Source organism: Azoarcus sp. PA01 (assembly GCA_001274695.2).
Taxonomy (GTDB): domain Bacteria; phylum Pseudomonadota; class Gammaproteobacteria; order Burkholderiales; family Rhodocyclaceae; genus Aromatoleum.
Map to the genome: position 1 here is coordinate 401,815 of LARU01000002.1, position 57,671 is coordinate 459,485.

Here is a 57,671-nt window from a genome sequence, read left to right on the forward strand (position 1 = left end):
ACGCGTGGCGCATCGACGGCAGCGACCGCAGCGTCGCGCCGGCGGCGCTGAACCAGGGCACCGTTGTCGACGTCGCCGAGCTTTTCTACAGCACGCCGGCGCGGCGCAAGTTCCTGAAATCCGAAGCAACCGAATATGCGCACTGCGATGAAGTGCTGCGCCGCATCGCGCTCGCCCGCCCCGACCTCGGCCTGCAGCTCGCGCACAACGGCCGCGTCGTCCATCGCCTGCCCGCCGGTGACCCGCTGCGACGCGTCGCGGCGCTGATGGGCGACGACTTCCTGCAGCACGCGCGCGCCCTCGATGCCGACGCCGGGCCACTGCGCCTCGCCGGCTTCGCCGCGCTGCCGGCGTATTCACGCACGAGCCGCGACGCGCAGTACCTGTTCGTCAATGGCCGCTTCGTGCGCGACAAGCTGCTGACGCACGCAGTGCGCCAAGCGTACGCCGACATCCTGCACGGCAGCCGTCATCCCGCTTACGTGCTGTTCCTCGAGCTCAACCCCGCCGGCGTCGACGTCAACGTGCATCCGGCGAAAATCGAGGTGCGCTTTCGCGAGGCGCGCGCAGTTCATCAGTTCGTGTTCCATGCGCTGACGCGCAGCCTCGCCGAGTCCGGCGCTGGCATCGCAACCACGGGCGGTAATGCCAATACGTCTACGGTGGCTGCGGAAGTCGGCCGGGCGAATTCCGCGGCGCCGGCCCTCGCCGCGAATCCGCTCCGCTACGCGAGCGCGGCCGGCCACGCCGCAGCCCCGGTGCAGGGCCGCCTCGCAATGGAGTCGGCGAGCCGCAGCTATTACGACTTCGCCGCGAGCGCGCGCCCGACTGCCGAAAGCCCCTCTTCGCCGCCCGACGCCGGCGGATTCCGCGCAACGGCTTTCGCCCCGTCCGCAGGCCGCCTGCCGGCTGCCGCCGCTGAAGCACCGATGCCTCTGGCTGACGCCGCGGGCGCCCCGCTCGGCTACGCGATCGCGCAGCTCCACGGCATCTATATCCTCGCGCAGAACGCCGTCGGCCTCGTCCTCGTCGACATGCATGCCGCGCACGAACGCATCCTCTACGAGAAGCTCAAGACCGTGCTCGACGGCCACCCCGCGGTGCAGCGCCTGCTGATCCCGGCCGTGCTGTCGGTCGGCGCGAAGGACATGGCGGCCGCTGAAGAGTGCGCCGAAGTCCTCGCCCGCATGGGCTTCGAACTCGCTCCCGTCGGCCCGGCCGAGCTCGCGGTGCGCAGCGTGCCGGCGCTGCTCGCGTCCGCGCCGATCGGCGAGCTGCTGAGAAAGCTCCTCGAGGAGCTGCGCGAATTCTCGGCCTCCGAAGTCGTCACCGCGCGGCGCAACGAACTGCTCGCGACGATGGCGTGCCACGGCGCGGTGCGGGCGCACCGCAACCTGACGATCCCGGAGATGAACGCGCTGTTGCGCGACATGGAAGCCACCGAGCGCGCCGACCAGTGCAACCACGGCCGGCCGACGTGGACACAGCTAACGATGGGCGATCTCGACCGCTTCTTCATGCGCGGGCAATGAGCCGGCCGGCTCGCTGCCGCATGCCCGATCCGCGTTCAACGAGTATCCTTGCACCCCCCGGCCTTTCACCGTGCGGCCACGAAGCGCAGATCACACACTCATGACAGGCAAGCAGCACTACGACGAATCCTCGTTTCGCGTCCTCAAGGGGCTCGAACCGGTGCGCGAGCGCCCCGGGATGTACACCCGCACCGACTCGCCCGCCCACATCATCCAGGAAGTCATCGACAACGCCGCCGACGAGGCGCTCGGCGGCTTCGCGAAGAAAATCCACGTGACGCTGCACCTCGACGGGTCGATCAGCGTCGCCGACGACGGCCGCGGCATCCCGGTCGGGCTGCATCCCGACGAACACGTGCCGGTCGTCGTGCTTGCCTTCACGCGGCTGCACGCCGGCGGCAAGTTCGACAAGCGCGACGGCAACGGCGCATACGCGTTTTCCGGCGGCCTGCATGGCGTGGGCGTCGCCGTGACGAACGCGCTGTCGACGCGCGTCGAAGTCGAGGTCAGGCGCGAGGGCAAGATCCATCGCATCGAGTTCAGCGACGGCGGCGAGAAGGTCGGCGCGATCCTGGTAGCAGGCGATTGCGGCCGGCAGACCGGCACGCGCGTTCGCGTGTGGCCAGACGTGAAATATTTCGAGGCCCCGCGCGTGCCGCAAGGCGAGCTCGAGCGCCTGCTGCGCTCGAAGGCGGTGCTGCTGCCGGGTGTGTCGGTACGGCTCGACATCGAGCAGGCGGGCGGCGCGGCGCTGACGAAGACCTGGACCTACCCCGAAGGCCTGGCCGGCTACCTGCGCGAGCAGGCCGGCGACATCGAGGCGGTCGCGCCGCTCTATACCGGCGAAAAATACGCCGACAAGGACGACCCCGCTTACGCCCCGGGCGAAGGCGCGGCCTGGGCGCTGGCGTGGTTCGAGCACACCGTGCCGAGCGAATCCTTCGTCAATCTGATCCCGACCGTTGCCGGCGGCACGCACGAGAGCGGCTTGCGCGCCGGTGTGTTCGACGCGATCAAGGCTTTCATCGAACACCACGCGCTGTTGCCGCGTGGGGTCAAGCTGCAGCAGGAAGACGTCTGCGGCCGCATGAGCTTCGTACTGTCGGCGCGGCTCCTCGACCCGCAGTTCCAAGGCCAGGTGAAGGAAAAATTGAACTCGCGCGAAGCGGTCAAGCTCGTGTCGTCGATGATCCGCGACCCGTTCGAGATCTGGCTCAACAACCACGTCGAAGCCGGTCGAGCGATCGCCGAACTGTCGATCCGGCAGGCGCTCGCGCGGCAGAAGAGCGCACAGAAAGTCGAGAAGAGAAAAACTTCCGGCGTCGCGGTGTTGCCGGGCAAGCTCTCCGACTGCGAGTCCGAGGACCTTGCCGACAACGAGCTTTTCCTCGTCGAGGGCGACTCCGCAGGCGGCTCGGCGAAGATGGCGCGCAACAAGGAAACGCAGGCGATCCTGCCGCTGCGCGGGAAGGTGCAGAACTCGTGGGAAATCGATCCGGACCGCCTGCTCGCGAACGCCGAGATCCACGACATCGCAGTCGCGCTCGGCGTCGACGCGCATGCCGCCGGAAGCAACCCGGATCTCGCCGGCCTGCGCTACGGCAAGGTCGTCATCATGTCCGACGCCGACGTCGATGGCGCGCACATCCAGACGCTGCTCTTGACGCTGTTCTTCCGCCACTTCCCGGAACTGATCACGCGCAGCCACATTTTTGTCGCCCAGCCCCCGCTGTACCGTGTCGACGTGCCCGCGCAGGGCAAGAAGCGCCCGGCGCGACGACTCTACGCGCTCGACGACGGCGAGCTCGCAGCGATCCGCGACAGGCTCGAGAAGGAAGGCTTCAAGCCGGACGCGATCGAAGTCGGGCGCTTCAAGGGCCTCGGCGAGATGAACCCGGACCAGCTGCGCGAGACGACGATGGACCCGGCGACGCGCCGCGTGCTGCCGGTCGAGGTGCGCGCCGGCGCGCTCGAGGACACGAAGCGCATGTTCACGCTGCTGATGGGCAAGGGCGAAGCTTCGGGGCGACGCGCGTGGATGGAGGAGAAGGGCGACAGCGTCGAGGCGGACGTGTGACGCGGTCCGCGACTTGGACGACCTTTCCGGACGACCTTTCCGCAACGCAGCAAACCTCCTATAAAGAAGGTACTGAAAGGGCGCCGCCGGGTTGCCGGCGGGGCGTCCCTGCACGGTCCCGGCAACGAGTCCGAAACGTGAATGCCATGTCGTCACAGCCCTTGTCCGTCGCCCCTCCCAGCCTCGCGCGTCGCCCCAGGGCGCTGCTGATCGATCTGGCCGGCGTGCTGCACGTTGGCGATCAGGCGATCGAGGGTTCGGTCGCCGCACTCGCGCGACTGCGGCAGGCGGCGCTGCCGCTGCGCTTTCTCACCAACACGACGCGTTCGCCGCGCCGCACGATCGTCGCGAAGCTGCACCGGCTGGGCTTCGACGTTGTCGAGGACGAGATCCAGACTGCTGCCCGTGCTGCGCAACTGCTCGTCCGGCAGCGCGGACTGAAGCCGCTCTACGTCGTCCACCCGGACCTCGCGGAGGAGATGGGCCCGAGCGCTGCGGCGCCCGATGCGGTCGTGATGGGCGACATGGGACCGTACCTGGACTACGCGCAGCTGAACGCCGCGTTCCGCCTGCTGATGGCCGGAGGCGCCTTCATCGCGATGGCGAAGAACCGCTACTTCATGGAGGAAGACGGTCTTTCGCTCGACATGGGCGCCTTCGTCGCCGGCCTCGAGTTCAGCAGCGGGGTGCCGGCCGAGATCGTCGGCAAGCCGGCCGCAAGCTTCTTCCACAGCGCGCTCGCGGAGCTTGGCGTCGCGCCCGCCGAAGCGGTCGTGATCGGCGACGACCTGCACGACGACGTCGGCGCGGCGATCAACGCAGGCATTCCGGCGGTGCTCGTGCGCACCGGCAAGTTCCGCGCGGGCGACGGCGCCGACCCAATGATACGGCCCGCGTTCGTCGCCAACGATTTCGCAGGTGTGGTAGCGCAGCTGCTCGGGCGCGACTAACGCGGCCGCGCCGCGGGCTTCCCCGGTCGCGTGGCGTACAATGCGCCGCCTGACCGACCTCCCGCGGCGCCGAACGCGCGCCGCACCCGAACCCGCATCGCGAAGTCCTCCATGAGCAACGACACCCTCGATCTTTTCGGCCCTCCGCCAGCCCCCGGAGCGCCTGCCGAGACCGCCCCGCCCGCCCCGCCGATTCCGCCCGCCGACGCCACTGGCGACGGACCGTTGCCGCTCGACCGCTACGCCGAGCGCGCCTACCTCGCCTACGCGATGAGCGTCGTCAAGTCGCGCGCGCTGCCGCAGGTCGAGGACGGCATGAAGCCGGTGCAGCGGCGCATCCTGTACGCGATGAACGAGATGCGCCTGTCGGCCGCGTCGAAGCACGTGAAGTCGGCGCGCGTCGTCGGCGACGTCATCGGCAAGTACCACCCGCACGGCGACACCAGCGTCTATGACGCGATGGTGCGCGTCGCGCAGGACTTCTCGCTGCGCTACCCGCTCGTCGACGGCCAGGGCAACTTCGGCTCGCGCGACGGCGACTCGGCCGCGGCGATGCGCTACACCGAATGCCGGCTGACGCCGATCGCCGAGCTCCTGCTCGCCGAGATCGACCGCGGCACCGTCGACTTCGTGCCGAACTACGACGGCGCGTTCGAGGAACCGCAACTCCTGCCGGCGCGCCTGCCGTTCGTGCTGCTGAACGGCGCGTCGGGAATCGCCGTCGGCATGGCGACCGAGATTCCGCCGCACAACCTGCGCGAAGTCGCGGAAGCCGTCTGCCATCTGATCCGCAATCCGGATGCCGGCCTCGACGCCGTCCTGCCACTCCTGCCCGGTCCGGATTTCCCCGGCGGCGGCCAGCTGATCTCGTCGCCCGACGCGATCCGCGACGCATACGCATCCGGGCGCGGCAGCCTGAGGATGCGCGCGCGCTGGCGCATCGAGGAACTCGCGCGCGGCCAGTGGCGCGTCATCGTCGAACAATTGCCGCACGGCGTGTCGGCTGCCGGCGTGCTCGCCGAGATCGAGGCGCTGACGAACCCTCAGCCGCGCGGCGGCAAGAAGGACGTCAGCCAGGAGCAGAAGAACCTCAAGCAGCTCGTGCTCGGCGTGCTCGAGACGGTGCGCGACGAGTCGAGCGACAAGTCGCCGGTGCGCATCGTGCTGGAGCCGCGCTCGTCGCGCCAGAGCCGCGATGAGTTCATGGCGGTGCTGCTCGCGCACACCAGCCTCGAAAGCTCGGTGTCGGTGAACATGACGATGATCGGGCATGGTCCCGTGCAGGGCGGCCGGCCGCAGCAGAAGAACCTCGTGCAGATCCTGCGCGAGTGGATCGACTTCCGCTATGTCACCGTAGAGCGGCGCACGCGTCACCGCCTCGACGAGGTCGACCGACGCCTGCACATCCTCGAAGGCCGCATGATCGCGTTCCTGCACATCGAGGACGTGATCCGCGTGATCCGCGAATCCGACGAGCCGAAGCCGGCGCTGATCGAAGCGTTCGGCCTGTCCGAGATCCAGGCCGAGGACATCCTCGAGATCCGCCTGCGTCAGCTCGCGCGCCTCGAAGGTTTCCGGATCGAGAAGGAGCTCGCCGAACTCAAGGAAGAGCGCGGGAAGCTGCAGCACCTGCTCGACAACCGCGCGGCGATGACGAAGCTGATCCTCAGGGAGATCACCGACGACGCGAAGAAATACGGCGATGAGCGCCGTACGCTGATCGAGAGCGTCGCCCCGGTTGCACCGGCCGAAATCAGCGTGCCCGACGAGCCGGTGACGGTGCTCGTGTCAAAAAACGGCTGGGTGCGTTCGCGCCAGGGCCACGGCATCGATGCCGCGGCCATCACATACAAGGCGGGCGACTTCGCGTTCGCGGTCATCGAGACGCGCAGCACCTGGCCGCTCGTCGTCCTCGACACGCAGGGCCGCGCCTACACGGTGCGCGTCGCCGAGTTGCCGGGCGGGCGCGGTGACGGCGTGCCGATCGCAACGCTGGTCGACTTCCAGAACGGTGCCAAGCTCGCGCAGCTCGTCTCCGCCGAGCCGGAATCGGCCTGGATGTTCGCCAACTCCGGCGGCTATGGTTTCATCTGCACGCTCGTGGAAGCGACGAGCCGCCAGCGCGCCGGCAAGGCGTTCATGACTGTCGAGAAAGGCGAAAAAGTCCTGGCGCCGGCGCGCGTCCTCGGCGAGCGCATCGCCGCGGTGTCGGAGAACGGCCGCCTGCTGGTGTTCCCGCGCAGCGAGATGAAAGTGCAGGCCGGCGGGCGCGGCGTCATCGTCATGGCGCTCGACGAAGGCGAAGCGATGGTCGCGGTCGCGGCGCCGGCCGATGGCGCGGTGCTGAAAGTCGCAGGCATCGGCCGCGGCAACAAGGCGACGAGTGTCGAGCTGAAGCCGGCGCAGCTCGCGACGCTCGTGCAACGGCGCGCGCGCAAGGGTTCGCCGCTGGCGATCAGGATCAAGCCGACCGCTCTGCTCTGAACGCAGGCCAGCGCAAGCGCAGCGCGTCGAGCGAGAAACATCCCCGAGGCCGGCCCGCCGCGCGCGATCGGGCGAGCCCCGTTTACGGCGCCCGCTCGGCGCCCGCCTCCGTCGCTTCCGGCATGATCGACCGGATTGGATCGTCGGCGCGGATTCGTCCGGGGCTGCGCGGGGCGGGATCGCCGAGCATCGATTCGATCAGGATCGTCACGCGGCGATTCCGCGCCCGGCCTTCTTCGCTTGTATTGTCAGTGAGCGGGCGCTGCTCGGCGTAGCCGGCGGCGGTGAGGCGATCGCCGCGCACTCCGGCGTCGATGAACAGGCGCACGACCGACGACGCGCGCACCGTCGACAGCTCCCAGTTCGACGGGAAGCGTTCGGTGCGGATCGGCACGCTGTCGGTGTGGCCTTCGACGGTGATCGGGAAATCCGCGCCGGCGAGCACTTGCGCGACGGCGCGCAGCACCGCGATCGCCGGCGCGGCGAGCGTCGCGTCGCCGGGTGCGAACAGCACGCTAGCGTTGATCTCGACCGTGATTCCGTGGGCGCCTTCGGCCACGCTGACCTGTCCGCCCGTGGCGAGCGGCTGCAGCAGGCGGCGTATTTCGTCCGCGATGCTGTTGAGGCGCTTCAATTCGGCTTCGCGCCGCGCAGCGGCCGCCGGTTCGCGGACGGGGCGCACCGCGGGCGCCGGTGGTGGCGCGGGGGGGACCGACACGGCGATGATCGGTGACCCTGGCGGGTTGATCGCACCGCTGCGAAAAGCGCTGACGAGGGAATCGGACAGGACGCGGTACTTGCCCTCGTTGACCGACGACAGCGAATACATGACGACGAAAAACGCGAACAGCAGCGTGATGAAGTCCGCGTAGGAGACGAGCCAGCGCTCGTGATTCTCGTAGTCTTCGGCAGGGGGGCGGCGACGCGACATGAACGGCGTCGGCTAAGGCCGGGCGGCGCGCGGCAGGAAGAATCCCGTCACCGGCTTCGGCTCACGTAGCCCTGCATGCGGCTCTCGATGATGCGCGGGTTGTCGCCGCTGGCGATGCCGACGAGTCCGTCGACGAGCATCTCGCGCTGCGAGACGCCGCTTGCGACATGCGCCAGGAGCTTCTTCGAGATCGGCAGGAAAATTAGGTTCGCGAAGGCGACGCCATACACCGTCGCGACGAACGCGACCGCGATGCCGGAGCCGAGCCGGGACGGATCGGAGAGGTTTTCCATCACGTGGATCAGGCCCATGACCGCACCGAGAATGCCGATCGTCGGCGCGTAGCCGCCGGCCGCTTCCCAGATCTTCGCGCCGAGCCGCCGCTGCGCGCTCCAGGCGTCGATCTCGACTTCGAGCACGTCGCGCAGGTGCTGCGGCTCGACACCGTCGACGAGCAGCTGCAGCCCCTTGCGCATGAACGGATCGGGCAGCGTGTCGATGCGCTCTTCGAGCGCGAGCAGGCCTTCCTTGCGCGCGATGTGGCTCCAGTCGGTGGCCTGCGCGATGAGGTCGGCATGGTTCGAGGGCGGGGGCACGAACACCCATTTCGCCATCCGCATGCCGTCGCGAAACACCGGCAGCGGGCTCTGCAGCATCACCGCGCCGAGCGTGCCGCCGACGACGATCAGGAACGCGGTCGGCTGCACCAGCGAGGAAATATGGCCGCCTTCGAGCACCTGTCCCGACAGGATCGCGGCGACCCCGAGCGTGATGCCGATGAGACTGGTCTTGTCCATGGCGGGCGTCCGGGGGCGCCGTTCAGACGGCGGTGGCGCGCGTCTTGCGCGGCCTGCCGCGTCGCTCGACCGGCGCCTCGCCCGCGCCGAGGACGCGTGCCCGCAGCCGGGCGACGGCCTGGCTGTGCAGCTGGCACACGCGCGACTCGGACACGCCGAACACTTCGCCGATCTCGCGCAGGTTGAGCTCCTCGTCGTAATACAGCGCCATCATCAGCTTTTCGCGCTCGGGCAGGTCCTCGATCGCCCGCACCAGGGTGCTGCGCATGTCCGACGCTTCGAGAAGATCGAGCGGATTCGATTCGTGCTCGCCGAGGTGGCGCTCGAAGTAGTCCTCGCCTTCGTCGCCGGCAAAATCCTCGAAGTGCACCAGCTGATAGCCGCGCGCGTCCTGCAACATGCGCTGGTATTCGGCGAGCGGCATTTCGAGCGACTCGGCGAGCTCGACTTCGGTCGGCTGGCGGCCGTGGCGCTGCTCGAGGCTGTGGATCGCGCCTTCGATGCGCCGCATGTCGCGGCGGATGCTGCGCGGCAACCAGTCGTTGTCACGCAGCCCGTCGAGCATCGCCCCGCGCACGCGCTGCACCGCGTAGGTCTCGAACTGCGCGCCGAGGCCATCCTCGTAGCGGTTGATCGCGTCGAGCAGCCCGAGCATGCCGTTCTGGATGACGTCGTCGATGTGCACGCTCGCCGGCAGCTTCGCCATCAGGTGGTAAGCGAGGCGCTTGACCAGCGGCGCATAAGTCTCCACGAGCTGGCTCTTGTCGAGGTTTCCTTCGGGATCGTACATCCACTTCGCCTGTATTTTCCGGGCTCCCGGCCGCGGCGCCGGAGCTTCCTGCTTTTCGTCGGCCTGCCACGATCCAGCCGCCGGTTGCGCCTTGCCGCGCGGATAAGTCAGGTCGATCATCGTCAGCGGCCCGCCTGCGCCGTCGCGGCCGGCCGGCGCGCGGACAGCGCGAGGCGGCGCAGGAACGCGCCCTCGCCTGCGGACCCGCCCGGCGGCTGCGCGTCGACCGCCAGCCCTGCGGCGAGATCGTCGCGCTCGACTTCGCCGAGCGACACCAGCGGCACGCCGACGTGGCGCCGCACCAGGGCGTTCAGACTCGCAAAGAACGCGCGCGCGTCGTCGCGATGACGCGCGCCGGAGACGGCCACATGCAGCGCCCCGGCTCCGGCGCCAGCGAGCTGCTTGATCGTGCAGTAGGCTTCGGTCGCGCCGCTGCGGCTCGCTTCGGCAACGACGAGGCGGCGTGGCGCGGCGAAGACGAACGGCGACGGATCGCCTGCCGAAGCGCAGCTCGCATGAATCAGCACGAAGCCGGCGTGGCGATGCAGGCGGTGCAGCGCGCCGACGAGGCACTGGCGGCGCTCCTCGTCGAGCAACGGCAGCGCGAGCGCCGCGGCCGACACCGGGACCCGGCCGAACAGCCCCGGCACCGGCTGCAGCAGCTCGCGCGGCTCGATGCGCCCGCCGAGCACACTCAGCAGGTCGGGGCCGTCGGCGAGCCCGAGCGGGGCGGCGAGCGATTCCTGCCCGGCGGCCTCGTCGAGCAGCAGCACGCGGCTGTTCCGACTCGCGACGCGATGGGCAACGTGGACCGCCGCTGCGGCGCGACGCGCCCCGGTCGCATACAGCGCGACCACGGTCGGCGGCGCCCGCCGGAAAAGCCGGCGCAGCCCGGCCGCCTGGTCCTCGCGCGCGTCGATCATTTCACGCGCCCCGGCCCGATGCCGCGAGCATCAGCGCCGCCTCGTCGCCGTCCAGCTTCCACGGCGAACCGGCCGCCTGCTCGCGCAACGCCCGGTGCAGCAGGTAGGCGCGGTTCGGCAGGTGAAGGTCTTCCGGCACGCGCTGCCCGTTGGCAACGTAGAAAACGTCAAGCTCGTTGCTGACCGCGACATCGATCACCGGCGCGAGCGATGCCGCCTCATCGACTTTGGTCAGCACGCAGCCAGCGAGATCCGGGCCGCGATAGGCGCGCACGACATCGGCGAGCGTGTCGCCGCGGCACGTCGCATTCAGCAGCAGCAGCCGACGCACGTTGCCGGCGCCCATCAGCATCGCCGCCTGTTCCGCGACCATGCGGTCGCGCTGGCTCATGCCCATCGTGTCGATCAGCACCATGTGCTTGCCGCGCAGCTCGGCAAGCGTCTGGCGCAGGTCGGCGGTGTCGCGCACCGAGAACACCGGCACGCCGAGAATCCGCCCGTAAATGCGCAGCTGCTCCTGGGCGCCGATGCGGTAACCGTCGGTCGTGATCAGCGCGAGCTTTTCGGCGCCGTGGCGGACGACGCAGCGCGCGGCGAGCTTGGCGGTCGTCGTCGTCTTGCCGACACCGGTCGGCCCGACGAGCGCATAGACGCCGCCCCGGTCGATGATGTCGGTATCCGAGGACTTGACGCGCAGTTCGCGGCCCAACGCATTCCTGACTGCAATTCGGGCGTTCTCGGTGCTTGCATCGTCGGCGACGGCGCCGGCCAGCCGGCGCGCCAGAGGGCCGGAAAAACCCGCTTCGAGCAGTTCGCCGACGATGTCGGCACGCGCCGGCGCGTTGCGCCGCGCTTCACCCCACGCGAAGCCGCACAGCTGGCGCTCGATCAGTTCGCGGATGCCGGTCAGCTCGTCCATCAGCCGCGCATTGGCCTGCTGCAGGTCGCGGATGCGCGTGTCCTCGGCCGGCGGTGGGGCGCAAGGCGCGGCGTCCGGAAGCGCCACGACAGGACGCGCTTGCGCTGCGGGGCGTGTCTGCGGCCGGTCGGCGGGCACGGCGTGCGCAGCGGGCTCGGGCGCGTACCAGTCGTCGCCGAACGGATCTGCGCCCGGCGGCATTGCCGGGGTGCGCAGCAAGTCTGTGCCCTGCGGCATTGGCGGCGTGCGCAGCAGGTAGTCCGGGGTTTCGAGTCGCGGCGGCTGGAACGGCCGGACGACCGGCGCCGCAGCCTTGGACGCTGCGGGCGGCCGCGCCGCGGCAGGGCCCTGGGCGGACAGGCTGACGTGGAAATCGTCGTCGATATCGGGCAGCGGAGCCGGGAACGGGCTCCGGGCGGGAGCGGCGACGACCGGCGCGGCGCCGGCCGGGGCCGGGGGTGTCGGACGGGTCGCGCTCTGCAAGGCCCCGACCGCGTCGGCCGGCAGCGCGAGGATCTCGACGCCGCCTTCGACGGGGCGGTTCGCCAGCACGATCGCATCGGCGCCGAGTTCGGCCTTGAGGGCGCGCAGTGCCTCGCGGGCGGTCTGGGCGAAATAGCGCTTCACGTTCATTTGAGTGTCCCCCGGCTACGCACTCGGCGCAGGATGGTCCGATTATCGGCGCCGCCGTGGCCCCCGATAGGGTGGAATAAAAGCGGTTTCCCCCGCCTATTCGGGCATGCGTCAGCGCGCCGCGCCGCCGACCATCGCGGTGACGCGGATCGTGCGCGTCTCGGGCACTTCGGAATTCGCGATGACCTTGAGCGAAGGCACCGCCCGCCGCAAAAAGCGCGACATCAGCCAGCGCAGTTGCGGCGGCACCAGCAGCACCGGCGGCAGCCCGATGTCCTCCTGGCGTTGCGCGACTTCCGCTGCGTGGCGCAACAGGCCGTCGGCGAGGCTCGGCTCGATGGCCCCGCCCTCGCCGCCGGCGCCGACCGCCTGGCCGAGGATGCGCTCGAGCGATGGATCGAGCGCCATGACGTGGATCTCGGCGTTGCCGGGGAACAGACTCTGCAGGATCGAGCGACCCAGTCCCTGGCGCACGCGCGACGTGAGCTCCAGCGGGTCCTGCGTGCGCGGCGCGTTCTCGGCGAGGATCTCGATGATCGTGCGCATGTCGCGGATATTGACGCCCTCTTCGAGGAGATTCTGCAGCACCCGCTGCACCGTCGACACCGGCAGCAGCGCCGGCACGAGGTCCTCGACGAGCTTCGGCGTGTTCTTGCCGATATGGTCGAGCAGCGCCTGGGTTTCCTGGCGTCCGAGCAGTTCGGCGGCGTGACTGAGGATCAGGTGGTTCAGGTGGGTCGCGACGACGGTGCTTGCATCGACGACCGTGTAGCCGAGCGCGTGCGCCTGTTCGCGCTGGCCGGCATCGATCCAGAACGCGGGCAGATCGAACGCCGGGTCGCGCGTCTCGCGCCCGGCGAGCGGCCCGGTGACGCGGCCCGGGTTGATCGCGAGGAACTGGCCCGGATAGGCCTCGCCGTTGCCGATCTCGACGCCTTTCAGCGCGATGCGGTAAGCGTTCGGCTTGAGCTCGAGGTTGTCGCGGATATGCACCGGCGCGGACAGGAAGCCGACGTCCTGGGCGAACTTCTTACGCAGCCCGCGGATGCGCTTCAGCAGTTCGCCGTCCTGCCCCTTGTCGACCATCGGGATCAGGCGATAGCCGACTTCGAGACCCAGCACATCGACCGGCGCGACGTCGTTCCAGCTCGCCTCGAGGTTTTCGGCCGGCGGTTCGAGGGCGGCGGCTTCGGGCGCGGTGCGCGCACCGTCGACCGCGTCGCGCCGGGCGTCGTCCATGCGGCGCCAAGCGAGCCAGCCGAGCAGGCCGGCGATCAGGATGAACACCAGGTTCGGCATCCCCGGAATCAGCCCGAGCACCCCGATGATGCCGGCAGTCAGCATCAGCACCTGCGGGTTCGAGAACACCTGCGCGATGACGAGGTTGCCGATGTCGGACTCGTCGCCGACGCGCGACACGACCATGCCGGCTGCCACCGAGATGATCAGCGCCGGGATCTGCGCGACCAAGCCGTCGCCGATCGTCAGCAGCGTGTAGGTCTCGATCGCGACGCCGGCGTCCATGCCGTGCTGCACGATGCCGACCATCAGGCCGCCAAGGATGTTGATCAGCAGGATCAGGATGCCGGCGACGGCGTCGCCGCGCACGAACTTCGACGCGCCGTCCATCGCGCCGTAGAACTCGGATTCCTGCGCGACCTCCTTGCGGCGGCGCTTCGCCTCGGCCTCGTCGACGAGGCCTGCGTTGAGGTCGGCGTCGATCGCCATCTGCTTGCCGGGCATCGCATCGAGCGTGAAGCGTGCGCTGACTTCCGCGATCCGCCCGGCGCCTTTCGTGACGACGACGAAGTTGATCAGCACGAGGATCACGAACACGACGAGGCCGATCGCGGTGTTGCCGCCAACGAGGAAATGGCCGAACGCCTCGATGACCTTGCCGGCGGCGTCCGGCCCGGTGTGGCCTTCGAGCAGCACGATGCGCGTCGAGGCGACGTTCAGCGCGAGGCGCAACAGCGTGGTCACCAGCAGCACCGTGGGGAACACCGAGAACTCCAGCGGCTTCTTCGTGTACATCGCCACCAGCATCACCATCACCGAGATCGCGATGTTGAACGTGAAGAACACGTCGAGCGCGAACGCCGGCAGCGGCAGCACCATCATCGACAGCACCATGATGATGAAGAGCGGCGCGCCGAGCATTCGCAGGTTCGCCGGCGTCATCAGCGCGCGCAGGTTCAGGGCTTCGAACATTGCCTACCTCAAGAGAGTCGGGGAGTGGCGCATCAGGCGGGTGCGCCCGGGTCCATGTCTTCGGGCACCGGCAGCTTGCCCGGCACTGCGGGCGGAAGGCCGCCGCCAGCCATCCAGCGGTTGAGCTGGTACACGTAGGCCATGACTTCGGCCACTGCGGTATAGAGCGCGCCAGGCACTGCCTGGTCCAACTCACAGTGCTTGTACAGCGCGCGCGCGAGCGGCGGCGCCTCGAGCAACGGCACCTTGTGTTCCTTCGCCAGCTCGCGGATCTTCAGCGCGATCTCGCCGCGCCCTTTCGCGACGACGACCGGCGCGCCCATCTTCTGCGCGTCGTATTTCAGCGCGACCGAGAAATGCGTCGGGTTCGTCACGACGACGTCGGCTTTCGGGACTTCGGCCATCATCCGCCGGCGCGCCATCTCGCGCTGCATGCTGCGGATGCGCCCCTTGACGTGCGGGTCGCCTTCCTGCTCCTTGCCTTCGCGCTTGACCTCTTCCTTCGTCATGCGCAGGCGCTTGTGGTATTGCCACAGCTGGAACGGCACGTCGATCAGCGCCAGCAGCGCGAGGCCCATGATGATCAGCAGCGCGGAGAACAGCACCGCCTGCAGAAAGTCCGGCACCGCGCTCTCCACCGCTTCGGAAGTCAGCGCGAAGATGTGCTCGCGCTCGCGCCACACCGCGAAAACACCGATGCCGCCGACGACCGCCGCCTTGAGCAGCGACTTGAGCATTTCGGCCAGCCCGTGCAGCGAGAACATCCGCCCGAAGCCCTTGAGCGGATCCATGCGGTCGAACTTGAGCCCGAGCGCTTTCGGCGAGAACACGAAGCCGCCGAGCAGGATCGGTGCGCCGACCGCCGCCACCATCAGCACGCCGAACAGCGGCAGCATCGTCAGCAAGGCTTGCGTGAACAGGTCGCCGAAGTCCTTCAGCATCAGCTGCGGGTCGAACGCGACCGCGCGCTCGAAACGGAAGCCGTGGCGCAGCATGCCGAGTACGCGCTCGCCGATCCAGCCGCCCATCAGCCACAGCCCGCTCGCGCCGGTGATCAGGACGAGGAAAGTCGACAGCTCGCGCGACTGCGGAACCTGCCCTTCCTCGCGAGCCTGCTCCAGCCGCCGTGGCGATGCCTGTTCCGTTTTCTCGAGATCGCTGTCTTCAGCCATCGCCGGCTCCTTGCCCGCGCCGCGCCGCAAGCCGCGCGCGGTGCGGGCGAACGACGAGCAGCGGCAATTATCGCGGCGCAGCGACAGGCCACGGAGGCCGATAAGCGGCGGGAAAGCCCCTTAATTCAGGAACTGCAACGCGAAACCGGGACGAACCAGCGTACTCAGCGCGCGGCGGGGAGCCGGTCGATGCCGCGGATCCGGGCGCCGGGAGCGATATTGCGTCCCGCAAACCAGTCACCGTTCATTTCCAGCGCGAAGCGTGCCGGGCCGGCGGCACAATGACTGTCCTCGCTTCGCGGCTGCATCTGCTCGATGTTGAGGATGCGCCCTTCGTGGTCGAGAAACGCGACCGACAGCGGGATCAGCGTGTTCTTCATCCACATGCAGTGGCGGGCATCGTGGGCGAAGACGAAGATCATGCCGCGGTGCGCCGGCATCGCGGGCCTGTTCATCAGCCCGATCTGGCGGGCTTCGTCGGTGTGCGCGAGCTCCGCCTCGATGCGATACATCCCGGCCCCCAGTTCGACGAGCGGCAAGTCGGCCTGCGCGGCCGGAACCTGGAGCAGACCGCTCGCGAGAAACAGTGCGATGTGACGGACGGAACGACGTTGCAGGAACATGGCAGCAGCCCGGGTGCGATTTCGACGCGAAATTCTACCCTCGACCGCCTCTGCGCCGTCCGCCCCTACCCGCGAATGCGCTCGCACTGGGCGTGGCCGGGCTTTGCACCTCCTCGCTGCGCCACTGGCCGGGAGCGAGCCCGGTCAGCGACCAGTCGCCGATCGCCACGCGGATCAGCCGCAGCGTCGGGAAACCGGCTTTCGCCGTCATCCGTCGTACCTGACGGTTCTTCCCCTCGTGCAGCACGATCTCGAGCCACGACGTCGGCACGCTCTTGCGGAACCGCACCGGCGGGTCGCGCGGCCACAGCCACTCCGGCTCAGCGACGCGGCGCGCACTGCACGGACGGGTGACGAAATCGCCCAGATCGAGCCCGCCCCGCAGCGCGGCCAGCGCCGCGTCGTCGGGCTCGCCCTCGACCTGCACGAGGTAGGTTTTCGGCAGCTTGTGGCGCGGATCGGCGATGCGGTGCTGCAAGGCGCCGTCGTCGGTGAGCAGCAACAGGCCTTCGCTGTCGGTGTCGAGTCGCCCGGCGGCATAGACGCCGGACACGGGGACGAAAGCCTTGAGCGTGACGTGCGCGCCGTCGCCGGAAAACTGGCAGATCACGCCGTACGGCTTGTTGAGGAGGATCAGGCGGGACATCGGACGCTGCTTCGGCCGAGCGGCCGCGGTCGCGCGGCACGCGTCGCTCCGCGTCGCGCGGCCCGGCTCTCGCGAACCGCCACCCGGTTCAGTCGTTGGACGATTTGGCGCCGGCCATGGCTGTGCCGGCGGTTGTGGGGGCCGCAGCGGGAGGATGTTCGCCCGCCGCCTCCGCCGCGCTCTGCCGGATTCGCGCCAGCACCGTCTTGCCCTTGGTCGTGAGGAAAGGTTCGACCATCAGCTGGAGGCCTTCATCGACGTATTCGGCGAGCGTGTACCGGTCGCGGAACGCCCAGTATTTCAGCGCCCACGCATGCGCGAACGTGACGCACTGATAAGACAGGAGATGCTCGTTGATCGGGCGCATGAAACCGCCCGTCGTGCACGCGCGAATCGCCTTCTCGATGAGGCGGTTCGTACGGGTTTCGCCGTCCATGATCAGACCGCGCCGATCGGCACGCAACGACTTCGTCGAGCGGTAGGCGAGCACCGTCGCGTCGCGCTGCGCGTCGACGATCGCGCAATACGCCCAGATCGCCCGGCACAGGCGCTCGACCGGATGCGTCAGGCCTTCGATCTGACGCGGAATCTCGTTCTCGTACGTGTCGAGCACCTGCTTCAGCGTCAGGAACAGGATGTCGTCCTTGTCGCCGAAGTACTGGTAGATCAGCCCGGTGCTCACTTTGGCCTCGCGGGCGATCTGCAGAATGGTCGTCGTGTAGTAGCCTTCTTCGGAAAAAAGCTTCGTCGCCGCACGGATGATCTGGTGACGGCGCTCTTCGACCAGCTTCGGGTCGGAAACTACGCTCTTGACGCTTTCTGCTGAACTCATGATCGTTCCTCGGGGATGTTCTGTTGCTGCCGCTGGCCGGCGCCGCAATCGCGCCGGACATCGTATTGTGCCACCAGTTCAGACCGCTTTCCGCCTTCGACGTCGCGCGGGACAAGGGGACAATTAACCCGGCAATCAAATACCAACCGTTCGCCGGCAATCAAATACGAACCGTTCGCCCTGAGCCTGTCGAAGGGCGGTGCCAGGGGCTTCGACAGGCTCAGCCCGAACGGTATTTGGCTGCCGGGTTAATAACTATTGCTTGCTCAGGAAGCGCTGCACGCGTTCCTGCGTCCCCGCGTCGGCGAGCAGCGCGGCGCTGCCGGCGAGTTCCACTTCGAATCCATTTTCCTCGGCAGCGACCGCAACCCCGATGCAGCGCTTGCATTCGGCAAGCGCCGTACCCGGCAGGGCTGCGATGCGTTCGACCACGGCGCGCGTCACCGATTCCAGCTCGGCTGCCGGGGCGACCCAGTGCGCACAGCCCAGGGCAACCGCTTCGGCGCCGCCGATCACTTCGGCGCCGAGGATCAGCCGTCTGGCGACTGCTTCGCCGCAGATGCGCGTCATGCGCTGCGTGCCGCCGGCCGCCGGCAGAAGCCCCAGCCGCGCTTCCGGCAGGCCGATCCTGGCCGAGTCGGCAACGACGCGCAGATCACAGGCGAGCGCGAGTTCGAAGCCGCCGCCCATCGCCGCCCCGCCGATCTCGACGACCGACACCTGCGGGAGGCGTTCGAGGCGCGCATACACTTCCTGCATCCGGCGCGTCATCGCGATCATCTGCATGCGCCCGGTTTCGCTGTCGAACAGCGAGCCGATCAGCTCCAGGTCCGCGCCGGCGCAAAACACCCGCTCGCCGCTGCGGATCCACAGCACATTGACGCGCGGCGTGCGTTCGATCTCGGCGAGGATGCGGTCGAGCTGCTCGATCCATTCCTCGTTGATCGCATTGACCGGGGAGCGGCACAGCGTCACCGTTGCGACCGAAGCTTCAATAGTTAGCGAAATCATAAATCCCTCCCGATGGAACCCGATTCCCGACCCGGGACGCTGCCACGGCGTCCGCTGAAAGGGGAATCGGCACGGTGCGATCAAGAATAAAAAGGGGCATCGCCGGCGTTTGCGGACGTCGGAGGAGATGAGCAGCGTGGTATCACGCAAGCCGTTCGATGCGATGCCCCGAAAGCGAATCGCCAGAGCCACGTTCCGGCGCAAGCCGCAGCGGCGCAAGGGAGGACACTTTTCGGCGCCGCCTCCCCTGGCCGCGCGGGCATGTCTTCCCCTCCGCGCCCCGACGCCGTACCGACACCGGAGCGCTGCCGTTTCCGGCTCAGTTGCCTTCTCAGTTGCCTTCGAACTTCGGCACCTGCTTGTTCACGAACGCGTTGTAGGCGCGCGTGAAGTCCTGCGTCTGCATGCAGATCGCCTGGGCTTCGGCTTCGGTCTCGAGCGCCTGCTCGATCGTCTGGTTCCATTCCTGGTGCAGGCACTTCTTCGTCATCGAGTGCGCGAACGCCGGACCGTTCGCGAGCGACAGCGCCATCTCCTGCGCCTTCGCCAGCACTTTTTCGGCGGGCACGACGTCGTTGAAGTAGCCCCAGGCGCGGCCTTCCTCGGCGCTCATCGAGCGGCCGGTGTAGAGCAGCTCGGACGCGCGCCCCTGGCCGATGATGCGCGGCAGGATGCTGCACGCGCCCATGTCGCAGCCGGCGAGGCCCACGCGCACGAACAGGAACGCGGTCTTCGTTTCGGGCGTCGCGTAGCGCAGGTCGGACGCCATCGACACGATCGCGCCGGCGCCGGCGCAGATGCCATCGACCGCCGCGATGATCGGCTGCGGGCAGTTGCGCATTTCCTTGACGAGGTTGCCGGTCATGCGCGTGAACGTCAGCAGGCCGTTCGTGTCCATCTTCGTCAGCGGCCCGATGATGTCGTGCACGTCGCCGCCCGAGCAGAAGTTGCCGCCGGCGCCGGTGATGACCACCGTGCGCACGTCATCGACATACTGCAGTTTGTGGAAGGTGTCGCGCAGCTCGGCGTAGCTCTCGAACGTCAGCGGATTCTTGCGCTCGGGACGGTTCAGCGTGATCGTCGCGACGCGGTCGGCCACTTCCAGCTTGAAATGCTCGGGGCGCCATTCGGCAGCTTTCAGCTTGTACATGAAATTCTCCTGATGATCGACTGTTGGGAAAGGATTGGGGTTGGCAGGGAACGGGTCAGCCCGCGAGGGTCAGACCGCCGCTCACGCTGATGACCTGGCCGGTGATGAAACTCGCCCGGTCGCTGGCGAAGAACAGCACTGCATCGGCAAGTTCGGACGGCTTGGCAAGGCGCCGCATCGGCGTCGCCTTGACGAAAGCTTCGCGGTGCTTCTCCGGCACCGCTTGCAGGAGCGGCGTGTCGGTCGGTCCCGGGCAGACACAATTGACGTTGATGTTGTAGCGCGCGACTTCACGGGCGAGCGACTTGGTGAAGGCGATCGCCCCGCCCTTCGCTCCGGAATACACGGTCTCGCCGAGGCTGCCGACGCGCCCCGCGTCGCTCGCGACGGTGACGATCTTGCCCGAGCCGCGCTCGATCATCTGCGCGAGGAACGCGTGTGACACCGCGACCGGCCCGAGCAGGTTGAGGTCGATGACCTTGCGCCAGAAGTCCGGCGTGTTCTCCATGAACGGCTGGATCTTCCCCCAGCCCGCGACGTTCGCGACGATGTCGATCTGGGGGCGGCGGCGATAGGCCTCATCCTTGAACGCAGCGATCGAATCGAGATCGGTGACGTCGAGGCGGATGAAGTCCACGCCCAGGTGCTGTTCGCACAGCGCGCCGGCGACAGCCGCGCCCTTTTGCTCGTCGATGTCGCCGATCAGCACATAGGCGCCGGCGCGCGCCAGCGTTTCCGCAGTCGCCAGACCGATCCCCGATGCTCCACCCGTGACGACTGCTGTTTTTCCGTCAAGCCGCATTTTGTTCTTGCCTCCTGATTCACAAAGTTTTTGCCTCGTCGGGTGTCGGGATGCCGGCCTTGCCGCTCACGAACCCCTTTTGTCACGCGCCGCGCCTGGTTTCGTGCAAAGCGCAGCTGGTGTATGAATGATTGTTCAGTCAGTTCATCAAGTCAACCCCCTGATGCACGATTCCTCTCGTCCACGCGACAAAGCTCTCCGGGCAAGCGCTCGCAGCGCCCCCGTTCAGGCGAGCGTCATCGCCGCGGTAACAAGAAATATCCCGTTGCATGATGTAACACGACCGAGATCGCCCGCGCGTCCACGACGCCCGCGAGCGCTGCTTGTCGATCGACGACCGCGACCTCATCAAGGCGCGCGACCGAGCGCCTCGGCAACGCCTTTCGCAGGGCACGCAGTTGACTGTCGTGACTGAGCGCTCAATCATTCCTCCACACTTCAGGGGAAAGCAATGCAGAAGACTTCATGGGCCGCGGTAGGCATCGCGATCTTTTCAGGCATGGTGGCGGCAGCTGCGATCGGCAAAGTCCCGCCCGCGCTGCCGGCAGTGCGCGACCAGCTGGGGCTGACGATGATCGAGGCAGGCTGGGTGATGTCGACGTTCGCGACGCTGGGCGGCTGTTGCGCGCTGTTTTTCGGTGGCGCGAGCGCCCGTATCGGCGAGCTTCGCCTGGCGCTGCTCGGGCTCGCGATGATGGTGTTGGGCGCCCTCCTCGGTGCTTTCGCACACAGTTACACGCTGCTGCTGGTGTCGCGCGTGCTCGAAGGCAGCGGCTTCATCGCCGTCGTCGTCACCCTCCCCTCGCTGATTACACGCAGCACGGCGCCGCGCGACTACCGCCTCGCGCTCGGCCTGTGGAGCATCTACCTGCCGTTCGGCAGCAGCATTGCGATGCTGACGGCGCCGTTCATGCTCCCCGCGCTCGGCTGGCGGGGACTGTGGCTCGTTATCGCCGGCGCGGCGCTCGCCTGCGCGACACTGCTCTACCGCATGCGCCAGCGTTTCGTCGCGCCCGCAAGTGCCGCCGTGCGCCCCGCTTCGGGCGTGATCATCCTCGAGACCCTGCGCAGTCCGGGTGCGTGGTGCCTGACCGCTGCGTTTTTCACCTATACGCTGCAGTGGTTCACGCTGATGGTGTGGCTGCCGAGCTTCCTCGTCGAACACCGCGGCCTTTCGGTGTCGCTCGCCGGCGCGCTGACCGCAGGGGTGGTCGCGGCGAACGTGCCCGGCAACATACTCGGCGGCTGGCTCGTCCACCGCGACATTCGCCGTGGCACGCTGATCTGCGCGACGTCGCTGTTCATGCTGGCGTGCGCGTTCGGCATTTTCGACGAGCGCCTGCCGGACGCGCTGCGCTACGGCCTGTGCCTGCTGTTTACTTCCGTCGGCGGCATTCTCCCGGCCGCCGCGTTCTCCGGCCTGACCGCCCATGCGCCGTCGCCTCGGCACATCGGCGCGGTCAACGGCCTGCTCGTGCAGGGCTCGAACCTCGGCCAGTTCGTCGGACCGCCGGCGATCGCCGCAGTCGTTACCGCGGGCGGCGGGGACTGGGGCGCCGCGACCGGCCTCATGGCGGGGGCTGCCGTGGCCGGTGTGGCCGCCGGCCTGTTGCTGGTGATCGAACGCACGCCGCCGGACACGCGTCAGGCTCCCGTGGAACATGCGGTTGCGGAAGGGGGCGGCTCGGGCTGCTGAAGAACGCCGGACGAAACAACGGCGGTCTTCGGACCACCGTTTGTGTGCTTGCTGCTGCATCGCAGCGCCGGGGTGGCCGGGCCAAGGTTTTGCCCGGTCGCCCCGACGTCGTTCGCGTCACGCGGCCGTTTTCAGCATTTCCCGCAAACGGTATTTCTGGATCTTGCCGGTCGCGGTGCGCGGCAGCTCATCGACGAAACGTATCGTGCGCGGGCACTTGTAGATCGACAGGTTCGCTTTCAGCGTGTCGAGCACATCCTCGGACAGCCGCGCCTCGTTGGCCGACGGGTCCGTCGCCACGGCGATCAGCGCGAGACGCATCAGCCCGTCGTCCTGCTGGATGCCGACAACGGCGGCTTCGGAGATCCCCGGCGCAGTCATCGCACAGGATTCGATCTCCGACGGGCTCACCCATTGGCCGGAGATCTTCAGCATGTCGTCGGCGCGTCCGTTGTGGTACCAGTACCCGTCGCGGTCGAAACTGAACATGTCGCCCGGGTAATACCAGCCGTCCCGCAGCGCCTTCGCGGTCAGCTCGGGCTGCTTCCAGTAACCGGCGAACTGTGACGGCGTCCTGATCGCGATCAGCCCCGGCACGTCGGGAGTGACGATCTCTTCGCCGGCTTCATCGACGAGGCGGACTTCGGCCCACGGCACCTTCTTGCCGCATGAACCGGGGCGCTGCTCGAGCGAGTCGTTGACGAGAAACAGGAAGATCGTCTCGGACGCGCCGATGCCGTCGATGATCGGTTTGCCGCAGACTTCGAGCCAGCGCTGGTAAAGCGTCTCGGGCAGCTTCTCGCCGGCCGACAGGAAATGGCGGATCTCGCGGCAGGCCGGCGTTTCGGCGACGCCTTCGCGCAGCAGGTTGCGGTACATCACCGGCGTGCTGAAAAAAAGCGTCGGCTTGTGGCGTTCGATGATGCCGGCCATCAGCGCCGGGTCCGGCCAGCCCGGCGCGATAATCACGGTCGCGCCGCAGCGCAGCCCGCCCATCAGCGAATGGCCGAGCGCCCAGCCAAAGAACATCTTCGAGGTCGTGAAGATGCGATCTCCCGGCACGACGCCGAAATATTCGCGCTCCATCCGGTCGGCGATCAGCACGCATTCATGCGTATGCATCACAGCCTTCGGTCGGCCGGTCGTCCCCGAAGAGTAGACCCAGAACGCGACGTCGTGCGGTGCGGCCGGCTCCGATTCGAGCGCGTCGGAGCAGCCCGCGACGAAATTCTCGAGCGACACGCAACCCGCAGGCGGCGCGGCGCCGCGGACGACGACCAAAGGCCGGGACGCAAGCTCATCGGCGATTTCCTCGTACAGATGCAAGAATTCGGCGTCGATCATCAGCACCCGGCACTCGCTGTCTTCGATCACGTAGCGCACATCGCGCGGCGCAAGGCGGACGTTGAGCGCAACCGAGACGGCGCCGATGCGCAGTGTGCCGAGGTAGGCCGCAACCATTTCAGGCGAGTCGTCCATGAGGAAAAGCACCCGCTCTCCCCTGGCGAGCCCGTGCTCCTTCAGCGCGTTACCAGTGCGATTGACCATCGCATTCAGCTCGTCATAGCTCACCGAGCGGTCGCCGCTGACGATCGCGGCCTGCTCGCCGAGACCCAGGGACAAGGGGCGACCGATGATTTCGTCGGCCGCGTTCATCGCTCCATATCGCGCGGTATTGTTAAAGCTCATGTCTGCTCCACAACGACAGAAAAAAATCCCCGGCGCGAGGACCGGGGAGCGAGACGACCGTCGGGTCAGTTACTCAGCAGCGCCTGGGCTTCGGCGAGCAGTTTCTGCCCGTCATGTCCTTTCGCGGTGACTTCCTTGACCCAGTCGGCGGTCACCGACTCGGAGGCTTTCTGCCACTTCTTCACTTCGTCCGCGGGCACCATGTAGAACGTGTTCTTGTGCTCGACGCCGGATTGGCGCCCCGCGAGCGTCGCATCGTCCCAGACCTTGCCGGCCCACGCCGACACTTCGGCACCGCTGTTCGCGTCGATGACCTTTTTCAGCTCCGGCGGCAGGCTGTCGTATTTGGCCGGGTTCATCGCCAGCACGAAAGCCGATGTCGACAGCAGCGGCATGCTCGGGTCGGTCTCGGTGTGGTACTTGACCACTTCCTGCACCTTCATCGCCGGCACCACTTCCCACGGGATCATCGCCCCGTCGATAACCCCCTTGGCGAGGCTCTCGGTGACCAGCGGCACCGGCATCGGCACCGGGGTCGCGCCCAGCGCGGTGAGCATCCGCGTCGCCAGCCGGGTGGGTGCGCGCACTTTCAGGCCGCGCAGGTCGTCCATCGTCTTGACCTGCTTTTTCGACGTGTGCAGCGCCATGCCCGAGATCACGTGGAAAACGAGCGGGCGCACGCCCTTGTATTCCTCGGTCGCGTTTTTCGTCGCGTAGGCCCATAGTGCCCGGCTCGATTTCTCGCCGGAGATGCCCATGAACGGCAGCTCGAACGCTTCGGTCACGAGGAAGCGTCCCGCCTGGTAGCCGGGCAATGCCCAGACGATGTCGGCGATGCCGTCCTTGGCCTGGTCGAAGAGCTGCGGCGGCGTGCCGCCCATCTGCATCGCCGGGTAGATCTGACACTTCAGCCGGCCGGCCGATTCCGCGCTGATCTTCGCGCACCACGGTTCGAGGAACTTCAGCTGCGTGTTCGACGACGGCGGCAGAAAGTGATGCACGCGCAGCGTGACGACATCGTCTGCGGCCTGGGCCTGGGCTGCGCCGAACGTCATCAGCACGGAAGCGCAAAGCGGGGTGAGCAGGTTGCGGGTTTTCATCGGTTTTTCCTTTGAACAGATCGAATGAACCGGGCCCGGCTAGCCGCCGAAGGTCCGTACCAGGTACAGCGAGATGACCGGGAAGAACAGCAGCAACACGATGCGCGCGAGGTCCGAGGCGAGGAACGGCATCACTCCCTTGAACGTGTCGCTGAGCGGGACGTCTTTCGCGAGACGGTTGATGATGTAGATGTTCATGCCGACCGGCGGATGCACCAGACCGATCTCGACGACCATCAGCACGAGGATGCCGAACCAGATCGATTTGTCGGCCTGGCTGAGGTCCCAGAACTCCAGGCCCATCACCACCGGATAGAAAATCGGGATCGTCAGCAGGATCATCGCCAGCGCGTCCATGACGCAGCCGAGGAAGACGTAGATCAGCAGGATCGCGGTCAGCACCAACAGCGGTGACAGCCCGCTGTCCTTGACCCAGTTGGCGAGCTCGGCCGGCATCTGCGTGAGCGCGAGCCCGGTGTTGAGCATGTCCGCGCCGAGCAGCACGAGAAAGATCATCGCTGTCGCTTCAGCGGCGCCGAGGATGCTGTCCTTGACGCCTTCGAGGCGCATCCCCCCCGACACGACCGCGAGGATGCCGCACGCGGCCGCGCCGAGCGATGCCGCTTCGGTCGGGTTCGCCCAGCCGCCGTAGATGCCGACGATCACGACGAGGAAGATCAGCGCGACCGGCATCACGCTCACCACCGAACGCAGCTTTTCGGCGAGCGGCACGTGCGGCCCCGCGGGGCCGGCCTCCGGCTTGAGCGTGACGATGATGCGGATCACGAGCATGTAGCCGAGCATCGCGATGAGACCCGGCAGCACCGCCGCCATGAACAGCTTGCCGATCGATTCCTGCGTCAGCACGGCGTAGATCACGAGCGGCACCGACGGCGGGATCAGGATGCCGAGCGTGCCGCCGGCGGCCAAGGCGCCGGTCGACAGCGACCCGGAATATTTGTAGCGCTTGAGTTCGGGCAGCGCGACCTGCCCCATCGTCGCGGCCGTCGCCAGCGACGAGCCGCAGATCGCGCCGAAGCCCGCACAGGCTCCCGTCGAAGCCATCGCGACGCCGCCGCGCCAGTGACCGACCAGCGAACTCACACAGCGAAACAGCGCTCGCGACAGCCCGCCATGCGTCGCGAACTGTCCCATCAGCAAGAACATCGGGATGACGGCGAGATCGTAGTTCGAGAGCCGCGCGTAGGCCAGGTTCTTGAGCATGTTGAGGAATGGCGACAAGTCGCCGCCGGTCATCGTCAGGAAGCCGCCGGCCCCCACCGTGAACATCGTGATGCCGATATGCACGCGCAGCACGAGCATCACGAGCAGGAGGCCGAACATCGTGATGCCGATTTCGATGCCGCTCATTTCGCTTCTCCCAGTGCATGACGAAAGCGCCGTCCGGCAATGTACAGACCGGTCATCGCGAACAGGACGAAGCTGGGCACGATCAGCGCGATCGCGATCCATCCCGGCCATCCGAGCATCAGCGACGCCTCGCCCGACTCGAACGACGACACGGCGCCGATCGCGGTGCGCCACGAAACCAGCAGCGCGACCGCGCACATCAAGAGCGCAGCGAGGCCGTCGAGGAAGGCGCGCAGGCGCTCCGGCATCCAGGTCGTGAAGAAATCGACTTTCACGTGTCCGTCGCTCATCTGGCAGTACGCGAAGAACGTCGCCGCGGCGACGGCCGCCCCCATCTGCAGGAGCTCGAAATCACCGGGAACGGGCATCGAAAACAGCTTGCGGCCGACGATCGAAACCAGCGACATCGCGATCAGCACGATGAACAGGACGCCGCCCGCGAGCGCGAAGGCGCGCGTGGTCGCGTGCAACCGCATCCCCCACGGCCCGTGCGGCAGCGCTTCGGGATGGGCGACGTGTTCGACGGAACCCGGCTCGAGCTGGATTCCCTCTGCGTCCGCGGGCACTTTGGGCCGAACAGGAAATTCTTCGACATCATGCGGCCTAGCCGTGGTATCGAAGCTCGCAATGCTTGCATGCATGTTCTGTCTCCTCTTATCTGGACTGCATCAACAGCCAGTCACACAGGAACGGGTATTTTCCCGGTTGATCCCGGCCCACGTCGCAAAGTCGTGGCCGGGGCGGACGCCGGACGCGAGGGCGAAACGATTCCCGATCGTTTCGCACCGGACGGCCAGCGTCAGTGCTCCTGTTCCCGTTCGTACGCCGAAAGCGTCTGCCGGGCGATGATGAGTTGCTGGACTTCGGTCGCACCTTCGTAGATGCGCAGCGAGCGGATCTCGCGGTACAGGCGCTCGACGGGATGATCGCTGACGACTCCGCAACCGCCCCACATCTGCACCGCGGCATCGATGACCTGCTGCGCGGTCTCGGTGGACGTCATCTTCGCCATCGCGGCAGCGCGCGTGATGTTCTGCCCCTGGTCGCGCAGCCACGCGGCGCGGTAAGTCAGCAGCGCCGAGGTGTCGACGCCGGTGGCCATTTGCGCGAGCTTTGCCTGCGTGATCTGGAAATCGGCGAGTTTCTGGCCGAACATGTCGCGCGTCGTCGCGCGCTTGAGTGCTTCGTCGAGCGCGCGCCGCGCAAAACCGAGCGCTGCGGCAGCCACCGAGGTGCGGAAGATGTCCAGCGTCTGCATCGCGACCTTGAAGCCCTGGCCGGGCAGCCCGAGGAGACAGGACTTCGGCACGCGGCACTCGCGAAAGCGCAGGCGGGCGAGCGGATGCGGCGCAATGACGTCGATGCGTTCGGCGATCTCCAGCCCTGCCCTGTCGGCATCGACGATGAAAGCGGAAAGCCCGCGGGAACCGGGCGCTTCGCCGGTGCGGGCGAAGACGACGTAAAAATCGGCGATGCCGCCGTTCGAGATCCACGTCTTCTCGCCGTCGATCACGTACTCGTCGCCGTCCTGGCGCGCGCTGCAGGCCATCGCGGCGACGTCCGAGCCGGAGCCGGGTTCCGACAGCGCGAAGGCGGCGATCGCCCGGCCGGAGGCGACGCGCGGCAGGTAGTCGCGCTTCTGCGCGTCCGTTCCATGCAGCGTGATCGCGCCCGAACCGAGCCCCTGCATGCCGAACGCGAAGTCGGCGAGTCCGGAGTGACGCGCCAGCGTCTCGCGCAGCAGGCACACGGTGCGGGTGTCGATGACATCGTGGCAGCCGCCGTACGCGGTGCCGCCGACGACGTAGCGCAGCCAGCCGGCAGCGCCCAGCTTCGCCACCAGCTCGCGGCACGCGATGTCGAGATCGCTGCCGTGATGTTCGGTCACGTTGGCCGACGCCCAGGCCTCGAGTTCGGTCTGCAGTTGACGGTGGCGCTCGTCGAAGAACGGCCACTCGAGATAGGTCTGATCACTCATCTACTTCTCCTCCTGCGAACGGGAAGGTGAGCCGATGTCACCTCCTCCTGTGGTTCATTGCCCTGGTCGCCGCCGCGGCGCGACGCCGGGGTCTTCAGCCGGATCCGGGCGGCGATTCCTGCGCCGCCCGGCGTCCGCGCGACTTCACATGACTTCTCCACCAGACACCGAAATCGCCTGGCCGGTGATCGCTTCCGCTCCGGGCAGGCAAAGCCACAGCACGGCGTTCGCGACTTCGTCGGGACGGACCAGACGGCCCTGGGGGTTGTGCTTCGCCAGCTCGCCTTGTGCTTCGGCTTCGCTGCGGCCGGTCTTCGCGCGAATGTTCGTGATCGCCTCACGCACGATGTCGGTGTCGGTGTAACCGGGACAGATCGCATTCACCGTGATGTTCTTCTGCGCCAGTTCGAGCGCCAGCGCGCGGGTCATGCCGATGACGCCGTGCTTGGCGGCGCAATAGGCCGAAACGTAGGGATAGCCTTTCTGCCCGGCGGTGCTGGCGACATTGACGATGCGGCCCCAGCCCGCAGCGAGCATCCCGGACAGCACCGCCTTCGTCCCGAGATAGCTGCCGGTGAGGTTGACGTCGAGCATCTGCTGCCACAGCGCGAGATCGGTCTTGACGAACGGCGCGCTCGACGCCTGGCCGGCGTTGTTGACCAGAATCGACACCGGCCCGAACCGGCGGGCGGCAGCATCGAAAGCGGCTGTGACGGACGCCGGATCGGCGACGTCGACAGCTTCGCAGTGCATGTCGGTGAGTGCGCGCAACGCCTCCGCCCGCTCTGCGAGCGGTTCGCGCCTGCGTCCCATCAACGTGACGCAGGCGCCCTGTTCGGCCAGGCGCTGTGCGATCGCGGCACCGATGCCCCGGCCGCCTCCGGTGACCACTGCGTGCTTGCCGGAAAGTTCGCGCACCGTACTCATTCGATCCTCTCCTTCCTTGAGTGAAACCCGCCGCCCTCTGCTGGGGTTCCGCTTCCTGTTGCGCGGGCCGCGCACCTCGTCCAGACGTCGCTGCCCCCAAATCGATGAATGAATGGTCACTCATTCATGTCGGCACGTCAAGCCATATTCGACATTGAAAGGACAATTCTTCCGGTCCCCGCCTGCTGGGGATGAGGCGCGTTTCGTACGGAGCAAATGAGGGCGAAGGCAGGGTCGATGCCGACGCGGGGATTGTCCCCAGCCCGGCTCATCGACATGGCGTGTGGGGAGCGCTTCGACGCGCTCCGGTAGACTGCAGGCGGTCCCGCGGAGATGCCGCAGCCGGCGCGGCAGACCTTGCCGGTCGCCGCGCCGGCTGCCCCGTCAGGGCAGCTGATATTCCAGATTCACGCGCTTGGACGGCGTGAATTTCTGCCGCGAGAAGAATTTCTCCAGCGCGAAATCGTCCCAGTTGACCAGCGTGTAGACTTTCTTCACCCCGGCTGCCTTCATGTTCATCATGAACTGGTCGAGCATTTCACTCGCGATGCCGTGGTTCTGGAACTCCGGATGGACGCCGATGGTGTCGATTGTCGCGGACGTCTCCGGGATGCCGAATTCGCCGAAATAGACGTCTCCCATGACGAAGCCCACGATCCTGCCGTCGACTTCACAGACGATCGACGAGTTGATGTTGTGAGCCGAACTGAGGATCGTCTCGCACTTGCGTTGGTAGTAATCGCGGCGGGAGCGCTTGGTACCGATTTCGTCGATTGCGACGACCGCGCCGAGATCATCCTTCGTCAGTACGCGCATTACACGGTTCTTTTCAGGCATTTCCGCTTCTCCTCGATAAATGCGTCGCCGGCAGGGATGCCGGCGGCGCTTTCGGCCCGGACTTCAGGCCGCTTTCGCCTGCTTCTGCATCAGCGTGTAGCCGAACAGCGCTGCGCCCAGCGCGCCGGCGATCTGGCTGTCGATCTTGGTCTCGACCTGCTTGATGCCGAGGATGCGCTCGATGCGCTTGACGACACCGGGGTTCTTCGCGATGCCGCCGGTGATGAAGAAGCCTTCCTCGACGCCGATGCGCTCGAGCAAGCTCACGACGCGCTCGGCCATCGCCTGGCAGTAGGCCGCGATCACCTTGTTCTTGGTGTAGCCGGCTTTCAACAGACCGAGCGCTTCGGACTTGGCGAACACGACGCAGATCGACGACACCGCTTCCGGTTCGACATCGACGTCGAACGAGCGCGGGCCCAGTTCGGCGATCGGGATCTGCATCAGGTCGGAGATGACTTCCATGCCGCGCCCGGTACCGGCCGCGCACTTGTCGTTCATCAGGAAGTTCGTGACCTTGCCTTTCTCGTCGCAGTGGATCGCCTTGCAGTCCTGGCCACCCATGTCGAGAATCGTGCGCACCTTGTTGCCGCCCATGTAGTTCGCGCCGCGAGCGTGGCACGCGATCTCGGTGATCGCCTTGTGGGCGAACGGCACGTTCACCCGGCCGTAGCCGGTGCCGACGACGTAGTTGATGTCCTCGAGCTTCATGCCGATCTTGTCCATGATGCCCTGCAGCGCATTCTTGGCCGAGTCCGGCGAGTTGTTGCCGGTGCGCATGCTGTTGTAGCCGTACAGCTCGCCGTCACAGACCAGCACCGCCTGCGAGGACACCGACCCGACGTCGATGCCGCAGGTGATGATCTTCGCGTCGCGCCAGTCCTTGTTCTCGTCCCAGACGGTGTTTTCCTGCCAACGCCAGAATTCCTTCTTCTCGGGGGCCGCTTCTGCCACCGATGCCGCAGCAACTTCTGCATTCATTTTGATCGCTCCTTTATCCGTGTCGTTTGGCGGTTTCAGTGCTGGCGCTCGGCCGCAATCAGCGCGCAACCCAAGGCGCTGACGAACTCGGGCAGGTCCGGCAGCAGCACCTGATCGACGTCCATCGCGGTCTTGAGCGACTGGACGAAACCGGGGTTGTGCACCATGCCGCCGATCAGCACGACGTTGCCTTCGATGCCGACGCGCCGCACCATCGCGCACACCCGGCTCGCCACCGCATCGAGCACCGCCTTGGCGATGTCTTCCTTCGGCGTCGAGGAGTGGATCAGCGACACCACTTCGGACTCGGCGAACACCGTGCATTGCGCGTTCATCGGGATCGACTTGTCCGAGCGCAGGCTCGCTTCGCCGAATTCCTTGAGGGAAAGCTGCAGCGCGCGGCTCATCGCTTCGGCGAACGAGCCCGCGCCGGCGGCGCACTTCTCGTTGCCGGCAAAGTCGATCGCCTTGCCGTCCGAGTCGGTCTTGATGCCGCGGCCTTCCTCGGCACCGACGTCGACCACGGTGCGCGCCTGCGGGTACATGTACACCGCGCCGCGGGCCCCGGCCGTCATCTCGGTGACGCCTTCGGTGGCGAATTCGACCTGCTTGCGCCCGGCTCCGGTCGCGAACACCGATTTCACCTGGTCACGCGACACGCCGGCGGCAGCCAGCGCTTCGGTGAAAGCTTTCTCGGCGGCCTGGTCGGCGTCGATGTCGCCCGGCATCATCAGGTGCGCTTTCTTGACCGAATAGTTCAGCTGCGGCGCGCCATCCACCTTGATCTCTTCGAGCAGCGCCACCTTGACGCTGCGCGAGCCCATGTCGATTCCTGCGGTAATCATCCTCGTGTCCTCGGTCGAATTCAATTGTGATATGCCGCGGACCGGACGCACCGGCACGGCGCCCGCCGTACGCAAAGGTAAGGCGGGCGCCATCAGGAGCGGAACGGCGCGCAGGCGGCGCGAAAAAATCAGGCAGCGAGGCGGCGCAGGCCGAGCTGCTCCATGAACGCATCGACACGGGCCTGCGTGCGGACTTCGTCGAACTCGCGCTCGTCGCCCATGTTGCCTTCGTACGTCATGATCGGGATACCCGCCTTCGCCATCGCCTGGCGGTTCTCCATGATGCCGACGGAGAGACCTTCGCAGCCGCGGTTCAGGTGCATCATGCAGCCGTCGACGTTCCAGTCGCGCGCGATGTTGAGCATCATCTCGGACTTCACCGAAGGATCGAAGAACTGCTGCCACAGCGGCTTCGACAGATTCCAGTCGGCATAGAGACGCAGCGCCGTGTCGCGGTCGTTCATCTCGATGCCCTTTTCCCACGGCAACGTGCGTGCCCCCCACGAGCCGTCTTCCTTGGTCTCCCACGTGCCTTCGAGACCGAACGTGTAGAGCGAACCGATCGACACCGCACCGTAGGACTCCAGATACCTGAAGATCTTCAGGAAAGGCCACGGCGGCTGCGTGTCCGACATCAGCCTGCAGCGCTCGTTGGGCACCGCGGCGATGCCGCGCGCGACGCGGTCCTTCACTTCCTCGTACAGCTCGTCGTAGAAGTCCGCACACCACTGCGACGACTTGTGCAGGATCGCGAGCACGTACAGCGAGTACATCGTCTTTTCATCCAGCGGCGCCGGCACGGCTTTCTGCAGCTCGCAGATCTGCGCCCAGCGCGCGGTCGAGCGCATCTCGTTCTTGATCGCGCGGATCAAGAGCTCGTCGTCGCACTTGCGACCCGTCGCCTTCTCGACGAACTCGATCGAGTCGTGCAGCTGGCTCGTCACGTAGTCGAGGCGGTCCGGCGTCAGGTCCTTGTACGCGCCGACCGACACGTCGACGTAGAAGTCCGGAATCTTCTTCGTGCGCGAGACGTGCTGGTACCACTTCGCATGCGAGCAGCAGATCTGGGTCTGGAAGATGAAGTCCGACTTCGGCCACTTGCCGCCGTAGAAGTACTCGTCCAGATGCATGCTGCCCCAGTAGATGCGCATGTACGAGCACATGTCGCGCGCGAAGCCGTACGATTCGGCGGCGTCGAGGCAGCGCTGCGTGAATTTGCGGTCGAGCGACACGCCGGCCGAATACGGCTCGCCGGTCAGCGGATAGACGTCGTCGCCGAGCGACGTCGGGATCGCGTCGAACGACCAGCCGGCCGCCGACCAGCGGATGCCGCCGTTGTCCTTCGCGCGCGCGAAGTTCTGGTAGTACTGCTCGCGCAGCTGCTTGGCCTTGCCCCACAGCTTGAGCGGTTCGGTCGGGTACAGGTTCGTCATGGTTGGTCTCCTTGAGGGCTCAGAACAGCTCTTCTTCGCTCAGCGTCTCGAGCATCGCTTCGATGCGGATGCGGAACGGGCCGATCGGGTTCGTGATGTCGAATTCGAGGAACAGCGTCGGGATGCCGTTCGCTTCGAGGTGACGCTTCAGGTCCGGGTAGTCGCCCTCGTGCGGGTCGCAGAACTTCTGCTGCAGGAAGATCGCGGCCTGGACGTTGTATTCCTTCGCCAGATTCAGCACGTGGTCGTAACGCGTGTGGACCGGGTAGTCCTTCGTCGGACACGCCGGGCGGTCGCAGTAGCGCTCGGCGATCGCCTTGATGGCGTCGTCTTCGGGCTTCGAGGCGTTCCAGAAGTAACGGGTGCCTGAGCACTGGTCGTCGATTACGATCGTCGCCCCGACCGATTCGACCATCGCCATGAACGCGACGTCGTCGTTCTCCGAACCGATGGTCATGAAGCGCGCGCCCTGCGGACGATCGAGATTGCGCTTCGGCAGCGCCGCGAGCACTTTCTTCAGCTGCTCGTTGTGCTCGCGCTTGTCGATGAACTGGGCGGTGATCGACGCGTACAGCGCTTCGACGCCAGTGACCTGCGGATTCGTTTCCTTGCGGTAGTCGGAGAGCTCGCGCAGCAGGCGGCGGTTCTCATCGACCACGGCGAGCGATTCGCGCAGCATGTCGTCGGTGATTTCCTTGCCGATCAGCGTCTGCAGGAACACGCGGAAGCGCTGCACTTCGGCGACATGGGCCTTGCGCGAATGCGGCGACTGCACGTCGTTGGGCATCGCGACGTAGTAGTCCCACTTCACCGTCGGGACGTTCTGGCGCCACGAGCTGTAGGTCTGGCGATACTGGATGCACGACTGCGTCAGCGTGACGCCTTCGGCGTAGTCGTAGCGGCCGAGCAGGCCCTGGGCGAGCGAGTCGCGACAGAACGGGCAGAACATGCCGAAGATGTGCGGTTCAGTGACGTTCTGCGGCTCATGGGCACCGAGCACGCGCACCGGCAGCATGCCCGCAGCGATCAGCAATTCCTCCGGCGAATAGGTACACATCGTCGCGACCACCTGCCCGCCCGTGCGTGCCTTCCAGGCTCGCGCGTAGTCGTGACGCTTCTCGTACCACTCCTTGAACTGGTCAAACAATCCGTCGTTCATGAACCTGCCTCCTTAAGAATGTTCCGCTGCGCGGCGGATCCGTTCATCTGAGAAACACATCGAGCGATACACACCACTCCGCTCCGGGCCTTCACTTGTTTGATGTCAATCAAACGACTGAATGAACACTCACTCTACTCGCGGTTTATCGGGAATGCAAGCATTCGGGGAAAATCGGATTCCGCCCGCGAACAGGGGCGGCGCGGGAGTGTCATCCGGTGGCACGATGCCGCAGGCGTGGCACGGCAAATCACGACGGCATGACGAGCCGGAGCTGGGCCGCTTGACCCGATCTCGTTTCGGCTTTGCTGCGCAGGTGGGGGGTGAACGGAAAAAGCGGCCAAAAGGCCGCTTTTTCTCGTATTTTGGCGGAAGCGGTGAGATTCGAACTCACGAACGGTTGCCCGTTGCCGGTTTTCAAGACCGGTGCAATCGACCACTCTGCCACGCTTCCTGGGCGGGCTCAGGCAGGCTTCCAGTTGCGCTGCCCTGCTGCCGAGAGCGGCGGAGTATACCATCCGTGGGCGCGCTGCACTGCCACACGAAAGTTGCCGGCCGCAACGCGTGTGATGGTGCCCGGCGGCGCCTCCGCGCGTCAGTTCCGCTCGAAAAGCGCGATCGACTCCACGTGCGAAGTTTGCGGGAACATGTTCGCAATTCCGGCGCCTCGCAGCACGTAGCCTTTCTCGTGCACCAGCACGGCCGCATCGCGTGCGAGCGTCGCCGGGTTGCAGGACACGTACACGATGCGCGCGGGCGATTGCAGCGCGCTGACCGCCTTGACGACTGCGATCGCTCCTTCGCGCGGCGGATCGATCAAGAGCTTGTCGAGCCTGCCCAGCGCAGCGAGGCTGTCTTCGGTCGCTTCGAACAGGTTTGCGGCGTGGAATTCGCTGCGGCCGTGCAGGCCATTGCGTCGTGCGTTCTTGGCCGCCCGCCTGACGAGCGATTCGCTGCCCTCGACGCCTATCACGGTGGCGCCGCAGCGAGCGATCGGCAGACTGAAATTTCCCAGCCCGCAGAACAAGTCCGCAATACGCTCGCCGGGCCGCGGATCGAGCAGCTGCAGCGACCGACGGATCAGCAGGCGGTTGATGTCGATGTTCACCTGGGTGAAATCGGTCGGCTGGAACGCCAGCGCGACGTCGAACTCGGGCAGCGTATAGGCGAGCGGCGCTACACCCTTCGGATGGAGCGGATGCGCCGTCGCCGGCGCGCCCGGCTGCAGCCACACCTGCACGCCGTGCTCGTCGGCGAAGGCTGCGAGCCGCGCCTCGTCGGCGGCAATCAACGGCAACAGGTTGCGGAACACCAGTACGGTCGCAGCGTCGCCGATCGCGATTTCGATCTGCGGCAGCCGGTCGGCGATCGAGAGTCCGCCGACGAGCTCGTGCAGCGCCGGCAACATCGCCGAGACGTGAGGAGGCAGGATCGGACAGCTGCGCATGTCGGCGATGTAGCTGCTGCGCCGTTCGTGGAAGCCGATCAGCACTCCGCCTTTTTTCGGCACCACCCTCACGCCGAGCCGCGCGCGATAGCGATACCCCCACGACGGGCCGTGAATCGCCGCGTAGAGGATGGCCGGCCTGACCTTTCCGACGTGCCACAACGCGTCCTCGAGCACGCGCTGCTTGGCGGCCGCCTGCGCGACCGAGTCGAGATGCTGCATCGAACACCCGCCGCACACGCCGAAATGCTCGCACTTCGGTACGACGCGCTGAGCGCTGGCCTTGATGATGCGTGTTGCCTCGGCGAGGTCGTAACTCGGCCGCTGACGATAGACCGCATATTCGACACGCTCGCCCGCAAGCGCCCCTTCGACGAAGACGACCTTGCCGTCAACGTGCGCGACCCCGCGACCTTCGTGATCCAGCGACTCGATGACTGCGACAGGCATTACAGATCCGCCAAAATTTGCTGATTTTACGTCTCTCCGCGGTACTTTTCCCAGCGCTGCACCTCGGGCAGTAAAACTTTCTGCAGCCGACATCCGATGGTCTTGCTCGACCGCCCATACAAATCGAAACACCCGGCGGCAGCCCTTGTGCGGTGCGCAATCCTGCCGTTTTTCCCGCTGCGGCACTGCAACACATTACGAGTGATTGCGACATTGACATGCTAGAATTTCCATTGGTCTACCGCTTGCATAATCGTTTTGACGATCTGCAGCCCAGGCGGATCAACTGCTGTCATCACCTCTATCTAATAAGGAAACCAGACATGAAACAATCGCTCCTCGTCGCTGCCCTGCTCGCCTTCGCCCTGTCCGCATGCGGCAAGACGGAAGAGCCGGCCGCTCCTCCCGCTCCCGCGCAGGAAGCAGCCCCGGCAGCCGCAGTCGAGGAAGCCGCGAAGGAAGCCGTGGAAAACGCCAAGGAAGGCGCGGCCGATGCGGTCGAAGCCGCCAAGGAAGGCGCCGAACAAGCCGTCGCAGCAGCCAAGGAAGGCGCCGAAGCGGCTGTCGAAGCAACGAAGGAAGCCGTTCAGAAGTAACGCGCTGTTGCGCAACGAAAAAGCCGGCGCGAGCCGGCTTTTTCACGGGTCCTGGAAAGCGCTTCGCAGCGCGCCGGGTCACCCCGCCGGGGTGGCGCCACACCTCAACGCAGTTGCTCCTGCAACAGAGTGAGAATCTTGCGCGCCGTGGCCGACGAATCTTCTCCGCCTTCGCGCGTCATCACGGTGATCACCGACGCATCCTCTTCCCCCTGCACCCGCAGGCGATATTCGCTGCCGCTTGTCGCGACTTCGTCCTTGCCGCGCCAGAACGCCAGCTTCGCCAGGAAGCCTTCGGACTTCTTCGACTCGACATCGACTTCCGGGTCGACGTAGCGCACGAAATACAGGCCCTTCGAACGGTCGCGATCCTCGACGGTAAAACCGATGCGGTCCAGCGCGAGACCGACCCGCCGCCATGCGCGATCGAAAGACTCCTGCATCGCCAGGCTCGCTTTCCCGCCGGCCGTCTGCAGCGTTGCGCGCTCAGCCTCCGGAGCCGCGGCCAGGATTGCCTGCGCGCGCTCTTCCTTCGCGCCGAGCCGCACCATCAGGCGGCGCAGCATCTCGGCCTCGAGGTCCGGGTCGGCTGCCCGGGGCTGCCAGATCGTCGTGTCTTTCGCTTCGGTGGGATAAATCTCCACCATTCCGCGATGGCTGATATAGATTTCAACCGTGTTCGGTTCCTTGCCCCGCTCGAGGCGGGTGCGGAACTTGTCCCGTTCCGGCGTCGAGAACAACCCGTCGAGCACGCCGCCGATCGCCGAGCGCAGGAAGTCCTGCGGAATCTTCGCCCGGTCCTCGGCCCAATCGGTTTCCATCACGCCGACTTGCGGGCGCTCGATATTCACGACGAAGCCGAGTTCGAGCCAGAAATCCTTGACTTGCGGCCACAGCACGTCCGGCGTCCCCGGAACGACGAGCCAGCGCTGCGTCCCGGCACGTTCGACGCGCATGCTCTGCACTGCAGGCAGCACGTCTTCGGTCGCCGTTACCTGCGGCTGCGCGGCGCGATCATTGGTATAGGCCGAATAGGTCGCGACGCCGCGCGGCGAGACGTCCGGCACGGCGTAGCGGTCGTCACGCGTCGGCGCGGTGAGGTCGGGAGGGATTTCGAGCGGCGGCAACTGGCGCGCACTTTTATAGTCGATCTTCTTCGATTCGACCAGTGAGCCGGAGCATCCGGCCAGGGCGAGTGAAAGGGCGAGAAGTGAAGCCGAGGTGCGGACGCTGCGATTCATGAGTTTCCGAAAGTCCTGAAGATTCAAACGTTCACGCCGGCACGACGCATCGCGAGCAGCACGCGCTCCTGCGAGCCGGACGACAGCGGGGTCAGCGGAAGGCGCAGGCCCGACTCGATCAGGCCCATGCGGGCAACCGCCCACTTGACCGGAATCGGGTTGGCTTCGCAGAAGAGATCGCGATGCAGGCCGACGAGGCGCGCGTTGATCTCGCGCGCCTTCAGCGCATCTCCCGCGAGGGCCGCGGCGCACATCTCGTGCATTGCGCGCGGCGCGACGTTCGCGGTGACCGAAATCGTGCCGTGACCGCCGAGAAGGATGAAAGCGGCCGCCGTCATGTCGTCGCCGGTGTAGAGGGCGAAATCCTTGGGCGCGCGCTCGATCAGGTCGCAGGCGCGGTCGATGCTGCCTGTCGCGTCCTTGATGCCGATGATGTTCGGGATCTCTGCGAGGCGCAGCGTCGTGTCGTTCGACAGATCGGCGACGGTGCGCCCCGGCACGTTATAAAGGATCAGCGGCAGTTCGACCGCTTCGGCAATCGAACGGAAGTGCCGGTAAAGGCCTTCCTGGGTCGGCCGGTTGTAATACGGGACGACCGAAAGCTGCGCGACCGCCCCCGCCTCCTGTGCAAAACGGGCCAGTTCGATGGCTTCGGCTGTCGAGTTGGCGCCGGCGCCGGCGATCACCGGGATGCGTCCGTCGGCATGCTCGACCGTCGTGCGGATGAGTTCGCAGTGCTCCTCGACGTTGACCGTCGGCGATTCCCCGGTAGTGCCGACGACCACGATCCCGTCGGTGCCTTCGGCCACGTGGAAGTCGATCAAATTGCGCAGTCGGGGGTAGTCCAGGCTGCCATCCTCATGCATCGGCGTGACGATGGCGACAATCGATCCGGTAATCATGGAAGTGGCCGAAAGATTAAAAACGCTGATTCTACCCGATCGACGGCAGACGACCACCCTGGCGCGGGCATGGAGCGCCGCGCATGCGCCCCATCAGAGATCGGCCAGCGCCTTGATATGCGCAACCACCGAACGGGCGAGCGAAGACAGCGCGTATCCCCCTTCGAGGACCGAAACGATGTTCTTGTGTCCGCAGTCCGCCGCAAGCGCCTTGACCTGCTGCGTCGCCCAGACATAGTCGGACTCGACCAGACCGAGCGATCCCATGTCGTCTTCGTAATGCCCGTCGAAACCCGCGGAGATGAAGATCATCTGCGGGTTGTGGTTCCTCAGCGCGGGGATCCACAGGTCGCTGACGATCTGGCGGAAAGTGTCCCCGCGCGCACCGGCGGGGACCGGCACGTTGACCATGTGTGTCGCGGTGCAGTCCGCGCCGCTGTACGGATAGAACGGATGCTGGAAAATGCTCGCCATCATCACCCGGGGATCGTCACGGAAAATGTCCTCGGTACCGTTACCGTGGTGAACGTCGAAATCGACGATCGCCACGCGCTCCAGGCCATGCGCTTCGAGCGCGTGGCGCGCCGCGATCGCGACATTGTTGAGGAAGCAAAATCCCATCGCCCGCGCGCGTTCCGCATGATGCCCGGGCGGGCGCACCGCGCAGAACGCGTTCTCGATCTCGCCCTTCAGCACCAGATCCGTCGCCAGCACGCCCGCTCCGGCCGAACGCAACGCGGCTTTCATGGTCTCGGGATTCATCGCGGTATCGGGATCGAGGTGGCGGATGCCATGCTCGGGCACGCTGTTCATCAGCTCTTCGAGGTACGCGGCCGGGTGGGCGCGAGTGATCTGCTCGGGCGTCGCCTGGGGCGCGTCGTAGAATGAGAGATAGAGGTCGAGGCCGGCTGCGATCAGGCGGTCATTGATCGCCGCAAGCCGGTCGGAGCATTCCGGGTGGAACGTCCCCATATCGTGCAGCCAGCATTCCCGGTGCGTAATGAACGCCGTCGTCGTCATATCCCTCCCCTCACTCATTGCAGGCGATATCACCCCGGCCGGGCTTTCGAGCCGTTTCGTCGCCTGCGTCGGGCGCAGCCTGATGATCTTTGTCGTCTATTATCACCGCTTCCCGGTCAATTTCACAGTGCGCCGCCCCATGCTTCACGGCCCCGCCGCCCTCTGCCGGGCGAAGCTATCGCGGCCGTTCCCGTCCTCGGGCGGCCCCGCGACTTTACACCGGCAACTCAAGCGGTTCCGCCCTGCGTGCGCGCAGCGCATATTGTCGACCCGCTGGTTTTTCTGGCCCGGACAGGGGTGACCATGGATTTCCGCTACCCAGACACCGAGACACCGAGACACAAATGAAACAACGCTTCGTCACCCCGCTCCTCGCGCTCACTCTCCTTTCGGGCACCGCGCTCGCCGATGCGTCGTACGTCCAGCGCGAGGAGGTCAGGACGTTCGTCCGCGCAATGGAGGAAAAACACGGCTTCGACGGCGGGGAACTGCTCGCGGCGCTCGACCGCGCCCGCCACGACCCTGACGTCATCCGGCTGATCAGTCCGTCGGGCTCGCCCGGCGTCCGCTCGTGGCGACGCTACCGCGCCCGCTTTCTCGATTCGTCCCGCATCGATGGCGGCGTCGCGTTCTGGCGGGAGCATGCGGCGACTTTGCAGGCGGCGCACGAACGTTACGGGGTGCCTCCGGAAATCGTCGTCGCGATCATCGGTGTCGAAACCCACTACGGCCGCAATACGGGAAATTTCGAGACGTTGTCGGCGCTGACAACGCTGGCGTTCGACTATCCGCCACGGGCGCCGCTGTTCCTGCGCGAGCTCGAAAACCTGTTCCTGCTGGCACGCGAGCAGCAACGCGACCTTTTCAGCTACTACGGCTCGTATGCCGGGGCGATCGGCTACCCGCAGTTCCTGCCCAGCAGCATCCGCAGCTACGGCGTCGATTTCGATCGCAGCGGCGGCATCGACTTCGATCTGGAACCGACCGACGCGATCGGCAGCGTCGCGCGCTACCTCGCCGAACACGGCTGGGTGCGGGGTGAACCGGTAGCGGAGCCGGCGCGCGTCACGCCCGAAAGCGACTTGCAGGCGCTGATCGACGCAGGCATCAAGCCCGCGCTCACGCCGGAACAACTGGCCCAAGCCGGCGTGACGGGCCTCGATGGCACGTTACGCGCGACACCCGCGACCCTCGTCGACCTGGCGACGCCCGACACTGGAACCGAATACTGGCTCGGCTACCAGAACTTCTACACGATTACGCGCTACAACAAGAGCAGCTTCTACGCGATGGCCGTGTTCGAGCTGTCGCAGGCCTTGCGTGCCCAGCAAACGGCTGAAACCGCCCACGCCCCGTGAACGAACGCCGGCGGGACGGGCCTACAGCAGTTCGTCCCGCGAAATGCCGCGCCGTTTGACGGTCCTTCGCAACTGGCCCAGCGCCTCGAGCTGGATCTGGCGCACCCGCTCGCGCGTCAGGCACAGCCGCGACGCGAGTTCCTCGAGCGTCATGACCTCGCATTCGTCGAGCCCGTATCGATGCCGGATCACGAGGCGCTGCTTTTCATTCAACATCCCGATCCATTCCTGGATCAGCCGCTCGACCTCCGCATCCTGGATGTGGGTGTCGGGAGGCTCGGCCTGATCGTCGGCGAGCGATTCGCCGATCGAAAGAGTCGGGTCGATCTCGAGCGGCGCGTCGAGCGACGCGGTGTGCTCGCTCAGGGCGAGGATCGCGCGCACCTCCTCGACCGACTTGTCGAGACGATGAGCGACCTGCTCGAGCGTGAATTCGCCGTTGCCCGACGCTTCGAGGTTGCGCTGCGCGCGCAATACCTGATTCAGCTCCTTGACCACGTGCACGGGCAGGCGGATCGTGCGCGACTGGTTCATGATCGCCCGCTCGATGTTCTGACGAATCCACCAAGTTGCGTAGGTCGAGAAGCGGAAGCCGCGCTCGGGGTCGAATTTCTCGAGCGCATGCATCAGGCCGAGATTTCCCTCCTCGACCAGATCGAGCAGCGGGATGCCGCGATTGAGGTAATGTTTCGCGATGTTGACGACCAGGCGCAAATTGCGCTCGATCATGATCTGGCGAGCGGAAAAATCGCCGGTACGCACTCTTCGCGCAAGCGCAGCCTCTTCGGCTGCCGTCAGCAGCGGATTCGCCCCGATCTCGTTCAGGTAGATCTGGGTGACGTCGCTGAGAAACTCGTTCTCGAATGCGGGCGCGACCCGCTCGACGAACACCTCCACCTCGGGGGGCAGATCCGGCTCCTGACTATCCATATCGTCACGACTCACCGGATCGTACATAGCCTCCTCGTTAGCGTGCAGGCAGATATTTCATCGGATCGACCGGACGTCCCTGCTTGCGAATCTCGAAGTGCAGCTTCGGGCGATCCGCATCGGTACTTCCGAGCTCTGCGATTCTCTGACCCTTGGTAACCGACTCCCCTTCCTTGACCAGCAGCTGCTGGTTGTGCGCGTAGGCCGTGAGATAGTTCGCGTCGTGCTTGATGATGACCAGTTTTCCATAGCCGCGCAAGCCGCTGCCCGAATAGACTACCTTGCCTCCCGCCGAAGCAATCACCGGATCACCCGGCTTGCCGGCGATATCGAGCCCCTTGTTGGCGGCTTCGTCGAACGTGCCGATGACCTGGCCACTTACCGGCCATAGCCATACGGGATCGGCCGCCACCGTCCTGTCCGCTTCCGGGGCGGCTGGCGGCACGACCGGAGGCAGGGTCGAGCGAGGCTGCACCGAAGCCCACGCTTCGTCGCTATAAGGCTGCTTTCCACCTTTCGGCTCCTGCTTGACCACGACGCCGTTGCCGTTGCTCCCCGGCTTCACCGGCTGCACGTCCACGGGGTCGCCGATCGGGATCGACTGCGCCACCGCATCGGCCGGGGGCCGACGAGCAATTCGCGGCCCACATGTATTTGATTCGGATCCGTCAAATTGTTCCAGACGATCAGATCCTTTGCTGTCACCCCATACAGCCGCGCGATTCCCATCAAGGTGTCGCCCGGCCGGACCACATGAACGGGCTGCTTCGCACCGTTGGTGGGGGCCTCCGAGGGAGCCTGGGTCGCGGGAGGAGGCGTCGTGTCGCGGACAGGAGCCGGGCCTGTCGCTGCGCATGCCGACAGCAGCGCAGCGAGAAGCACGGGGCCGAAAAACTTCGACGAAGCGGATTTTACTGAATCGATCATTCCGTACCAGTGAGCAAGGGGACGAAGCGCACTGCTTCGAACCGGCTTTCCCTGAAAATATTGCCGTGCCGCTCGGTCATCACGAGACGCTGGTCGGCGGTCCCGAGCGGGATCATCAGCCGCCCGCCCGGAGCGAGTTGCTCCTTCAGCGAGCCCGGAATGCCGGCCGCAGCGGCAGCCACGATAATGGTGTCAAAAGGAGCAGCTTCGGGCAATCCCAGATTGCCGTCGGCGTATTTGAGGCGAACGTTCGGCAGTCGCAACGGCCGCAGGTTTTCGCGTGCCCGGTCGAGAAGGGGGCGAATGCGCTCGACCGCATACACTTCGGTGGCCACGAGGGACAGTACCGCGGCCTGGTAGCCGCAGCCGGCGCCGACTTCGAGCGTCCGTCCCAGTTCGCGGCCGGCACGCAGGATCTCGATCATGCGCGCGACCACCAGCGGCTGCGAAATCGTCTGCTGGTATCCGATCGGCAGCGCCGTGTCGTCGTAGGCGCTGAAGGCGAGTCCTTCATCGACAAACGCGTGGCGGGGGATCTGCATCATCGCCGCGAGCACTTTCTCATCGGCAATCCCCTGCGCCCGGAGCCGCTCGACCATGCGCGCACGGGCGCGGCTCGAAGCCTGCCCGGGGTCCGGGGAGCGCATGTTCATCTATTGACCCATTCTGCGACGCTGGAAATGAGGCCGTTGTGGGTAAGGTCGATCTGTAACGGGGTGACGGAAACGAAGCCTTCAGCCACCGCCTGGAAGTCGGTCCCCTCACCCGCGTCCGCAGCCTGCCCGGCCGCGCCCACCCAATAGACGGTCTCGTTGCGCGGAGTCGTGCTGCGGATCACCGGTTCGGCCTTGTGGCGCTTGCCCAGTCTCGTGACGCGGATGCCGCGCAGCTCTTCATAGGGGCGGTCCGGGACATTCACGTTCAGCAATACCGGGTGCCGGAAAGGGACGCGTGTGAATCGGGCGGCGAGATCGCGCGCGACCCGCGCAGCCGCCGAAAAATCGGTCGCCGCCTTGCTCACGAGCGATACCGCAATCGCCGGCACTCCGAGCAGGAATCCTTCCGTCGCAGCCGCGACCGTGCCCGAATAAATCGTGTCGTCGCCCATGTTCGCGCCGTGATTGACCCCCGACACGACCATGTCCGGGAGGTGATCGAGCATGCCGGTGACCGCCAGGTGCACACAGTCGGTCGGCGTGCCGTTGACGAAATGGAAACCGTTAGCGGCCTGCCGCAGTGACAACGGGCGATCGAGTGTCAATGAATTGCTTGCGCCGCTCCGGTCACGCTCCGGCGCCACCACCGTGACCTTCCCGACTTCCTGCAGCGCCTCAGCGAGGGCGGCGATCCCCGGAGCAAAATAACCGTCGTCGTTACTCACCAAAATGCGCATGATTCTTCCGTTCGGAATGGCACGAGCGCTCCCACCGTGCCCGGTGTACGCAAGAGAAGCGGGGAATGTTAGCACAGCGCCCGGCGCCCTCCGCACCGCATCGGCACACGCTGCTGAAGCGGCGCTGCGGGCACCCCTCGTGCGATCGCCCCCGCGCGCGGGCGGCCTCCGTTCTAACAGGAGCCGAAGCAGACCTGGTCGCGCCCGTTGTGCTTGGCGTGATACATCCGCTGGTCGGCTTTCTCGACCAACGCTTTCCAGTCGCCCGTACCTTCAGTGCGGCGCTCGGCCAAGCCGATGCTGGCAGTCACCGGAGTGCCGTCCGGGGCGGTACCGAGACCGAGCCTGCACAGGCGATCGATCGCCGTTCGCGCTTTTGCCAGATCGGTGTTCGGCATGATGACGACGAATTCTTCGCCGCCCCAGCGCACCAGGATGTCGACGCGGCGCAGCGCGGCGGTGATGTGCGTCGCGAGCGTGATCAGGACCTTGTCGCCCGCTTCATGGCCGAAGCGATCGTTGATGCTTTTGAAGTGATCGACGTCGATGAAGGCGACCGTGAGCGGCGCCTGGTTGCGATTGGCGATACCCAGTTGCAGTTCGAGCATTTCTTCGCCGCTGCCGCGCGAAAAAGCGCCGGTCAGGGGATCCCGCACCGACTGGCGCACCAGTGCCGTCATGAACGCGAGCTGGCTCATCCCGGCAATCATCGACACGCCGGTGATCAGCACCAGCAACCAGAACGAGCCGGCAAAAGATGGCCAGTTGAGCGTCGACCAGCTCAGATAGCCGGCGAGGGCTTGGGCGAGCAGGATCGGGCTCGAAATCAGCACGTTCTCGATCAGCGTCAGCGGAAAAACCGACAGGCCCGCGAGCAGCACGAAGGGCAGGAAAGCGTAGCCGGCGCCGATCGCCGCTGAAAGCTCGGACAGCTGGTACGTCCCGAGCAGGGTGTGCGAACCGACATAGAACGCTGTCGGAATTGCAAACAGGACCGCAATCGCGCGGTAGGCATCGAACAGGTGACCCGACGGCCGGTACCAGATCAGCAGGGTCGCGAACGCCGCGCTGGCAACAAGCCGCATCAGCGCGAGGGCGACCCACAGTGACGGCGGAAAGACGACGAAGTCGATCACGCTCCACAGCGGCGTGAGCACGGCGAACAGAAACGCGAACATTCGCACGCGATTGACGATCATCGTCGCCCGGCGCCGCATCAGAAGCGGCATGTGCCGGTTCGGAAGGAAGAGGTAGCCGAGTTCCGACTTATCCAGCTCTCCCGGCAGCGGGCCGGCGAGTCTGTGCCACAGCATGTCGGCCAGATATGACATTCCTGCTCTTTCCCTTCAGAACGTTGGTGCGCTGATTGATGACCGGGCGCCAGTCTAGCAGCCAGCTTTGGCCGTTTTCAGCGCCGATCTGCGGGAAAACGAGACGTTTTTCTCGGCTCGATGCCGATTTCGCAGGGATTGACGAAGTCATAACGCCGGCGGGGCGTGGCCCATCGGGCACGTCGTCCGACGGATCCGTTCTGGCGACGCGCCCTATCGAAGATCAGGGCTGAAGGGACCGCTTCGCCTCTCGCCGTTGCCGCCCCGCCGTTGGAGCCGGGCGCACCGGACGCTCAGTCGTAACGCTTCCTGTAGATGCGCGTGGGACCGTCCAGCTCGGCGAAGCGGGCTTCGATGCTCGTCCGTTCGAGCACCTCCTTGAGCCCGAGACAGAGAAATCCCCCGGGCGGGAGACTGTCGTCGAACAGGCGCAGGCAGCGTTCCTTGAGCGGCGGCTTGAAATAGATCATGACGTTGCGGCACAGGATCATGTTCATTTCGCCGAATTCGCCGTCGGTCGCGAGGTTGTGCGGCGCGAAGACGATATTTTTTCGCAACGCCGGGGACAGGAGCGCATGCTCGTAGCGCGCCGTGTAGTAATCCGCGAAAGACGCGGCGCCGCCGCTCAACTGGTAGTTGCGGGTGAACAGCTGCATGCTGGCGACCGACAGGATGCCTTCCTGCGCACGCTCGAGGATCGCCTCGTTGATGTCGGTCGCGTAGATCCGGTAGCGCCCCGCCATCCCCTCCTCGTTGAGCAGGATCGCCATCGAGTAGGCTTCCTCGCCGGTGGCGCAGCCTGCGTGCCAGATCTTGACGAACGGATAGGTCCGGAGGAAGGGAACGACTTTCGTGCGCACCATCCTGAAGAAGGCGGGGTCGCGGAACATCTCGGTGACGTTGATCGTGATGCCGCGCAGCAGCGAGTCGAAGACGCGGCGATCGCGCAGCACCCGTGACTGGGCCAGCGAAAACGTCTCGAACCCGGATTCGGCGAGCCAGTGCACGAGGCGGCGCCGAATCGAGGCTTCGGCATAGTCGCGGAAGTCGTAGCCGTACACCTGCTCGATTCCCTCGAGCAGCAGGCGCATTTCCACCTCTTGCAGATCCGGTTGCGCGGGGCCCCACTCAGACACGCTGGTACATCCACACCCGAATCAGCGAAAACAGCTTGTCGACATCTATCGGCTTGGCGATGTAGTCGCTCGCTCCGGCCTCGAGGCACTTCTCGTAATCGCCCTTCATCGCCTTCGCGGTCATCGCGATCACCGGGAGCTGGCTGAAGCGCGGATTGCGGCGGATTTCGCGCATCGCGGCATAGCCGTCGGTTTCCGGCATCATGATGTCCATGAGCACGATCGACACGTCCGGATGCTCTTCGAGGCGAGCCAGCGCCTTGCGCCCGTTGTCCGCCTCGATCACGACCATGTCCTTTTCGGCGAGCACGCTCGACAGCGAGAACAGGTTGCGCATGTCGTCATCGACCAGCAGGACCTTTCTGCCTTCGAGCATCGCCTCCTTGTCGAGTGCCGCGCGGATCATGCGCCGCTTGTTGACGGGCAGCCGCGTTTCGACCTGGTGCAGGAACAGGGTCACTTCGTTGATCAGGCGCTCGGGACTCTTCGCGCCCTTGATGACAATGCTTTCAGCATAGCGCCGCAGCCGGCGCTCGTCATCCTCGCTCAGCTCGCGGCCGGAGTGGATGACGACCGGAACGCGCTCGCCGCGTTCCATTGCCTGCATGTGATCGAGCAGGTCGAAACCGGACATCTCCGGCAGTCCCAGGTCGAGGACGACGCAATCGAAGGTTTCGGAGGCCAGCAGATCGACCGCTTCGCGGCCCGAAGCGGCCACCGAGATCTCGACGTCCTTGTCGTCGAGCAGCGCGACGATGCTGTATGCCTCGTTCTGGTCGTCCTCGACGACGAGGAGCCGCTTGACCGACTTCGTCATCGAGCGTTCGATCGCCGCGAGGACGTCGTTCAGCTGGTCGCTGTTGACGGGCTTTGTCGCGAAGCCGATCGCCGCCATACTCAAAGCTTTTTGCCGCTCCTCGAGACAGGTGAGGAAATGCACCGGGATGTGGCGGGTGCGCGGATTGTCCTTCAGGCTGCGCATCACGTTCCAGCCGTCGATGCCGGGCAGCATCACGTCGAGGATGATCGCGCTCGGCAGCTCCCGCTCCGCGAGTTCGAGTCCCTTCTCCCCGCTCTCGGCGACGAGGACGGAGAACCCGCGCTCCCGGATCGTTTCCTGCAGGATCTTCGCGAACTCGTGGTCATCCTCGACGACCAGGATGCTCCGGTCGCCGGCGTTCGAGTGACAGGGTTCTTCGGCTTTTGCGGAACGGACCGACAGTGCGGGCTCGGTCGCGACCACCGGCGGCTGCGGGAGCAGCGCGGCGGGCGGACGGCGCCGCTCCCGTGCCTTGTCGCTTTCGACGCCGAGCGGCAGGTACAGGACGAACACGCTGCCTTCGCCTTCGCGGCTGCTCAAGCGGATATCGCCCTGCATCCTGCGCGCGAGCTCGAGCGAAATCGAAAGGCCCAGCCCGGTGCCGCCGTATTTGCGGCTGATCGAACCGTCGGCTTGGCGGAAGGCATCGAAAATCCCTTGCTGCTTGTCGGCCGGAATACCGATGCCGGTATCGCTGACTGCGAACGCGATCGCGGGCACCGGCAGGGGATTCGCGCTCCCGCCAGGGCAAGTCACGCATAGCCTGACTTCGCCGTGCTCGGTGAATTTCAGTGCGTTGGAAACGAGGTTCTTCAATATCTGATGAACGCGCTGCGAATCGCCGTGGAACGTTCGGGGAACATTCGCCTCCACTTCCACGCTGAATGCGATCCGCTTCTGCTCGGCCTGCGACTGGAACAGGGTGCGCATCGACGCGGACAGGTCCTCGACGGCGATATCGGCGAAGTCGAATTCGATCCGCCCTGCTTCGATCTTCGACAGATCGAGAATATCGTTGATGAGGTCGAGCAGATCAGTGCCGGCCGAGTGGATCGTCGAGGCGAACTCGATCTGCTTTTCGCTCAGGTTGCCGTCCTTGTTCTGCATCAGCAGGCTGGACAGAATCATCAGGCTGTTGAGCGGCGTACGCAGCTCGTGCGACATGTTCGCGAGAAATTGCGACTTGTACGCACTGACGCGCTCGAGTTCCTGCGCCTTCAAGCGGAGGTCCTCGGCGGCGAGCTTGATCTCCCGGTTCTTCGCCCGGATGTTTTCGCGCTGCGTCTCGAGCATCTGGGCGCGTTCTTCGAGCTCCTCGTTGCTTTGCTGCAGTTCCTCCTGCTGCACGCGCAGTTCTTCGGCCTGCTGCTGGGTCTCTTCGAGAAGCTCGGCCATCCGCTGGCGCGACAGACTGACGCTCAGGCCGATCGCGATGGTTTCCTGTGCCAGGCTCAGGAACTCGAGCTGGATATCCGTCATTTCGGCAAACGTGCCGATCTCGAGCGCGCCGATCAGCCGGGTCCCGTGCAGCAAAGGCAGCGCGAGGACGACTTTCGGCACGGATTCGCCGAGCGCCGAGGCGATCGGCAGATAGTCGGCCGGCACGTTCGCGAGGCAGATCGGCTTGCGCTCCCGGGCGGCCTGCCCGATCAGCCCTTCGCCGAGACGGAAGCGGTCGCCGAGGTTCTTGCGCCGCGTGAAAGCATAGCTCGCCGCGAGGCTCAGTTCCTCCGCGCGCTCGTCGAGCAGGTACAGCGCGCCGACTCCCGCTTTCAGGTATTCGACGAGGTACGCGAGCACCTTGTCGGCGATCTCCGACGTTGCCGGCTCTCCGCGCATCACCGAGTTGAGCTCGTTCAGCCCGCTCTTGAGCCAGTCCGCGTCCCGCGCCTGCGCGCGCGCCTGGCGCAACGACGAAGTCATGTTGCGGAAGGAGTGGTCAAGCTCGTTCTGGACGGTGCTCAATTGCACCGCGGCCTTGAGCAGGACGCCGGTTTGGTCGTGCGGCAGAGCCTCCGGATCGATCTTGAGCGGCTTCGACTCTGCGATCTCCTGGCTCAGGTCACCCGCGCCGATCGCCTCGACGACACGCGCCTTGTCCGAACTGCTTTCGATCACCCGCTTGACTTCGTCCGCCGCGCGTCGCAGCGAGCGGTTGACGCTGCGCGTGACGGCGAAGGTCAAGAGTGCCCCGGCCGCCAGGATCAGCACCAGCGTGCCGACGAGCAGGCGCCCGGCGGACACGGCCTCGTTCCCGGCAGCCTGCTGCTGAGCTGCCGCGCGGTCCCCCGAGAAATTCGCGACGACTCTCATGCGATCGAGCAGGGCATTGATGAGGAGGTCCGAACGCTCGCCGTGCAAGGCGATCGCTTCGGCGCGGCGGCCGCTCTTGACGAGCGCGATCGTCTCGTTGCGCACCGCCTTCCAGTCGTCCCGCGCCTGCTGGATCCGGTCCAGGTGGACGGGGCTGCCACCGTAACGCTCCCGCACCAGCGCGAACCGCGCGTCGTTGTCCTTGCGCCGCACCTCGAGCTGCTGCTCGAGGCGCTCGACTTCGGCGGCGTCGGCGTAGTGCACGAGAGTGTTCATGACCTGCTGGGCGACAAGCGCCTCAGTTTCCGCTTCGCGAATCGCGATCGCCACGGTAAACGGTTGCCGGTACATGCTCGCGGTCATGTCGGCGAGGCCCTGGATGCTGCGCAGGCTCATGACCCCCAGCAGCAGGGTCGCCACCAGCATCAGGGAAAACCCGGCGACCAGGCGCGTCGTGATACTCGTTCGTCTTAACATTGCTCGATGCTCTCTGTGCTGGAGCTTACTTTCCGACCACGCTCAGCTGGGTGTCGCGGCTGCCCGCCATGGCCCGCCAGCGTCCATTGCCCTGCATGCGTTTCGCGCTACCGCCGGGAAACTTCTTCGTCAGCTCGCTCGCCGACAGCGGTTTGCTGTAGAGATACCCCTGGTATTCGTCGCACCCCAGCCTGCGCAACGCGCCGAGCTGCGCTTCGTTTTCGACCCCTTCGGCGATGACGTTGAGTCCGATCGCGTGAGCCATCTGGACGATCGCGGTGACGATGGCATGGGTGTCGCGGTCGTGCGGCAGATCGCGCACGAACGATTGGTCGATCTTGAGGATGTGGATCGGAAGCGCCTTGAGGATCGCGAGCGACGAGTAGCCGGTGCCGAAGTCATCGACCGCGATCGATACGCCGGTCGCGCCGATCTGCGCGAGCACGCTCGCCGCGTGGTCCACGTCGCGCATCAGCAAGGTTTCGGTGATCTCGAGCTCGATATGCGCCGGAGACAGCTCGTGCTCGTCGAGCAGGCGCGCGAGCGTGTCGGGCAGCGCCGAATAGATCTGCGGCTCGGCGACATTCACAGCGATTCGCACGGTGTCCCTGAGCCATCCCGCGTCCTGCCACTGCCGCGCCTGGCGGCATGCTGCGCGCAGCGCCCATTCGCCCAACGGCACGAGCATGCCGACCTCTTCGGCGAGCCCCAGGAACTGTTCGGCGGAAAGGAAGCCGTGTTGCGGATGGTGCCAGCGCAGCAATGCTTCCAGCCCGGCGATCGTCCCGTCGGCGACGTTGACTTTCGGCTGGTAGTGCAACTCGAATTCGTCGTTCTCCAGCGCCTGCTGCAATTCGTGCTCGTGCCGGATCCGTTCCAGGAGCCGACGGTTGAGCTCCTCGCGATAGAACTCGTGGCCGTTACGCCCCCTTTGTTTCGCTTCGTACATCGCCAGGTCGGCATTCTTCATCAGCCCACCCGCACTCGTCCCGTCATCCGGGTAAAGGCTGATCCCGACACTCGCCGACACTTTCACCGTGCTGGCACCGAGTTCGAACGGATGCGCCAGCGCGGCGCAGATCTTGATCGCCACTTGCGCGGCGTCGTCCCTGTCGTGCAGGTTTTCGAGCAAAACGATGAACTCGTCCCCGCCGAACCGGGCCAGTGTGTCAGCCTCCCGCACCGCACCACGCAGGCGCGCAGCGACCTGTTTCAGCAGCTCGTCCCCCTTGTCGTGCCCGAGCGAATCATTGACGTGCTTGAAGCGATCGAGGTCCAGAAACAGCAACGCGAGGCGGTCCTTCTGGCGACCGGCGACCGCGATCGCGTGGGCGAGACGGTCGTTGAGCGAGCGACGGTTGAAAAAACCCGTCAGCGTGTCCCGAAGCGCGAGTTCGCGGGCAAGTTTTTCCGCCCCGCGCCGCTCTGCAACTTCCGCCTGCAGGGCCGCGTTGGCCCGCTCCAGATCCTCCAGGCGCTGTACCTGCAGCTCGCGATTGAGATCCGCGAGCAAGGCCGCCTTGCGCTCCAGTTCCCGCCGTTGCCGGCACAGCTCGACGAACACCCCCACTTTTGCCTGCAGCACCTGCGGGACGAGCGGGGTGAAGAGGTAATCGGCGGCGCCGGCCTCGTAACCCCTGATCCGGTCGAGTTCATCGGAGCGGTGAGCAGTCAGGAAGATGATCGGTATTGCCGCCGAACGGGGCCGGCTGTGAATCAGCCGGGCAGTCTCGAATCCGTCGAGTCCGGGCATGTTCACGTCGAGCAGGATCGTCGCGAATTCATACTCGAGAAGCAGCCGCAGCGCGTCCTCGCCCGAGCGCGCAGTCATGATCGTGAAACGCAGGTGCTCGGCCGCCGCTTCAAGCAGCGCGGCGACGGCTTTCAGACTGGCGTCATCGTCATTGACAACAAGCACCAGCGGGTTGTCTTCGGGATCCATAGGGGGTGCCCGGTACGAATTGCGGTTTTAGTGGGATGCCTCAAGGCACAAAATTGCGAACTATAGGGCCATCAAAGGGCATCAGCCAGAGCGCGCAGCTGCTCGTGCGAGCGCATTGCCCGAAGCGGCAGGCGGAATTCGACGTTGCGATCACCATGGTTTCAGCGCGCCCTCCAGCGATGAAAACGGCTTTTCACCTGAGGGTTGTTCGATTTCGGGAGCGGTGAAACGGACCCGATTGCGGTCCCGAGCATCCTTCCCGGCATGCGATTCTCCGCGACGTTTTGATACAAAATCGTCGCATCCACCGGCGGCGCGAGCAGAGCCGCGCAACGGCCACCCGCCGACAAGCAAAAGGCCAACCCTTCAGGAGTTGGCCTTTTGCTTGAATCTATGGTGCTGCTGACCGGAATCGAACTGGTGACCTACTGATTACGAATCAGATTTCTTGCGCTATCCCTGAACACTCCCGAACCTCACCGAACAAGCATGCGACCAGAAAACAGTCTATATAACATACATTTACTGTTATCATTTGTTCGTTGCCGTTCACGATTTTTCGGGAATATCCGCCGCGAAACGGCAACCGAACGGCAACCAAACACGAAAACGGTAACCGACGGGGGCAGCGATGAGCACGGGGAAGACCGAAAAGAAGCGCACGGTGGGGAAAGTTCCAGTCAAGACGCTTGAGGCACTGAAGCCGGGTAAGTGGCTTTCCGACGGCCCCGCAGGGGATACGCGCGCGGGCGGCGTGCTTCTCTTTCGGCGCACGGCGAGCGGCGCGGTGATGGCCTACTTTCGCTGCACGCTTCCTAGTGTGCTGAGTTAGAAATTCGCATACAAAATCGTTCAAGGCTGGCGAGGATGTCGTCAGTTGATTTGGTCCATGCGAAGGGTTTGGGATCATCGTTGTAGCGAGCAAGGTAGTCGCGGATGGCCTGCTCGAGTTGGCGGGTGGAACGGTGGGTGCCGCGACGAATCTGTTTTTCGGTGAGCTCGGCAAACCAGCGTTCGACCTGGTTGATCCAGGAGGCCGAGGTCGGGGTGAAATGGACGTGGAAACGCGGATGACGGGCAAACCAACTCCTGACCTTTGGCGTCTTGTGCGTGCCGTAGTTGTCCATCACCAGATGGATGTCCAGACCGGCTGGGACGTTGGCTTCGATGGTGCGCAGAAAGGCCAGAAACTCGCGGCTGCGGTGGCGTCGGTGCAGTTCCCCGATGACTTCTCCGGTGGCGACATCGAGCGCCGCAAACAAAGTCGTTGTGCCGTGGCGCATATAGTCATGCGTTCGCCGTTCGGGAAGTCCCGGCGCCAGCGGCAGGATCGGCTGGGTGCGGTCGAGCGCCTGGATCTGGCTCTTCTCATCGACGCACAACACCATCGCCTTGACCGGGGGATCCAGATACAACCCGACGATGTCGCGGACCTTGTCGACGAACAGCGGATCGGTCGAGAGCTTGAATGTTTCCTGCCGGTGCGGTTGCAGGCCGAAGGCGCGCCAGATGCGGCTGACCGCCGTCTGCGACATCCCCATCTCGCGCGCCATGCTGCGCGTACTCCAATGGGTGGCATTCTTCGGCACCGTTTCGAGCGTCTTGGCAATCACCGCATCGACACGGGTATCGTCGATCGTACGCGGCGCCCCCGAGCGCGGGGCATCGAGCAGGCCATCGAGCCGATTCGCGTCAAAGCGGTTGCGCCATTTCGATACCATCTGCTGCGACACCGACAAGCGTTGCGCGACAACCTTGCTGTCGACACCCGTCGCACACTCGAGAACGATCCGCGAGCGCAATGCGAGCGCCTGCGCGGTCTTACGCCGACGCGTCCAGGCTTCAAGCTGCTCGCGCTCGCTCTCGTTCAGCACGATCTCCACCTTCGGTCTGCCCATCGCTGCCTCCTGTCGCCAATCGTACGGCATGAGAGACCAGCGGATGAGCTAGTTGTTCAACAAATTTTTAACTCAGGACACTAGTGGAAAGCGCGACACGATTAAGGTTGGCGAGTATGTCAACGGCGGAGGCGACAACGCCCTTACTGCGCTGAGAAGCAAGGCGCGCAAGGTGTCCGAGGAGTATATCGCCGGCAGTCGTGATGTCCGGCGACACCGCACGGAGGAGCAGGAAAAGCGGGAAGCCGCCGAGCGCGCGGAGAAAGAGGCCCGAGAAGCCGCCAAGCGGGAAGCCGAGCACCGACAGCGTTATACCCTTCGCGCGCTGTGCGATGCCTACACGGGCCATCTGGATCGCATCGGCAAGGGCAAGAGCGCCGCCGCGACCCGTTCCGCTTTCAAGTGCCATGTTTTCACGCATCAAGCGATTGCCGCCGCCCCTGCCCGCGAAGTGACCGCGCATCAAGTCGCCGCGCTGGTGCGCAAGGTCCGCGAGGCCGGGAAGGAGCGCGCCGCCGGCATCCTGCGCAGCTACCTATCTGCCGCCTTCAATGCCGCCAAGCGTGCGCCCTTCGATTCCGCGACGCCTGCCGATCTCATCGCCTTCAACGTCGAGCACAATCCCGTCGACAACATCCCGGCAATTGCCGTGCAGCGTGGCGACCGCACCCTATCCGCCGACGAACTGCGCGCCTACATCAAAGCCCTTGGCGATGAACTGCCCGACCAAGCCCTACGGCTGGCGCTTCTGGCAGGGGGGCAACGCATGGCGCAACTGCTGCGCGCCAAGGTGAGCGACTACGACGCCGACACCGCAACGCTTCGTCTGTGGGACGGCAAAGGCAAGCGACAGAGCGCACGCGAGCATCTGCTGCCGCTGGCACCGAAAGCCGCTGCACTCGCTGCTGGTCTGGTGGTCCGGGCCAAAGAGCGCGAACAGAAGCGAGCCAAGGCTGCCGGCGAGGAACCCGGCGACGTGGGCGGTATGTGGCTGTTCTCGACGCACGGCAAGGTGGCGATGACCTTCACGACCCCCGGCAAGCGCGCCGCCGGAATCAGCACCGCCATGAAGGGCGAACCCTTCGACCTGCGCGACATCCGCCGCACCTGCGAAACGATGCTCGCCGGCATGGGCATATCACGCGACACCCGCGCGCAACTGCTTTCGCATGGCATCAGCGGAGTGCAGGCCGCACACTATGACCGGCACGCCTACACCGACGAGAAGCGCGCCGCACTGGTGGCATGGGAGGACCGGCTTACCGCCATTGAAAAGGGGCTAGCGCCGAAAGGCAACGTGCGGCAGTTGCGCCGGCGGAAGGCGGTCGCCTAAATTGTTACTAAATGTAAAAAACACAACTCCAGAGTGATCCCTTGGTGAAGAACAATACACGCTGGTAAATCACAGTAACCGAAGGAATAGAATCTAAGTCATTGATTATTAGTCTGTTATCTGCTGAAAGAATTTCTGGGCTGTTGTAGCTTCCGGTTGTGACTGTTAACGAACCGGAGGTAGCAATGAACAATCAGCACGGGCAGGCGTGGGCGCTTCTCACGCAAATGGGGGTGGCACCGGACGTCATCATCCGGGAGCGAGAGCGGCGGGCTATTACAAAGGTCTGCCGCACGGCGTGGTGGGAATGGGAAAAGCAGGGGGTCGTACCTAAACGCGTGCAACTTGGTGCCCGCTCGGTCGGGTGGCGACTCTCGGAGTTGCAGGCGTGGATTCGCGGTGAGTGGCGCGCCACATCGGGCGCGGAGGGCTGACCATGTCCAACCTCTTCCACCGCTCCGAAAGCGACGACCCCGAGCGTCGGGCGCGCGTCCTCCGGGAAGCCGCGCTGGTCATGGCGGACCTGAAAGACCTCGACACAGCGGCGGCACGTTCCGGTGTATCTGCCGATCAACTCATCGCATTGGCGTCGTCTGAGGAAGGCGCACGCGCTATCGCTGCCGAGACCGACCGCCTTCGTGATAACGGCGAACTCATCAAGGCACGCGCGCTTCCGCTGCTCGAAAAGCTCTTGGACCGCGCCGACGAGAAGCTCGAAGCCGGCGAAGTGTCCGCATCCGCCATTCCGAAGCTGATTGATACGACTTTCAAGGTCACGGGTTTGGTCGAAGAGCGCGCCGCCCGCCTGCGCCTTCAAGCCGAGGAGGACGCACCGAAAGTGATGGTCCATATCCTCCATCCCGGCGATGCGGACCCCCGCCCGCGAAGGCAGGCCAGCATCAGCTCGTGATCGACTTGCGCGGCAAAGATCGGCCGAAGGTGATCGACGTCACGCCGACCGAGGAAGGGGGCAACGATGGCGCTTGATCTTCGCAGCACCGTTGCGCCGAGCGCGTCGCTTTACGCGGTTACATTCCTCCCGGGAGCCTTTGCCACTATCCCGAGCACCGAGCACGGGGGGCTTACAGCGTGGAGGGCTATCGAGATGGTCGCTCCCGAGGACGGCCCGCGCATCATCGAGGACAAGGCGAACGGCCCGTATTTCGTGCTGTGCCCGCTCAAGGCTGCCCCTTTCGTCGGTAAGACGGCCGAACGGTTCCCGGGGCAGTCCGGCAAGCAGCGCAGCGCCTCGCACGTGACCGAATCGGGCGCATTTGCTATCGACTGTGACGGGCTCACGCTGGCGCAATGGGAACGCGTCCGGGCACGGTTGAAAGCGGCCGGCATTCTGTTCGCCGCGTACTCGACGCACTCGCATGGAAAAGCCCCCGACGAGGTACGCGTGCGCGTCCTGCTGTTCCTGGATCGCCCGCTTAACCCGGCGCAATGGGCGGACGTGTGGCACGTGCTGAACGCCATGTACTTCGACGGACTCGCAGACCCGGCAACGGCGAAGCTGTCGCAACAGGCGGGCGTATGGATGGCGCACCCTGACCGGGAGGGACAGGCGTTCCGCATCGCCAAGCGCGGCGCGCTGCTCTGCGCCGATGCGCTGCTCGCCCTCGTGCCCCCGAAGCCCGTACGGCGGAAGTTCAATG

General features: G+C 65.7%; 48 protein-coding genes, 1 tRNA gene and 1 pseudogene (2 of these 50 only partly in view). 12 read left to right on the plus strand and 38 right to left on the minus strand.

Annotation, left to right across the window (positions count from 1 at the left end; genetic code table 11):
• From mutL to parC, 4 genes are all read left to right on the plus strand, one after another.
• A protein-coding gene (mutL, locus tag PA01_02885; protein ID KON80717.1) for a DNA mismatch repair endonuclease MutL crosses the window boundary here: on the plus strand, positions 1–1,532 show its 3' portion. The gene continues 373 nt to the left of window position 1, outside the view; the window shows 1,532 of its 1,905 coding nt (coding positions 374–1,905); its start codon lies off the left edge, out of view; it ends in the stop codon at positions 1,530–1,532.
• Positions 1,533–1,632: 100 nt separating this feature from the next.
• Positions 1,633–3,609 (plus strand): type IIA DNA topoisomerase subunit B, encoded by a 1,977-nt coding sequence (locus tag PA01_02890; protein ID KON80718.1) that lies wholly within the window; start codon positions 1,633–1,635, stop codon positions 3,607–3,609.
• Positions 3,610–3,755: 146 nt separating this feature from the next.
• Positions 3,756–4,559, plus strand: a complete 804-nt coding sequence (locus tag PA01_02895) for a TIGR01458 family HAD-type hydrolase (GenBank protein ID KON80719.1) — start codon at positions 3,756–3,758, stop codon at positions 4,557–4,559.
• A 111-nt stretch (positions 4,560–4,670) separates the two neighbouring features.
• Positions 4,671–7,043, plus strand: coding sequence for a DNA topoisomerase IV subunit A (gene parC / locus PA01_02900; GenBank protein KON80720.1), 2,373 nt, complete (start codon positions 4,671–4,673; stop codon positions 7,041–7,043).
• A gap of 82 nt (positions 7,044–7,125) precedes the next feature.
• On the opposite strand, the gene motD is transcribed toward parC, so the two are convergent.
• The 13 genes from motD to PA01_02965 form a co-directional block, all read right to left on the minus strand.
• Positions 7,126–7,974 (minus strand): flagellar motor protein MotD, encoded by an 849-nt coding sequence (motD, locus tag PA01_02905; GenBank protein KON80721.1) that lies wholly within the window; start codon positions 7,972–7,974, stop codon positions 7,126–7,128.
• Positions 7,975–8,021: 47 nt separating this feature from the next.
• Positions 8,022–8,771 carry a flagellar motor protein gene (locus PA01_02910; GenBank protein KON80722.1) on the minus strand — a complete coding sequence of 250 codons (750 nt, stop codon included), beginning with the start codon at positions 8,769–8,771 and terminating at the stop codon, positions 8,022–8,024.
• A gap of 22 nt (positions 8,772–8,793) precedes the next feature.
• Complete coding sequence (locus tag PA01_02915) at positions 8,794–9,561, minus strand: RNA polymerase sigma factor FliA (GenBank protein KON82266.1); 768 nt, start codon at positions 9,559–9,561, stop codon at positions 8,794–8,796.
• 122 nt (positions 9,562–9,683) lie between these two features.
• Entirely contained in the window at positions 9,684–10,484 is an 801-nt protein-coding gene (locus PA01_02920) for a flagellar FleN (GenBank protein KON80723.1), read from the minus strand.
• A gap of 1 nt (position 10,485) precedes the next feature.
• Positions 10,486–12,036: a flagellar biosynthesis protein FlhF gene (flhF, locus tag PA01_02925; protein KON80724.1), complete on the minus strand. Its 1,551-nt coding sequence runs from the start codon at positions 12,034–12,036 to the stop codon at positions 10,486–10,488.
• A gap of 111 nt (positions 12,037–12,147) precedes the next feature.
• The gene (gene flhA / locus PA01_02930) at positions 12,148–14,247 is read right to left on the minus strand and encodes a flagellar biosynthesis protein FlhA (GenBank protein ID KON80725.1); all 2,100 of its coding nucleotides are present in this window, start codon (positions 14,245–14,247) and stop codon (positions 12,148–12,150) included.
• Positions 14,248–14,279: 32 nt separating this feature from the next.
• A complete protein-coding gene (flhB, locus tag PA01_02935; GenBank protein ID KON80726.1) occupies positions 14,280–15,419 on the minus strand; it encodes a flagellar biosynthesis protein FlhB in 1,140 nt (379 codons plus the stop codon).
• Positions 15,420–15,583: 164 nt separating this feature from the next.
• Positions 15,584–16,042, minus strand: a complete 459-nt coding sequence (locus PA01_02940; GenBank protein KON82267.2) for a DUF192 domain-containing protein — start codon at positions 16,040–16,042, stop codon at positions 15,584–15,586.
• Positions 16,043–16,076: 34 nt separating this feature from the next.
• A complete protein-coding gene (locus PA01_02945; GenBank protein KON80727.1) occupies positions 16,077–16,688 on the minus strand; it encodes an rRNA large subunit pseudouridine synthase E in 612 nt (203 codons plus the stop codon).
• A gap of 88 nt (positions 16,689–16,776) precedes the next feature.
• Positions 16,777–17,520 carry a TetR/AcrR family transcriptional regulator gene (locus PA01_02950; GenBank protein KON80728.1) on the minus strand — a complete coding sequence of 248 codons (744 nt, stop codon included), beginning with the start codon at positions 17,518–17,520 and terminating at the stop codon, positions 16,777–16,779.
• 255 nt (positions 17,521–17,775) lie between these two features.
• On the minus strand, positions 17,776–18,531 hold the full coding sequence (locus tag PA01_02955; GenBank protein ID KON80729.1) for an enoyl-CoA hydratase/isomerase family protein: 756 nt from the start codon (positions 18,529–18,531) through the stop codon (positions 17,776–17,778).
• 331 nt (positions 18,532–18,862) lie between these two features.
• Positions 18,863–19,681, minus strand: a complete 819-nt coding sequence (locus tag PA01_02960) for an enoyl-CoA hydratase family protein (GenBank protein ID KON80730.1) — start codon at positions 19,679–19,681, stop codon at positions 18,863–18,865.
• Positions 19,682–19,736: 55 nt separating this feature from the next.
• Complete coding sequence (locus tag PA01_02965; GenBank protein ID KON80731.1) at positions 19,737–20,483, minus strand: SDR family oxidoreductase; 747 nt, start codon at positions 20,481–20,483, stop codon at positions 19,737–19,739.
• 451 nt (positions 20,484–20,934) lie between these two features.
• On the opposite strand from PA01_02965, the gene PA01_02970 reads away from it, so the two are divergent.
• Complete coding sequence (locus tag PA01_02970) at positions 20,935–22,179, plus strand: MFS transporter (GenBank protein KAI5913021.1); 1,245 nt, start codon at positions 20,935–20,937, stop codon at positions 22,177–22,179.
• Between the two features lie 117 nt (positions 22,180–22,296).
• On the opposite strand, the gene PA01_02975 is transcribed toward PA01_02970, so the two are convergent.
• The 13 genes from PA01_02975 to rlmD form a co-directional block, all read right to left on the minus strand.
• Positions 22,297–23,868, minus strand: a complete 1,572-nt coding sequence (locus tag PA01_02975) for a benzoate-CoA ligase family protein (protein ID KON80732.2) — start codon at positions 23,866–23,868, stop codon at positions 22,297–22,299.
• Positions 23,869–23,933: 65 nt separating this feature from the next.
• The gene (locus PA01_02980) at positions 23,934–24,968 is read right to left on the minus strand and encodes a TRAP transporter substrate-binding protein (protein KON80733.1); all 1,035 of its coding nucleotides are present in this window, start codon (positions 24,966–24,968) and stop codon (positions 23,934–23,936) included.
• A 39-nt stretch (positions 24,969–25,007) separates the two neighbouring features.
• Positions 25,008–26,339: a TRAP transporter large permease gene (locus tag PA01_02985; protein KON80734.1), complete on the minus strand. Its 1,332-nt coding sequence runs from the start codon at positions 26,337–26,339 to the stop codon at positions 25,008–25,010.
• Positions 26,336–26,980, minus strand: a complete 645-nt coding sequence (locus tag PA01_02990) for a TRAP transporter small permease (protein KON82268.2) — start codon at positions 26,978–26,980, stop codon at positions 26,336–26,338. The genes PA01_02985 and PA01_02990 overlap by 4 nt, the downstream gene beginning before the upstream one ends.
• 158 nt (positions 26,981–27,138) lie before the next feature.
• Complete coding sequence (locus PA01_02995) at positions 27,139–28,317, minus strand: acyl-CoA dehydrogenase family protein (protein ID KON80735.1); 1,179 nt, start codon at positions 28,315–28,317, stop codon at positions 27,139–27,141.
• A 144-nt stretch (positions 28,318–28,461) separates the two neighbouring features.
• Complete coding sequence (locus PA01_03000) at positions 28,462–29,244, minus strand: SDR family oxidoreductase (protein KON82269.2); 783 nt, start codon at positions 29,242–29,244, stop codon at positions 28,462–28,464.
• 384 nt (positions 29,245–29,628) lie between these two features.
• Positions 29,629–30,081 (minus strand): GNAT family N-acetyltransferase, encoded by a 453-nt coding sequence (locus tag PA01_03005; protein KON80736.1) that lies wholly within the window; start codon positions 30,079–30,081, stop codon positions 29,629–29,631.
• Positions 30,082–30,144: 63 nt separating this feature from the next.
• Positions 30,145–31,062 (minus strand): benzoyl-CoA reductase, bzd-type, subunit Q, encoded by a 918-nt coding sequence (gene bzdQ / locus PA01_03010; GenBank protein KON80737.1) that lies wholly within the window; start codon positions 31,060–31,062, stop codon positions 30,145–30,147.
• A 35-nt stretch (positions 31,063–31,097) separates the two neighbouring features.
• Positions 31,098–31,907: an acyl-CoA dehydratase activase gene (locus PA01_03015; protein KON80738.1), complete on the minus strand. Its 810-nt coding sequence runs from the start codon at positions 31,905–31,907 to the stop codon at positions 31,098–31,100.
• Positions 31,908–32,035: 128 nt separating this feature from the next.
• Positions 32,036–33,340, minus strand: a complete 1,305-nt coding sequence (bzdO, locus tag PA01_03020; GenBank protein ID KON80739.1) for a benzoyl-CoA reductase, bzd-type, subunit O — start codon at positions 33,338–33,340, stop codon at positions 32,036–32,038.
• Positions 33,341–33,359: 19 nt separating this feature from the next.
• Positions 33,360–34,499 carry a benzoyl-CoA reductase, bzd-type, subunit N gene (gene bzdN / locus PA01_03025; GenBank protein KON80740.1) on the minus strand — a complete coding sequence of 380 codons (1,140 nt, stop codon included), beginning with the start codon at positions 34,497–34,499 and terminating at the stop codon, positions 33,360–33,362.
• A gap of 366 nt (positions 34,500–34,865) precedes the next feature.
• A tRNA-Ser gene (locus tag PA01_03030) sits at positions 34,866–34,953 on the minus strand.
• A 141-nt stretch (positions 34,954–35,094) separates the two neighbouring features.
• Complete coding sequence (gene rlmD, locus PA01_03035; GenBank protein ID KON80741.1) at positions 35,095–36,396, minus strand: 23S rRNA (uracil(1939)-C(5))-methyltransferase RlmD; 1,302 nt, start codon at positions 36,394–36,396, stop codon at positions 35,095–35,097.
• Positions 36,397–36,548: 152 nt separating this feature from the next.
• On the opposite strand from rlmD, the gene PA01_18515 reads away from it, so the two are divergent.
• Entirely contained in the window at positions 36,549–36,992 is a 444-nt protein-coding gene (locus PA01_18515; GenBank protein ID KON80742.2) for a hypothetical protein, read from the plus strand.
• Between the two features lie 104 nt (positions 36,993–37,096).
• On the opposite strand, the gene bamC is transcribed toward PA01_18515, so the two are convergent.
• The 3 genes from bamC to PA01_03055 all read right to left on the minus strand — a co-directional run bounded on the left by bamC (position 37,097) and on the right by PA01_03055 (position 40,155).
• Positions 37,097–38,233: an outer membrane protein assembly factor BamC gene (gene bamC, locus PA01_03045; protein ID KON80743.1), complete on the minus strand. Its 1,137-nt coding sequence runs from the start codon at positions 38,231–38,233 to the stop codon at positions 37,097–37,099.
• Between the two features lie 23 nt (positions 38,234–38,256).
• Positions 38,257–39,135 carry a 4-hydroxy-tetrahydrodipicolinate synthase gene (dapA, locus tag PA01_03050; protein KON80744.1) on the minus strand — a complete coding sequence of 293 codons (879 nt, stop codon included), beginning with the start codon at positions 39,133–39,135 and terminating at the stop codon, positions 38,257–38,259.
• Between the two features lie 93 nt (positions 39,136–39,228).
• A complete protein-coding gene (locus tag PA01_03055; GenBank protein ID KON80745.1) occupies positions 39,229–40,155 on the minus strand; it encodes a histone deacetylase family protein in 927 nt (308 codons plus the stop codon).
• On the opposite strand from PA01_03055, the gene PA01_18520 reads away from it, so the two are divergent.
• The gene (locus PA01_18520) at positions 40,136–40,456 is read left to right on the plus strand and encodes a hypothetical protein (GenBank protein ID KAI5913022.1); all 321 of its coding nucleotides are present in this window, start codon (positions 40,136–40,138) and stop codon (positions 40,454–40,456) included. The two genes, PA01_03055 and PA01_18520, sit on opposite strands and share 20 nt — an antisense overlap.
• A 43-nt stretch (positions 40,457–40,499) precedes the next feature.
• The gene (gene mltB / locus PA01_03060) at positions 40,500–41,513 is read left to right on the plus strand and encodes a lytic murein transglycosylase B (protein ID KON80746.1); all 1,014 of its coding nucleotides are present in this window, start codon (positions 40,500–40,502) and stop codon (positions 41,511–41,513) included.
• Positions 41,514–41,534: 21 nt separating this feature from the next.
• Here mltB and rpoS read toward each other — a convergent pair whose 3' ends face one another.
• The 9 genes and pseudogenes from rpoS to PA01_03110 form a co-directional block, all read right to left on the minus strand.
• Positions 41,535–42,470, minus strand: coding sequence for an RNA polymerase sigma factor RpoS (gene rpoS / locus PA01_03065; protein ID KON80747.1), 936 nt, complete (start codon positions 42,468–42,470; stop codon positions 41,535–41,537).
• Positions 42,471–42,480: 10 nt separating this feature from the next.
• Positions 42,481–43,370: pseudogene (locus PA01_03070) on the minus strand (peptidoglycan DD-metalloendopeptidase family protein).
• Positions 43,367–44,023: a protein-L-isoaspartate(D-aspartate) O-methyltransferase gene (locus tag PA01_03075; protein ID KON82270.2), complete on the minus strand. Its 657-nt coding sequence runs from the start codon at positions 44,021–44,023 to the stop codon at positions 43,367–43,369. The pseudogene PA01_03070 and the gene PA01_03075 overlap by 4 nt, the downstream one beginning before the upstream one ends.
• Entirely contained in the window at positions 44,020–44,763 is a 744-nt protein-coding gene (gene surE, locus PA01_03080) for a 5'/3'-nucleotidase SurE (protein KON80748.1), read from the minus strand. Before surE ends, PA01_03075 begins: the two co-directional genes overlap by 4 nt.
• A 173-nt stretch (positions 44,764–44,936) precedes the next feature.
• A complete protein-coding gene (locus PA01_03085) occupies positions 44,937–46,094 on the minus strand; it encodes a GGDEF domain-containing protein (GenBank protein KON80749.1) in 1,158 nt (385 codons plus the stop codon).
• Between the two features lie 293 nt (positions 46,095–46,387).
• A complete protein-coding gene (locus PA01_03090; GenBank protein ID KON82271.1) occupies positions 46,388–47,185 on the minus strand; it encodes a protein-glutamate O-methyltransferase CheR in 798 nt (265 codons plus the stop codon).
• A 37-nt stretch (positions 47,186–47,222) separates the two neighbouring features.
• Complete coding sequence (locus PA01_03095) at positions 47,223–50,840, minus strand: response regulator (protein ID KON80750.1); 3,618 nt, start codon at positions 50,838–50,840, stop codon at positions 47,223–47,225.
• A gap of 25 nt (positions 50,841–50,865) precedes the next feature.
• Positions 50,866–52,782: an EAL domain-containing protein gene (locus PA01_03100; protein ID KON80751.1), complete on the minus strand. Its 1,917-nt coding sequence runs from the start codon at positions 52,780–52,782 to the stop codon at positions 50,866–50,868.
• Positions 52,783–53,597: 815 nt separating this feature from the next.
• Positions 53,598–54,680 carry an IS630 family transposase gene (locus tag PA01_03110; GenBank protein ID KON80753.1) on the minus strand — a complete coding sequence of 361 codons (1,083 nt, stop codon included), beginning with the start codon at positions 54,678–54,680 and terminating at the stop codon, positions 53,598–53,600.
• 52 nt (positions 54,681–54,732) lie between these two features.
• Between PA01_03110 and PA01_03115 the strand changes: the two genes are divergently transcribed.
• From PA01_03115 to PA01_03130, 4 genes are all read left to right on the plus strand, one after another.
• A complete protein-coding gene (locus tag PA01_03115) occupies positions 54,733–56,013 on the plus strand; it encodes a tyrosine-type recombinase/integrase (protein KON82272.2) in 1,281 nt (426 codons plus the stop codon).
• Positions 56,014–56,198: 185 nt separating this feature from the next.
• Positions 56,199–56,447, plus strand: coding sequence for an AlpA family transcriptional regulator (locus PA01_03120; GenBank protein KON80754.1), 249 nt, complete (start codon positions 56,199–56,201; stop codon positions 56,445–56,447).
• Positions 56,448–56,449: 2 nt separating this feature from the next.
• Complete coding sequence (locus PA01_03125; GenBank protein ID KON80755.1) at positions 56,450–56,923, plus strand: hypothetical protein; 474 nt, start codon at positions 56,450–56,452, stop codon at positions 56,921–56,923.
• Positions 56,924–57,118: 195 nt separating this feature from the next.
• On the plus strand, positions 57,119–57,671 hold the 5' portion of the coding sequence (locus PA01_03130) for a hypothetical protein (protein KON80756.1). 437 nt of this gene lie beyond the right edge of the window; only the first 553 of its 990 coding nucleotides appear in the window; it begins with the start codon at positions 57,119–57,121; the stop codon falls past the right edge of the window.

Bases quoted from the DNA above. Each gene is read 5' to 3' on its own strand.
- PA01_02890 (KON80718.1), top strand. From the start codon at position 1,633: ATGACAGGCAAGCAGCACTACGACGAATCCTCGTTTCGCGTCCTCAAG.
- PA01_02895 (KON80719.1), top strand. From the start codon at position 3,756: ATGTCGTCACAGCCCTTGTCCGTCGCCCCTCCCAGCCTCGCGCGTCGC.
- parC (KON80720.1), top strand. From the start codon at position 4,671: ATGAGCAACGACACCCTCGATCTTTTCGGCCCTCCGCCAGCCCCCGGA.
- motD (KON80721.1), bottom strand. From the start codon at position 7,974: ATGTCGCGTCGCCGCCCCCCTGCCGAAGACTACGAGAATCACGAGCGC.
- PA01_02910 (KON80722.1), bottom strand. From the start codon at position 8,771: ATGGACAAGACCAGTCTCATCGGCATCACGCTCGGGGTCGCCGCGATC.
- PA01_02915 (KON82266.1), bottom strand. From the start codon at position 9,561: ATGTACGATCCCGAAGGAAACCTCGACAAGAGCCAGCTCGTGGAGACT.
- PA01_02920 (KON80723.1), bottom strand. From the start codon at position 10,484: ATGATCGACGCGCGCGAGGACCAGGCGGCCGGGCTGCGCCGGCTTTTC.
- flhF (KON80724.1), bottom strand. From the start codon at position 12,036: ATGAACGTGAAGCGCTATTTCGCCCAGACCGCCCGCGAGGCACTGCGC.
- flhA (KON80725.1), bottom strand. From the start codon at position 14,247: ATGTTCGAAGCCCTGAACCTGCGCGCGCTGATGACGCCGGCGAACCTG.
- flhB (KON80726.1), bottom strand. From the start codon at position 15,419: ATGGCTGAAGACAGCGATCTCGAGAAAACGGAACAGGCATCGCCACGG.
- PA01_02940 (KON82267.2), bottom strand. From the start codon at position 16,042: ATGTTCCTGCAACGTCGTTCCGTCCGTCACATCGCACTGTTTCTCGCG.
- PA01_02945 (KON80727.1), bottom strand. From the start codon at position 16,688: ATGTCCCGCCTGATCCTCCTCAACAAGCCGTACGGCGTGATCTGCCAG.
- PA01_02950 (KON80728.1), bottom strand. From the start codon at position 17,520: ATGAGTTCAGCAGAAAGCGTCAAGAGCGTAGTTTCCGACCCGAAGCTG.
- PA01_02955 (KON80729.1), bottom strand. From the start codon at position 18,531: ATGATTTCGCTAACTATTGAAGCTTCGGTCGCAACGGTGACGCTGTGC.
- PA01_02960 (KON80730.1), bottom strand. From the start codon at position 19,681: ATGTACAAGCTGAAAGCTGCCGAATGGCGCCCCGAGCATTTCAAGCTG.
- PA01_02965 (KON80731.1), bottom strand. From the start codon at position 20,483: ATGCGGCTTGACGGAAAAACAGCAGTCGTCACGGGTGGAGCATCGGGG.
- PA01_02970 (KAI5913021.1), top strand. From the start codon at position 20,935: ATGCAGAAGACTTCATGGGCCGCGGTAGGCATCGCGATCTTTTCAGGC.
- PA01_02975 (KON80732.2), bottom strand. From the start codon at position 23,868: ATGAGCTTTAACAATACCGCGCGATATGGAGCGATGAACGCGGCCGAC.
- PA01_02980 (KON80733.1), bottom strand. From the start codon at position 24,968: ATGAAAACCCGCAACCTGCTCACCCCGCTTTGCGCTTCCGTGCTGATG.
- PA01_02985 (KON80734.1), bottom strand. From the start codon at position 26,339: ATGAGCGGCATCGAAATCGGCATCACGATGTTCGGCCTCCTGCTCGTG.
- PA01_02990 (KON82268.2), bottom strand. From the start codon at position 26,980: ATGCATGCAAGCATTGCGAGCTTCGATACCACGGCTAGGCCGCATGAT.
- PA01_02995 (KON80735.1), bottom strand. From the start codon at position 28,317: ATGAGTGATCAGACCTATCTCGAGTGGCCGTTCTTCGACGAGCGCCAC.
- PA01_03000 (KON82269.2), bottom strand. From the start codon at position 29,244: ATGAGTACGGTGCGCGAACTTTCCGGCAAGCACGCAGTGGTCACCGGA.
- PA01_03005 (KON80736.1), bottom strand. From the start codon at position 30,081: ATGCCTGAAAAGAACCGTGTAATGCGCGTACTGACGAAGGATGATCTC.
- bzdQ (KON80737.1), bottom strand. From the start codon at position 31,062: ATGAATGCAGAAGTTGCTGCGGCATCGGTGGCAGAAGCGGCCCCCGAG.
- PA01_03015 (KON80738.1), bottom strand. From the start codon at position 31,907: ATGATTACCGCAGGAATCGACATGGGCTCGCGCAGCGTCAAGGTGGCG.
- bzdO (KON80739.1), bottom strand. From the start codon at position 33,340: ATGACGAACCTGTACCCGACCGAACCGCTCAAGCTGTGGGGCAAGGCC.
- bzdN (KON80740.1), bottom strand. From the start codon at position 34,499: ATGAACGACGGATTGTTTGACCAGTTCAAGGAGTGGTACGAGAAGCGT.
- rlmD (KON80741.1), bottom strand. From the start codon at position 36,396: ATGCCTGTCGCAGTCATCGAGTCGCTGGATCACGAAGGTCGCGGGGTC.
- bamC (KON80743.1), bottom strand. From the start codon at position 38,233: ATGAATCGCAGCGTCCGCACCTCGGCTTCACTTCTCGCCCTTTCACTC.
- dapA (KON80744.1), bottom strand. From the start codon at position 39,135: ATGATTACCGGATCGATTGTCGCCATCGTCACGCCGATGCATGAGGAT.
- PA01_18520 (KAI5913022.1), top strand. From the start codon at position 40,136: ATGAACGCCGTCGTCGTCATATCCCTCCCCTCACTCATTGCAGGCGAT.
- PA01_03055 (KON80745.1), bottom strand. From the start codon at position 40,155: ATGACGACGACGGCGTTCATTACGCACCGGGAATGCTGGCTGCACGAT.
- mltB (KON80746.1), top strand. From the start codon at position 40,500: ATGAAACAACGCTTCGTCACCCCGCTCCTCGCGCTCACTCTCCTTTCG.
- rpoS (KON80747.1), bottom strand. From the start codon at position 42,470: ATGTACGATCCGGTGAGTCGTGACGATATGGATAGTCAGGAGCCGGAT.
- PA01_03075 (KON82270.2), bottom strand. From the start codon at position 44,023: ATGAACATGCGCTCCCCGGACCCCGGGCAGGCTTCGAGCCGCGCCCGT.
- surE (KON80748.1), bottom strand. From the start codon at position 44,763: ATGCGCATTTTGGTGAGTAACGACGACGGTTATTTTGCTCCGGGGATC.
- PA01_03085 (KON80749.1), bottom strand. From the start codon at position 46,094: ATGTCATATCTGGCCGACATGCTGTGGCACAGACTCGCCGGCCCGCTG.
- PA01_03090 (KON82271.1), bottom strand. From the start codon at position 47,185: ATGCGCCTGCTGCTCGAGGGAATCGAGCAGGTGTACGGCTACGACTTC.
- PA01_03095 (KON80750.1), bottom strand. From the start codon at position 50,840: ATGTTAAGACGAACGAGTATCACGACGCGCCTGGTCGCCGGGTTTTCC.
- PA01_03100 (KON80751.1), bottom strand. From the start codon at position 52,782: ATGGATCCCGAAGACAACCCGCTGGTGCTTGTTGTCAATGACGATGAC.
- PA01_03110 (KON80753.1), bottom strand. From the start codon at position 54,680: ATGGGCAGACCGAAGGTGGAGATCGTGCTGAACGAGAGCGAGCGCGAG.
- PA01_03120 (KON80754.1), top strand. From the start codon at position 56,199: ATGAACAATCAGCACGGGCAGGCGTGGGCGCTTCTCACGCAAATGGGG.
- PA01_03125 (KON80755.1), top strand. From the start codon at position 56,450: ATGTCCAACCTCTTCCACCGCTCCGAAAGCGACGACCCCGAGCGTCGG.